The sequence below is a fragment of the Ensifer sp. MJa1 genome, from assembly GCF_037026475.1.
In the GTDB taxonomy this organism is placed as follows: Bacteria; Pseudomonadota; Alphaproteobacteria; order Rhizobiales; family Rhizobiaceae; genus Ensifer.
In genome coordinates this window covers 112,142-169,812 of sequence record NZ_JAKUMO010000004.1, presented here as the reverse complement: position 1 = coordinate 169,812, position 57,671 = coordinate 112,142, and the positions used below count along the sequence as shown (strand labels likewise).

The 57,671-nt window shown below is 62.4% G+C and carries 45 protein-coding genes and 1 tRNA gene (1 of these 46 cut by a window edge); 27 read left to right on the top strand and 19 right to left on the bottom strand.

Features of this window, described 5'->3' with window-relative positions:
* Nucleotides 1-629 carry the 3' portion of a DUF6492 family protein gene (locus MKZ91_RS07770; protein ID WP_336169708.1) on the top strand. The gene continues 265 nt to the left of window position 1, outside the view, so the window shows 629 of its 894 coding nt (coding positions 266-894); the start codon falls outside the window, past its left edge; its stop codon occupies nt 627-629.
* A gap of 20 nt (nt 630-649) precedes the next feature.
* Here MKZ91_RS07770 and MKZ91_RS07765 read toward each other — a convergent pair whose 3' ends face one another.
* Nucleotides 650-1,915, bottom strand: coding sequence for a lipopolysaccharide biosynthesis protein (locus tag MKZ91_RS07765; protein WP_336169707.1), 1,266 nt, complete (start codon nt 1,913-1,915; stop codon nt 650-652).
* Nucleotides 1,916-2,182: 267 nt separating this feature from the next.
* Between MKZ91_RS07765 and MKZ91_RS07760 the strand changes: the two genes are divergently transcribed.
* On the top strand, nt 2,183-4,186 hold the full coding sequence (locus MKZ91_RS07760) for a GumC family protein (protein ID WP_336169706.1): 2,004 nt from the start codon (nt 2,183-2,185) through the stop codon (nt 4,184-4,186).
* Between the two features lie 223 nt (nt 4,187-4,409).
* Nucleotides 4,410-5,309, top strand: coding sequence for a bifunctional methylenetetrahydrofolate dehydrogenase/methenyltetrahydrofolate cyclohydrolase FolD (gene folD / locus MKZ91_RS07755; RefSeq protein WP_336169701.1), 900 nt, complete (start codon nt 4,410-4,412; stop codon nt 5,307-5,309).
* 48 nt (nt 5,310-5,357) lie between these two features.
* On the opposite strand, the gene MKZ91_RS07750 is transcribed toward folD, so the two are convergent.
* Nucleotides 5,358-6,389, bottom strand: a complete 1,032-nt coding sequence (locus MKZ91_RS07750; protein ID WP_336169699.1) for a LacI family DNA-binding transcriptional regulator — start codon at nt 6,387-6,389, stop codon at nt 5,358-5,360.
* A 294-nt stretch (nt 6,390-6,683) separates the two neighbouring features.
* Here MKZ91_RS07750 and MKZ91_RS07745 point away from each other — a divergent pair, with 294 nt between their 5' ends.
* The 7 genes from MKZ91_RS07745 (at nt 6,684) to MKZ91_RS07715 (ending at nt 14,220) form a co-directional block, all read left to right on the top strand.
* Nucleotides 6,684-8,042 (top strand): ABC transporter substrate-binding protein, encoded by a 1,359-nt coding sequence (locus tag MKZ91_RS07745; protein WP_336169697.1) that lies wholly within the window; start codon nt 6,684-6,686, stop codon nt 8,040-8,042.
* A gap of 190 nt (nt 8,043-8,232) precedes the next feature.
* Nucleotides 8,233-9,246 (top strand): carbohydrate ABC transporter permease, encoded by a 1,014-nt coding sequence (locus tag MKZ91_RS07740; protein WP_442892215.1) that lies wholly within the window; start codon nt 8,233-8,235, stop codon nt 9,244-9,246.
* 1 nt (nt 9,247) lies between these two features.
* Nucleotides 9,248-10,393 (top strand): carbohydrate ABC transporter permease, encoded by a 1,146-nt coding sequence (locus tag MKZ91_RS07735; protein ID WP_336169696.1) that lies wholly within the window; start codon nt 9,248-9,250, stop codon nt 10,391-10,393.
* Between the two features lie 28 nt (nt 10,394-10,421).
* Nucleotides 10,422-12,074 (top strand): beta-galactosidase BglA, encoded by a 1,653-nt coding sequence (bglA, locus tag MKZ91_RS07730; RefSeq protein WP_442892220.1) that lies wholly within the window; start codon nt 10,422-10,424, stop codon nt 12,072-12,074.
* A gap of 60 nt (nt 12,075-12,134) precedes the next feature.
* Nucleotides 12,135-13,223, top strand: coding sequence for an ABC transporter ATP-binding protein (locus tag MKZ91_RS07725; protein ID WP_336169694.1), 1,089 nt, complete (start codon nt 12,135-12,137; stop codon nt 13,221-13,223).
* Between the two features lie 131 nt (nt 13,224-13,354).
* On the top strand, nt 13,355-13,765 hold the full coding sequence (locus MKZ91_RS07720; RefSeq protein ID WP_336169693.1) for a hypothetical protein: 411 nt from the start codon (nt 13,355-13,357) through the stop codon (nt 13,763-13,765).
* An 89-nt stretch (nt 13,766-13,854) separates the two neighbouring features.
* Nucleotides 13,855-14,220: a GFA family protein gene (locus MKZ91_RS07715; RefSeq protein ID WP_336169692.1), complete on the top strand. Its 366-nt coding sequence runs from the start codon at nt 13,855-13,857 to the stop codon at nt 14,218-14,220.
* Between the two features lie 95 nt (nt 14,221-14,315).
* On the opposite strand, the gene edd is transcribed toward MKZ91_RS07715, so the two are convergent.
* The 5 genes from edd to MKZ91_RS07690 all read right to left on the bottom strand — a co-directional run bounded on the left by edd (nt 14,316) and on the right by MKZ91_RS07690 (nt 21,351).
* Complete coding sequence (edd, locus tag MKZ91_RS07710) at nt 14,316-16,136, bottom strand: phosphogluconate dehydratase (RefSeq protein WP_336169691.1); 1,821 nt, start codon at nt 16,134-16,136, stop codon at nt 14,316-14,318.
* 194 nt (nt 16,137-16,330) lie between these two features.
* Nucleotides 16,331-17,029 (bottom strand): 6-phosphogluconolactonase, encoded by a 699-nt coding sequence (gene pgl, locus MKZ91_RS07705; RefSeq protein WP_336169690.1) that lies wholly within the window; start codon nt 17,027-17,029, stop codon nt 16,331-16,333.
* Between the two features lie 9 nt (nt 17,030-17,038).
* Nucleotides 17,039-18,514: a glucose-6-phosphate dehydrogenase gene (gene zwf / locus MKZ91_RS07700; protein ID WP_336169689.1), complete on the bottom strand. Its 1,476-nt coding sequence runs from the start codon at nt 18,512-18,514 to the stop codon at nt 17,039-17,041.
* A 97-nt stretch (nt 18,515-18,611) separates the two neighbouring features.
* A complete protein-coding gene (locus tag MKZ91_RS07695; RefSeq protein ID WP_336169687.1) occupies nt 18,612-19,898 on the bottom strand; it encodes an NAD(P)/FAD-dependent oxidoreductase in 1,287 nt (428 codons plus the stop codon).
* A gap of 16 nt (nt 19,899-19,914) precedes the next feature.
* Nucleotides 19,915-21,351: a glutamine synthetase family protein gene (locus tag MKZ91_RS07690; RefSeq protein ID WP_336169686.1), complete on the bottom strand. Its 1,437-nt coding sequence runs from the start codon at nt 21,349-21,351 to the stop codon at nt 19,915-19,917.
* Nucleotides 21,352-21,477: 126 nt separating this feature from the next.
* Here MKZ91_RS07690 and MKZ91_RS07685 point away from each other — a divergent pair, with 126 nt between their 5' ends.
* The 3 genes from MKZ91_RS07685 (at nt 21,478) to MKZ91_RS07675 (ending at nt 25,923) form a co-directional block, all read left to right on the top strand.
* A complete protein-coding gene (locus MKZ91_RS07685; RefSeq protein ID WP_336169684.1) occupies nt 21,478-22,662 on the top strand; it encodes an NAD(P)/FAD-dependent oxidoreductase in 1,185 nt (394 codons plus the stop codon).
* Between the two features lie 236 nt (nt 22,663-22,898).
* Nucleotides 22,899-23,045, top strand: coding sequence for a hypothetical protein (locus tag MKZ91_RS07680; RefSeq protein WP_336169682.1), 147 nt, complete (start codon nt 22,899-22,901; stop codon nt 23,043-23,045).
* Nucleotides 23,046-23,397: 352 nt separating this feature from the next.
* Nucleotides 23,398-25,923, top strand: coding sequence for a methyl-accepting chemotaxis protein (locus tag MKZ91_RS07675; protein ID WP_336169680.1), 2,526 nt, complete (start codon nt 23,398-23,400; stop codon nt 25,921-25,923).
* 93 nt (nt 25,924-26,016) lie between these two features.
* Here the strand turns inward: MKZ91_RS07675 and MKZ91_RS07670 are convergent, their stop codons facing one another.
* Nucleotides 26,017-26,211: a hypothetical protein gene (locus MKZ91_RS07670; protein ID WP_336169678.1), complete on the bottom strand. Its 195-nt coding sequence runs from the start codon at nt 26,209-26,211 to the stop codon at nt 26,017-26,019.
* 89 nt (nt 26,212-26,300) lie between these two features.
* Here MKZ91_RS07670 and MKZ91_RS07665 point away from each other — a divergent pair, with 89 nt between their 5' ends.
* Entirely contained in the window at nt 26,301-27,182 is an 882-nt protein-coding gene (locus MKZ91_RS07665) for a LysR family transcriptional regulator (RefSeq protein ID WP_336169676.1), read from the top strand.
* 93 nt (nt 27,183-27,275) lie between these two features.
* On the opposite strand, the gene MKZ91_RS07660 is transcribed toward MKZ91_RS07665, so the two are convergent.
* The 3 genes from MKZ91_RS07660 to aceA form a co-directional block, all read right to left on the bottom strand.
* Nucleotides 27,276-28,382: a helix-turn-helix transcriptional regulator gene (locus MKZ91_RS07660; protein ID WP_336169675.1), complete on the bottom strand. Its 1,107-nt coding sequence runs from the start codon at nt 28,380-28,382 to the stop codon at nt 27,276-27,278.
* A gap of 291 nt (nt 28,383-28,673) precedes the next feature.
* The gene (locus tag MKZ91_RS07655) at nt 28,674-28,913 is read right to left on the bottom strand and encodes an SMc00767 family acetate metabolism repressor (RefSeq protein WP_034800815.1); all 240 of its coding nucleotides are present in this window, start codon (nt 28,911-28,913) and stop codon (nt 28,674-28,676) included.
* A 102-nt stretch (nt 28,914-29,015) separates the two neighbouring features.
* The gene (gene aceA, locus MKZ91_RS07650; protein WP_336169672.1) at nt 29,016-30,305 is read right to left on the bottom strand and encodes an isocitrate lyase; all 1,290 of its coding nucleotides are present in this window, start codon (nt 30,303-30,305) and stop codon (nt 29,016-29,018) included.
* A 229-nt stretch (nt 30,306-30,534) separates the two neighbouring features.
* Here aceA and MKZ91_RS07645 point away from each other — a divergent pair, with 229 nt between their 5' ends.
* Nucleotides 30,535-31,944, top strand: a complete 1,410-nt coding sequence (locus MKZ91_RS07645) for a helix-turn-helix domain-containing protein (protein ID WP_336169670.1) — start codon at nt 30,535-30,537, stop codon at nt 31,942-31,944.
* Here the strand turns inward: MKZ91_RS07645 and MKZ91_RS07640 are convergent.
* Nucleotides 31,938-32,921 carry a fatty acid desaturase family protein gene (locus MKZ91_RS07640; protein WP_336169668.1) on the bottom strand — a complete coding sequence of 328 codons (984 nt, stop codon included), beginning with the start codon at nt 32,919-32,921 and terminating at the stop codon, nt 31,938-31,940. The genes MKZ91_RS07645 and MKZ91_RS07640 overlap by 7 nt on opposite strands.
* 302 nt (nt 32,922-33,223) lie before the next feature.
* Between MKZ91_RS07640 and MKZ91_RS07635 the strand changes: the two genes are divergently transcribed.
* The 4 genes from MKZ91_RS07635 to MKZ91_RS07620 all read left to right on the top strand — a co-directional run bounded on the left by MKZ91_RS07635 (nt 33,224) and on the right by MKZ91_RS07620 (nt 37,298).
* On the top strand, nt 33,224-34,318 hold the full coding sequence (locus tag MKZ91_RS07635; protein ID WP_336169667.1) for a polyamine ABC transporter substrate-binding protein: 1,095 nt from the start codon (nt 33,224-33,226) through the stop codon (nt 34,316-34,318).
* Nucleotides 34,319-34,420: 102 nt separating this feature from the next.
* Entirely contained in the window at nt 34,421-35,563 is a 1,143-nt protein-coding gene (locus MKZ91_RS07630; RefSeq protein WP_336169664.1) for an ABC transporter ATP-binding protein, read from the top strand.
* 4 nt (nt 35,564-35,567) lie between these two features.
* On the top strand, nt 35,568-36,479 hold the full coding sequence (locus MKZ91_RS07625; RefSeq protein WP_336169662.1) for an ABC transporter permease subunit: 912 nt from the start codon (nt 35,568-35,570) through the stop codon (nt 36,477-36,479).
* 3 nt (nt 36,480-36,482) lie between these two features.
* On the top strand, nt 36,483-37,298 hold the full coding sequence (locus MKZ91_RS07620; protein ID WP_336169659.1) for an ABC transporter permease subunit: 816 nt from the start codon (nt 36,483-36,485) through the stop codon (nt 37,296-37,298).
* Between the two features lie 81 nt (nt 37,299-37,379).
* Here the strand turns inward: MKZ91_RS07620 and MKZ91_RS07615 are convergent, their stop codons facing one another.
* Entirely contained in the window at nt 37,380-39,203 is a 1,824-nt protein-coding gene (locus tag MKZ91_RS07615; protein WP_336169657.1) for an AsmA family protein, read from the bottom strand.
* Nucleotides 39,204-39,388: 185 nt separating this feature from the next.
* Between MKZ91_RS07615 and MKZ91_RS07610 the strand changes: the two genes are divergently transcribed.
* Nucleotides 39,389-41,341: an acetoacetate--CoA ligase gene (locus MKZ91_RS07610; RefSeq protein WP_336169655.1), complete on the top strand. Its 1,953-nt coding sequence runs from the start codon at nt 39,389-39,391 to the stop codon at nt 41,339-41,341.
* 287 nt (nt 41,342-41,628) lie between these two features.
* Here MKZ91_RS07610 and MKZ91_RS07605 read toward each other — a convergent pair whose 3' ends face one another.
* Nucleotides 41,629-43,203, bottom strand: a complete 1,575-nt coding sequence (locus tag MKZ91_RS07605) for an ABC transporter permease (RefSeq protein ID WP_442892219.1) — start codon at nt 43,201-43,203, stop codon at nt 41,629-41,631.
* 200 nt (nt 43,204-43,403) lie between these two features.
* Nucleotides 43,404-47,144, bottom strand: coding sequence for an ATP-binding protein (locus MKZ91_RS07600; protein WP_336169651.1), 3,741 nt, complete (start codon nt 47,142-47,144; stop codon nt 43,404-43,406).
* Nucleotides 47,145-47,374: 230 nt separating this feature from the next.
* On the opposite strand from MKZ91_RS07600, the gene MKZ91_RS07595 reads away from it, so the two are divergent.
* Together MKZ91_RS07595 and MKZ91_RS07590 are read left to right on the top strand one after the other, a co-directional pair.
* A complete protein-coding gene (locus MKZ91_RS07595; protein ID WP_336169649.1) occupies nt 47,375-47,824 on the top strand; it encodes a phasin in 450 nt (149 codons plus the stop codon).
* 190 nt (nt 47,825-48,014) lie between these two features.
* Nucleotides 48,015-48,091, top strand: a tRNA-His gene (locus MKZ91_RS07590).
* A gap of 66 nt (nt 48,092-48,157) precedes the next feature.
* Here MKZ91_RS07590 and MKZ91_RS07585 read toward each other — a convergent pair.
* Entirely contained in the window at nt 48,158-48,358 is a 201-nt protein-coding gene (locus MKZ91_RS07585) for a hypothetical protein (protein WP_336169647.1), read from the bottom strand.
* 278 nt (nt 48,359-48,636) lie between these two features.
* Between MKZ91_RS07585 and MKZ91_RS07580 the strand changes: the two genes are divergently transcribed.
* Entirely contained in the window at nt 48,637-50,400 is a 1,764-nt protein-coding gene (locus MKZ91_RS07580; RefSeq protein ID WP_336169645.1) for an adenylate/guanylate cyclase domain-containing protein, read from the top strand.
* 105 nt (nt 50,401-50,505) lie between these two features.
* On the opposite strand, the gene MKZ91_RS07575 is transcribed toward MKZ91_RS07580, so the two are convergent.
* Entirely contained in the window at nt 50,506-51,387 is an 882-nt protein-coding gene (locus tag MKZ91_RS07575; protein ID WP_336169643.1) for a LysR family transcriptional regulator, read from the bottom strand.
* A 125-nt stretch (nt 51,388-51,512) separates the two neighbouring features.
* Between MKZ91_RS07575 and MKZ91_RS07570 the strand changes: the two genes are divergently transcribed.
* The 3 genes from MKZ91_RS07570 to MKZ91_RS07560 all read left to right on the top strand — a co-directional run bounded on the left by MKZ91_RS07570 (nt 51,513) and on the right by MKZ91_RS07560 (nt 55,414).
* Nucleotides 51,513-53,009 carry a CoA-acylating methylmalonate-semialdehyde dehydrogenase gene (locus MKZ91_RS07570; protein WP_336169642.1) on the top strand — a complete coding sequence of 499 codons (1,497 nt, stop codon included), beginning with the start codon at nt 51,513-51,515 and terminating at the stop codon, nt 53,007-53,009.
* Nucleotides 53,010-53,262: 253 nt separating this feature from the next.
* Nucleotides 53,263-54,363 carry a YjgN family protein gene (locus MKZ91_RS07565; protein WP_336169639.1) on the top strand — a complete coding sequence of 367 codons (1,101 nt, stop codon included), beginning with the start codon at nt 53,263-53,265 and terminating at the stop codon, nt 54,361-54,363.
* Nucleotides 54,353-55,414: a M48 family metallopeptidase gene (locus tag MKZ91_RS07560; RefSeq protein ID WP_336169638.1), complete on the top strand. Its 1,062-nt coding sequence runs from the start codon at nt 54,353-54,355 to the stop codon at nt 55,412-55,414. The genes MKZ91_RS07565 and MKZ91_RS07560 overlap by 11 nt, the downstream gene beginning before the upstream one ends.
* A 90-nt stretch (nt 55,415-55,504) precedes the next feature.
* On the opposite strand, the gene MKZ91_RS07555 is transcribed toward MKZ91_RS07560, so the two are convergent.
* On the bottom strand, nt 55,505-56,545 hold the full coding sequence (locus tag MKZ91_RS07555) for a Fe(3+) ABC transporter substrate-binding protein (protein ID WP_336169636.1): 1,041 nt from the start codon (nt 56,543-56,545) through the stop codon (nt 55,505-55,507).
* Nucleotides 56,546-56,738: 193 nt separating this feature from the next.
* Here MKZ91_RS07555 and rirA point away from each other — a divergent pair, with 193 nt between their 5' ends.
* A complete protein-coding gene (gene rirA / locus MKZ91_RS07550) occupies nt 56,739-57,203 on the top strand; it encodes an iron-responsive transcriptional regulator RirA (protein WP_336169635.1) in 465 nt (154 codons plus the stop codon).
* Nucleotides 57,204-57,244: 41 nt separating this feature from the next.
* Here the strand turns inward: rirA and MKZ91_RS07545 are convergent, their stop codons facing one another.
* Nucleotides 57,245-57,634 (bottom strand): response regulator, encoded by a 390-nt coding sequence (locus MKZ91_RS07545; protein WP_336169633.1) that lies wholly within the window; start codon nt 57,632-57,634, stop codon nt 57,245-57,247.
* Nucleotides 57,635-57,671: the final 37 nt, after the last annotated feature.

Here is a 57,671-nt window from a genome sequence, read left to right as displayed (position 1 = left end):
GCCCCTTTGGCCTGCCGCTGCGCGGCTGGCATGCGCAGCAGCTTCGCCGCCTGGCGCTGGCGCGTCATATCGACGAGGCGGCGATGTTTGCGGTGGATTCCGACGTTGTCTTCCTGCGCTCCTTCGATCCGGCCAGTCTCTGGCACGACGGTCGGCTGACGCTCTACCGCAAGGATGGGGCGATCAACGCGCAGATGCGTTCCAACCACCTGGAATGGCTCGCCCATTCCGACCGCCTTCTGGGCATCGGTCCCTACCGGCTGCCCGCCAATGACTACATCAACACCCTGATCGGATGGCGGAGCGACACCTGCAGGAAGCTGCTCGACCACATCGAGGCACTGCATGGCCGCAACTGGGTGCGCGCGGTCACGCGGACGCGTGCCTTTTCCGAATGCACGATCTACGGCCGCTTCGTCGACGAGGTCCTGGGCGGCGAAGGGCACGTGCCCTCCGATGCAGCCCTTTGCCATGTGCTCTGGTTCGAGGACAGCTACCGGCAGGACCTTTCCGGCCTGCGCGACTTTCTCAAGGACATGGCGCCGCACCAGATCGGCATCGGCGTGCAGTCCTTCGTTGGGCATGACCTTGACGACATCCGTCGTGCGGTACTCGAACTCGCGGCGTAAACGATCAGGCGCGACCGGCGTCAGATGACCCGCTCAGTCGGCTTCCGCAGCGCCGTGTAGGTCAGCGCGAAGGACAGGATATAGAGGGCGAGGAAGATCGCGTTGAGCGATGGCGCCCACTCGGCGACATCGGTTGTCGTTCTGAGTAGCAACACCAGCAATGCCACCTTGACGACGCCGGCGATCAGGAGGTTGAGCATGCGCCGCATCGTCCGTCCGGTCGCATAGAGCAACTCGGAGTGGTATTCGATCAGGTTGCGGAAGGATGGGACGAGAAGGATGATCGCCACGATCGGCGCGGCGGCCGAGACATTGCGCCCAAGGCCGTTGGGGAAGATCCAGAGATAGGTCGCCATGGCGGCGATCGCGGCGAGCGAGGCAAGTGCCACCAGCAGTTCGATCGACAGCCGCACACGCCAGCGGGCGATCGCCTCGGGTGTGCGCATGATGCGCTGGACGAGCAGGGTATTGAACGATCGCACCGGCAGCGCCGTCAGATCGGCAAGGCGCATCAGGATGGCGTAGAGGCCGGAGACTGCCGGCCCGCCGATGGCAAGCACCGCGATCTTGTCGAATTCCGACTGGACGTAGAAGAGCACCTCGGCGCCGGCGACGGATACCGAATCCGCCCAGCGCCGGAAATAGAGCCGGGGCTGCCAGCGCAGGCGAACGCGCGGGTAGAACCACAAGAGCGCCACGAGCAGGCTCACGGCATTGGCGATCAGGTAGAAATAGGACCAGACCTCCAGTGTCTTTCCCGGCAGCAGGGCGAAAAGCAGCGCTGCACCGGTGCGGACCGCCGTACCGATCACCACAAGCAGGGCGCCGCGCCCAAAGCGGCCGAGGCCGTTCAAGACGATGACGGCGGTTTCCAGCCCGCGCCAGCAGATGATCTCGGCCAGCATGAAGGCGGAAAAGACGCTTGCCGTCATGTCTCGGGAAAAGAGCGTGGCGAAGGTGATGGCCGAGATGATCGCGATCAGCGGCAGCGACAGCACTGCGCCGACCAGGAAGCCGGCGCTGTAGGTGCCCACCAGCAGCGGCTTTACGGTCGCGACGCGGTATAGCGGCGACATGAAGCCGAAGGCGAGCACCCGCGAGATCATGATGCCGGCCGCCGACGCGGTCGCGAACAGGCCGAAATCGGCGATGGCAAGCGTATTGGCGACGGCGATGAAATAGACAAGCGACAGCACCAACCGCCCTGCCGAGCCTCCGGTCATGGAGAGGTAGGCGTGGATCAGCGCCCTGTGGCGGAGATAAAGCGCTTTGATGCGATGAAGCACGGCCGACGTTCCAATAGCGCGTCTCCCGTCGACGCCGATGGAAACGCTCTATCTCCTTGTTTTTGTGCAGTACCGAAGGCGTGCGCGCTGCGCAGGCGGTCGGAATTGCTCTCCTGTTCTCCCTCATAGGCGGGAAAGCTTAATAAGGCGTGAGATCGGTGGTCATGAGCTCGCAATCCCATGAAAATTAACCATTTGTTTCCCATGTTTCCTTAGGTTGACTTCACTATTCGGAATTCGCCGTCTCGGCAGCCCGCGGGATCAGTCATGTTCAACATCGACGACGAGAAACGCCCGGTTCCGCGTGCATCGTTGCTCGATTTCGTAGCCGAGGACACGCGTGGTCCTGCGCGTGCGCAGAAATCGCGAGCTGTGGCGGATTCCGGCGAGGGCGTCTCGCTGCTCAATCATTTGTCTGATGCCGACGGTGCGGCCGCGCGACCTGGCAAGCGACCAAGTGCCGCCCAGTCCGCCCCTGAAAGCAAGGCGACGACTGCCCGCTCAACGACCGCCAAGCGATCGACCTATGGTTTGACCGGCATGCGCGACAAGCTCGGGCGCTGGCTGGCCGACGGTCAGCCCGGTAGTGCGGCCGAAACCGCCGGCGCCGCTGCAGGCGACAGGCCGCTCATCGACATCAAGACCGTGCTGCGCGCCGTCTGGCAGGTGCGCAAGATCATCATCGCCACCACCGTGCTCGGCGCCGTCGGCGGCATCCTGCTGGCGCTGTCGACGCCCAGCATCTACGTGTCCGAGGCCAAGCTCTATGTCGATCCGCGCGAGGTTCGGCTGACGGATTCCGATTTGTCGAAGCAATCGCTGGCAACCGAGGGCATCCTTGCGCTGGTCGACAGTCAGCTTGAGGTGCTGCGCTCACGCACGGTCATGGAAAAGGTCGCAACCGATCTCGATCTGGCGAGCGATGCGGAGTTTTCCGGCAAGGCGTCCGCGAGCGGCGATGCATCCGCCCGTGTGCTGAAGAAGCTGGGCGAGGCCATCCATGTCTGGCGCGATCCGAAGACCTTCATCGTCACGGTCGAGACCCAGACCCGCGACCCCGAGAAATCGGCGTTGATCGCCAATCGCCTTGTCGAAACCTTCCTCGGCGAGGAAACGGCGGCGCAGTCCGGCTTCTTCCAGAAAACGACGGTGGCGCTGGATGCCCGGATCAAGGAGCTGAAATCGGAGCTCGATGCGGCGGAAAAGGCCGTTGAAGACTATAAGGCCAACAACGACATCGTCGGCGCCGGCGGCGAACTGATTGCCGACAAACAACTCTTGAGCCTGAGCGACCAGGTGGCTGCTGCACGCAACCGCATCGCCGAGGCCAAGGCCAAGGCCGAGGCTTCCGGCAAGGTGCATCTGAACGATGTCCTGACTGGTGCCTATCCCGAAGAAGTCAGCTCGCTGGCACTGACCGAGCTGCGCAAGCAATTCGCGGCGACCAAGGCGCAGCTGAGTGCGCTCGACGCAAGCCTCGGCCCACGGCACCCGCAGCGCATCGCCGCCCAGCAGGCGCTCGAGGCATCGCGCTCCGAGATTGCCAACGAATTGCGCCGCATTGCGGCTGCGGCCGGCACTGAACTCGACCGTGCGCAGAGGACCGAGCAGGATCTCGTGCAGCAGCTCGCGGTGCAGAAGGCCCGGCAGATCGACTCGTCGGCCGAGTTCGTCGAGCTGCGCGAACTGCAGCGCAAGGCGGCGGCAACCCGCTCGATCTACGAGTCCTTCCTGAAGCGCGCCGGCGAAACGCGTGAAGAGGAAAAGCTGACGACCAAGAACATCCGGGTGATCTCGCAGGCGGAGCCGCCGCTGCAGGCCAAGGGGCCTTCCCGCAAGATCATCGTCATCGCCGCCACCATGGCCGGTTTCTTCGCTGGTTTTGGTCTTGGTGTCCTGCTCGGCATCTATCGCAGCCTGCGCGGGTTGTTTTCCACTGCTGGCTCAAAGATAGAGGACAACCGCGATCCGGAGCCGCCGGAGCCGGATGGTGACCCCGAGCCCTTGCCGCGGGCGCGACAGCAGGCCGAAACGAGGCCGGAAATGCCCGATCTGCCGCCGCAATTCAGCCCTGCCGCGCATCATGCTCAATCATTGACGGCCGCCTACGCGGCCGCCCGTCGCGGCGAAACCGCCGGCCCTTCTGCGCATCAGCCGAGCCTCAGCCTTGTGGAAGAAGACGACGCCGGCGTTGCAAAGGTCCAGGAAGATCTTCGGGCGCTGAGGTCCCGCGTCGAGCATTACTCCCGCCAGAGGCTGGCGCATCGGTAGCCCCTTGCCGGTTGCCTTGCGACCGTCTTCACCCAAGATTGCAGCGGCAACCATTCCCTCTCAGCCTTGAGAGGAAATGCCGCACATTTATCCGAAACAGCCATGTGGTTGCGGCTGCCTCTTGCATTTATGCGTTTGGGACAGCATAGGGCGCTTTAAGGCCATCGCCTTTCCCCGGGCGAACTAGAGTGTGCCGCGTGAACAGGAAGCCAGGAGGAACACCGTGACGACTGTGATTGATGGCAAGCAGGTCGCCGCTTCGGTCATTGAGGCGGTCAAGTCTGCGACGCGGACGCTTGAGGTGGACGCCGGTGTTCGTGCGGGTCTCGCCGTCGTCATCGTCGGCGACGACCCGGCAAGCCATGCCTATGTTTCTTCCAAGAGCAAGATGGCCAAGGAATGCGGCTTCCTGTCGGTCCAGCACACCCTGCCGGAGCAAACGACCCAGGAAGAGCTGGCGGCGCTCGTGGCAGAGCTCAACGCCGATCCGTCGGTCCACGGCATCCTCGTGCAGCTGCCGCTGCCGAAGCATCTGAATTCCGAGCCGATCATCCAGTCGATCCTGCCGGAAAAAGATGTTGATGGCCTGCATGTGGTCAATGCCGGCAAGCTGGCGACCGGCGATCTCGAAGGCGGCCTTGTCTCCTGCACGCCGGCCGGCGCCATGGTGTTCGTGCGCCAGACCCATGGCGATGACCTTTCGGGGCTGAACGCCGTCGTGATCGGGCGCTCGAACCTCTTCGGCAAGCCGATGTCGGCGTTGCTTCTTGCTGCGAACGCGACCGTGACGACGGCGCATTCGCGCACCAAGGATTTGGCTGCCGTCTGCCGCAACGCCGATATTCTCGTTGCCGCAGTCGGCCGCCCGGAGATGGTCAAGGCCGATTGGGTCAAGCCTGGCGCGACGGTGATCGATGTCGGTATCAACCGGGTTCCGGCACCGGAAAAGGGCGAGGGCAAGTCGAAGCTCGTCGGCGACGTCGCCTTCGCTGAAGCTGCCAAGGTCGCCAGCGTCATCACGCCGGTTCCCGGCGGCGTCGGTCCGATGACCATTGCCATGCTGATGGCCAATACCGTTATTGCCGCCTACCGCAAAGCAGGCCGCAAGCCGCCGCGCTTCTGACCCCACTTCAGATGAAATGATGGAGCGCGCCGCTATCGCGGCGCGTTTTCATTTTTGCGGGGCAGGCCCGGTTGACGCGCGCACGATGAGTTCGGCGCGCCAGAGCTCCTGCTCAGGATAATCGCCGCGTTTCAGGATGCCGCCGATCAGCCGCGTGGCAATGCGGGTACCGGCTGCCCTGAGCGACGAGCGCGTCGTGGTCAGCGGTACGCTGAAATTCTCGGGCTTCAGCATCGGCAGCACGTCGTCATGGGCGATCAGCGAGATATCATCGCCGATCTTCAGGCCCGCCTGATTGATCGCTCGCACCGCGCCCAGCGCCAGCACCGTACTGGAGCAGAGCACCGCGGTCGGAGGCTGCGCATGCTGCAGGAAACGCTGCATGCTGCGATAGCCGTGTTCATCGGTCATCAGCGAATGCTCGACCAGGGCCTCGTCGAGGGTGAGGCCGTGTTCGGCAAGCGCCCTGAGCATTCCCTTCTTGCGGCGGATGGAAAAACTTAAGTATTCCGGCCCATTGATCAGCGCGATCCGCTGGTGCCCGAGTTGGATGAGAAGCCGCGCCGCATCATAGAAGGCGCTGGTGTTGTCGATGTCGAGGAAGGGGTAGTCGCGGCTTTCGCCGATCGAACGGCCATGCACGACAAAGGGGATCGACAGCGATTTCAGCATTGCGATGCGCGGATCGTTGGCGCGCATATAGGCGAGGAAGAGCGCGTCGACATTGCCGCTCGCTGCCAAGCGCCGGAAGGTCACCTCCTCATCCTCCGGTGCGCTCGGATTGAGCACGAAGTGGAAGTCGTGCTTGACCGCTTCTTCCGCAAGGCCTGCCAGGAACTCGCCGAAATGCACGTCGGAATCGATGCCGGGCGCAATCGGCATGACCATGCCGATGGAGTAGGCCCTGCCTGTGGCCAGCCGTTGGGCGGCCCGGTTCGGCCGGTAGCCGGTTTCGCGCACGGCCTGCAACACGCGCTGGCGGGTCTCGGCATTGACCTCCGGATAGCCGTTGAGCGCCCGGCTGACTGTCGTTTGCGACAGGCCGAGCAGTTCCGCCAATTGCTTGAGATTGACCGCCATGGCCAGGATTCCTCTCAAAGCGCTTTGGATATCCGTATGATTTTTGGTGTTTGGTCCCAGCGCCCTCCGGTTTGTGTAGCATCCGTTTTTCGAGCAACAAAGCAGAATTCAACCATTGCGCGGTGCAAAACGTTACCGCAAAGCACAATTTCGTCGCACGGAGGACAGTGAAGGGAAATCTCTTGACTCCGCGCGTGTCGCAATGGTTTGTTAGCGAACTCAAAGCGCTTTGAATTTTTCGCGCATTGTGGTTCTGCCCGGCGGGATCCGGGTTCATCTTGGGAGGAGAAGGACGTGAAGAGATCATTGCTGTTGGGCGTGGCAGCCTTTGCCCTGTTTGCGGGTAGCGCCGGTGCCGCGGACCTCAAGTTCAAGCCGGGTGAGGACACGAAGTTCAACTGGGCGAGCTTCGAGGAGTTCAAGAAGGGCCACGACCTCAAGGGCCAGACGCTGACGATCTTCGGTCCCTGGCGCGGCGAGGACGAGGCGCTGTTCAAGAGCGTCTATGCCTACTTCACCGAGGCGACGGGCGCCGAGATCAAGTACTCGTCGTCTGAAAACTACGAACAGCAGATCGTCATCGACACCCAGGCCGGCAGCCCCTCCGAAATCTCGATCCTCCCGCAGCCGGGTCTGATCGGCGACCTCGCCTCCAAGGGCTACCTGACGCCGCTCGGCGACGACACCCAGAAGTGGCTGCTCGACAACTACGCCGCCGGACAGTCTTGGGTCGACCTCTCGACCTACAAGGGCAAGGACGGCAACGCCGCACTTTATGCCTTCCCCTACAAGATCGACGTGAAGTCGCTCGTCTGGTACTCGCCCGAAAACTTCGAGGACGCCGGCTACGAAGTGCCGAAGACCATGGAAGAGCTGAAGGCGCTGACCGAGAAGATTGCTGCTGACGGCGGTAAGCCCTGGTGCATCGGTCTCGGCTCGGGCGGCGCTACCGGCTGGCCGGCCACCGACTGGGTAGAAGACATGATGCTGCGCACCCAGCCGGCCGATGTCTACGACAAGTGGGTCAAGAACGAGATTCCGTTCACCGATCCCGCCGTCGTCGGGGCGATCGACGAGTTCGGCTGGTTCGCCAAGAACGACAAGTTCGTCGATGGCGGTGCAGCGGCCGTTGCCTCGACCGACTTCCGTGACAGCCCGAAGGGCCTCTTTGCCTCGCCGCCGAAGTGCTACCTGCACCACCAGGCATCGTTCATTCCGTCGTTCTTCCCGGAAGGAACGGTGATCGGCGAGGACGCCGACTTCTTCTACATGCCGCCCTATGAAAGCAAGAAGGACCTCGGCAATCCGGTGCTCGGCGCCGGCACGCTGGCGATGATCACCAAGGATTCGCCGGCCGCGCGCGCCTTCATCGAATTCCTGAAGACTCCGATCGCCCATGAGGTCTGGATGGCGCAGACGAGCTTCCTGACACCCTACAAGAGCGTCAACGTCGACACTTACGGCAACCCGCCGCTGAAGAAGCAGGGCGAGATTCTCCTGAACGCGACGACCTTCCGCTTCGACGGTTCCGACCTGATGCCGGGCAAGATCGGCGCAGGCGCTTTCTGGACCGGCATGGTCGATTTCGTCGGCGGCAAGTCGTCGGCCGACGTCGCCGACGGCGTGCAGAAGGCCTGGGACGCCATCAAGTAACAACGACAGCGGGCGGCAGAACTGCCGCCCGCTGTCGACCCGGGTTCGCTGCCACAGCGGGACGAGGAAACGTGTACGCGGCTTTCCGTTCGTTTTTTGCTCTCAACGATGAGAAGCGGCGCGCCCCAATGAGAACGGCGGCAATCGCCAGCCCTGCACGCGAGCGTGCACCGAGGGGGAGGGACATGTCATGTTGTTTCAGCTTTTGAAGGCTGCAGGGTTCATGTTGGGCGGGGTCATCGGATGTGCCGCCTACTTCTGGGGAACCAGTTTCATTCTCGACCAGATCTTCCCGTCGAAGGGAAAATCAGGTGCCGTTGCCTCCAGAAACCTGCGTATCACCAACGCCATCCGTCCGTGGCTGTTCCTGGGGCCGGCGCTCCTGGCGCTGACAGTGTACCTTATCTATCCGGTCTTCATGTCGCTCTGGTACAGCGTCCATGATCGTGCGGGCCAGAACTTCGTCGGCTTCAGCAATTATGTCTGGATGGTCAATGACGGCGAGTTCCGCCAGTCGATCTACAACAACTTTCTCTGGCTGCTGGTCGTTCCGGCGCTGGCAACCTTCTTCGGCCTGATCATTGCCGCACTCACCGACCGCATCTGGTGGGGCAATATCGCCAAGACCCTGATCTTCATGCCAATGGCGATCTCGTTCGTCGGCGCCGCCGTCATCTGGAAGTTCATCTATGATTTTCGGCCCGAGGGCGCAGAACAGATCGGCCTTTTGAACGCGATTGTCGTCGCCTTTGGCGGTGACCCGCAGGCCTGGATCACGCTGCCCTTCTGGAACAATTTCTTCCTGATGGCGATCCTTGTCTGGATCCAGACGGGTTTCGCCATGGTCATTCTCTCCGCTGCCCTTCGCGGCATTTCCGAGGAAACGATCGAAGCCGCCGTCATCGACGGCGCCAATGGCTGGCAGATCTTCTTCAAGATCATGGTGCCGCAGATCTGGGGCACGATCGCCGTCGTCTGGACGACGATCACCATCCTCGTGCTGAAGGTCTTCGACATCGTTCTCGCCATGACCAACGGCCAATGGCAGAGCCAGGTGCTTGCCAACCTCATGTTCGACTGGATGTTCCGCGGCGGCGGCGACTTCGGACGAGGTGCGGCGATCGCCGTCGTCATCATGGTCCTCGTCATTCCGATCATGGTCTGGAACATCCGCAATGCGGCCAAGGAAATGAAGGGGCACTGAGATGACGCCAGCGACACGCTCACCCCTTATGTGGGTCGTCCACCTTTCCGTCCTCTTGCTGGTCGCGCTCTGGACGCTGCCGACGGCGGGCCTGTTGATCTCGTCGCTGCGCGACAAGGACCAGCTGGCCGTATCGGGCTGGTGGACCGCGCTTTCGACTTCGTCTCAGAACATCGTCGTCCGGGCGCCCGGCCCCGAGAGCCAGGTGGAGCGCGACGGCAAGTTCGTGATCTCCGGCAACCTGCTCGAAGGGCAGGCGGGGCAGATTTCCGCCTTCGGGTTCAACAGCCGTGAGCCGACGGCGTTTAAGGCCGGCGAAACCGCCGAACTCAACGACGGCGAAAAGCTGACCGTCCAGACGGACGGCAATTTCGAGATCGTTTCCGACAAGAAGATGGAAGGGTCGCGCGGCCAGCGCGTCTTCGTGACGGCCTCGTCGCCGCCGCGTTTCACCTTCGACAACTATGCCGAGGTGCTCGGTGCCGAGAACATCGGCCGATCCTTCATCAACTCGCTGACGGTCGCCGTGCCGGCGACGATCATCCCGATCATGATCGCGGCCTTTGCCGCCTATGCGCTTGCCTGGATGCCTTTCCCCGGCCGTGCAATCCTGATTGCCGTCGTCGTCGGCCTTCTCGTCGTGCCACTGCAGATGTCGCTGATCCCGCTCTTGAAGCTCTATAACGGCGTCGGCACGATCCTGGGCGTGCCGGCCAAGACCTATGTCGGCATCTGGCTGGCGCATACCGGTTTCGGCCTGCCGCTGGCGATCTATCTCTTGCGCAATTACATGGCCGGCCTGCCGCGCGAGATCATGGAATCCGCCCGCGTCGACGGCGCCAGCGACTTCGATATCTTCGTCAAGATCATCCTGCCGTTGTCCTTCCCCGCGCTCGCCTCCTTCGCGATCTTCCAGTTCCTGTGGACCTGGAACGATCTTCTTGTGGCGATCGTGTTCCTGGGCGCTGGGCCCGACGAACTGGTTCTGACCGGACGACTGGTCAACCTGCTCGGCTCACGCGGCGGCAACTGGGAGATCCTCACGGCCTCCGCCTTCATCACCATCATTGTACCGTTGATCGTCTTCTTCAGCCTGCAGCGCTATCTCGTGCGCGGTCTGCTGGCCGGGTCGGTCAAGGGCGGCTGACAACCAAGGACTGTTTACGAACATGAGCATGACCGAAATGAGCAAATCCACGATGCAGCCCGATCGGGACTGGTGGCGTGGCGCGGTGATCTACCAGATCTATCCGCGCTCCTACCAGGACTCCAATGGCGACGGTATCGGCGACCTCAAGGGCATCGTTGCCAGGTTGCCGCATATCGCCGCCCTCGGCGCCGACGCGATCTGGATTTCGCCGTTCTTCACCTCGCCGATGAAGGACTTCGGTTATGACGTGTCCAACTACACCGATGTCGACCAGATCTTCGGCAGCCTCGCCGATTTCGACGCGGTGATATCAGAGGCGCATCGCCTCGGCATCCGCGTGATGATCGACCTCGTTCTGTCGCATACGTCGGACCAGCACCCCTGGTTCGTCGAAAGCCGTTCGAGCCGTGCGAACGCCAAGGCCGATTGGTACGTCTGGGCTGACTCCAAGCCCGATGGCACCCCGCCCAACAACTGGCTGTCGATCTTCGGCGGCTCGGCCTGGGCCTGGGATCCGACGCGCCTGCAGTATTACCTGCACAACTTCCTGACCTCGCAGCCGGACCTCAACCTGCACAATCCGGAGGTTCAGGATGCGTTGCTCGGCGTCGAGCGCTTCTGGCTGGAGCGCGGCGTCGACGGCTTCCGCCTCGACACCATCAACTTCTACTTCCACGACAAGCAACTGCGTGACAATCCGGCGCTGGCGCCGGAGCGTCGCAACGCCCAGACCGCGCCGGCGGTGAACCCCTACAACTACCAGGAACATCTCTATGACAAGAACCAGCCCGAGAACCTGGAATTCTTGAAGCGCTTCCGCGCCGTCATGGACGAGTTCCCGGCGATCGCCGCCGTCGGCGAAGTCGGCGACAGCCAGCGTGGTCTGGAGATCGCCGGCGAATACACCTCCGGCGGCGACAAGATGCAGATGTGCTACGCCTTCGAGTTCCTGGCCCCGGAACCGCCGACACCGGCGACCGTCGCCGAGGTTCTCAGGAACTTCCAGAAGGCAGCACCCGAGGGCTGGGCCTGCTGGGCCTTTTCCAACCATGATGTCGTGCGCCATGTCAGCCGCTGGGGCGCTGGCGTCACCGATCGTGATGCCCATGCGAAATTGCTCGCGAGCCTGTTGATGTCGCTGCGCGGCTCGGTCTGCATCTACCAGGGCGAAGAACTGGCGCTGTCGGAGGCCGAGCTTGCCTATGAGGACCTGAAGGATCCCTATGGCATCCAGTTCTGGCCCGACTTCAAGGGTCGCGACGGCTGCCGCACGCCGATGGTCTGGGACGGCTCCGCGGTCAATGGCGGCTTCGGCAGCGCCAAGCCCTGGCTGCCGGTGCCGGCAGAGCATCTCGCTCGCGCCGTATCGGCGCAGCAGAGAGATCAGGCGTCCGTGCTCGAGCACTACCGTCGCTTCCTGCATTTCCGCAAGGCGCATCCGGCCTTCGCCAAGGGCGATATCGAGTTCCAGAGCACGGAAGGGCAGGTGCTCGCCTTCGTGCGCAGCCACGGCAATGAAAAGCTGTTCTGCCTGTTCAACATGAGCAGCACGCGGGCAACGGCCACGCTTCCGAACGAACCGGTGGCCGCGCTTGCAGGCCACGGCTTTACGGCGGAGGTGAAGGATGGAACGGTCAATCTGCCGGCCTGGGGCGCATATTTCGCCCGGCTGGTGTGAAGGCCGGCCGAACCAAAATGAAAGCAAGAACTGACGGGAAGAACCGAAGGGGAGGGTGCAATGACGGGTCTGCTGCTTAAAGATATCCGCAAGTCCTACGGCGCGGTCGATGTCATCCATGGCATCAATCTCGACATCAAGCAGGGCGAGTTCATCGTCTTCGTCGGCCCATCCGGCTGCGGAAAATCGACGCTTTTGCGCATGATCGCCGGCCTCGAAGAGATCACCGGCGGCGACATGTTCATCGACGGCGAGCGGGTCAACAGCGTGCCGCCGTCGAAGCGCGGCATCGCCATGGTGTTCCAGTCCTATGCGCTCTATCCGCATATGACGGTCTTCGACAACATGGCCTTCGGCATGCGGATCGCCAAGGAGTCAAAGGAGGAGATCGATCGTCGCGTGCGCAACGCCGCCGAGATCCTGCAACTCACCAAGTATCTCGACCGTCTGCCGAAGGCACTGTCCGGTGGCCAGCGCCAGCGCGTCGCCATCGGCCGTGCGATTTGCCGCAACCCCAAGGTCTTCCTGTTCGACGAGCCGCTATCGAACCTCGATGCGGCGCTGCGCGTCGCGACCCGCATCGAGATCGCCAAGCTCAGCGAGCGGATGTCGGATACGACGATGATCTACGTCACTCACGACCAGGTCGAGGCAATGACGCTTGCCGACCGCATCGTTGTGCTGTCCTTGGGCCATATCGAGCAGGTGGGGGCGCCGCTCGAGCTTTATGAGCGCCCGGCCAATCTCTTCGTTGCACGCTTTATCGGCTCGCCGGCGATGAACATCATCCCGTCGACCGTGACGGCGACCGGTGCGCAGACGACGGTGAAGCTGACCGGCGGCAAGAGCGTGACGCTCGATATCCCGACAGACGCGTCGCAGAACGGCAAGGCGGCAAGCTTCGGCGTGCGTCCGGAAGACCTGCAAACCACCACCGGCGACGACTTCCTGTTCGAGGGTACGGTCTCGATTGTCGAGGCGCTCGGCGAAGTGACGCTGCTCTACATCGAAGGCCTTGTCGACAAGGAGCCGATCATCGCCAAGATCCCGGGCATCCTGCCCGTCCATCGCGGTGACAGGGTGCGCTTCACCGCCGACAAGGCCAAGCTGCATCTCTTCGATGCCGAAGGTCGCAGCTACCGCCGCTGAGCCCGAACGGCCCTTTCCAATCGACCCGCCCGTAAAATCGGGCGGGTTTTTTCATGGCGCGTTCAAGATCAAACCGTCTGTTAAATCTCTGCCGCTAACCTGTCTCAAAAGGGGATAGGAAAGGCATATCGATGAGAAGCGCGGCGCCCGTGATGCAGCAACACTTCCTGAACAAGGAAGAGTCCTTCATGTACGATCGGGAAGTGAATTTTCCGATGGAGGACACGCGGAACGAGGCGCGCATCGAGTATACCGAAAAGGGCATGACGCAACTGAGCTCGCGCCGCTGCGAGATCCTCAAACTGTCGAAAAGCGGCGCCGTCCTCGGCATTCTGACCCAGTATCAGCTGCCGCAGAATTTCTATCTGGATATTCCGAGCGCGCGCATCCAGATGGTCGGCTGCCTGCTGAAGCGGGTCCATGCCAACAACATCGTCGAAGCGCGCTTCCTGCGGCTGCTGACCGATCGCGACCTCAATCGCATCTTCGTCTACAGCACCCATCCGAACCACCGCAACCGAACGCTCGACATCTATCGCTGAGGCGGGCATCGCCGGGTTGCGCGCGACTTGACGGTCCGGCTTACTCAATGAATGGCTGTGGTCCTCGGCAACGGAACCGGACCCTATCCATGCAGCGCCCTTATCGCCTTTCCTGCCATTGCGGCGACATCTGCTTCGAGGTCGACGAGGACCTGACCGGCCTCGTCGACTGCAACTGTTCGGCCTGCCGTCGTTCCGGCTTCCTGCACTGGAAGGTGGACGCGGCCAAGGTGAAGCTGCTCTCCGAGAAGCGCCGCCTTACGAGCTACATCTGGCGTGGGCTCAACGAAGGCCACCAGTTCTGCCCGACCTGCGGCACGCCGGTCCTGCGCACCGGCTACCCGGACAACAAGATCTCCATCAACGCCCGCTGCATCGAAAACGTCGATGTCTTCACGCTTGAAGTCGAACGCTATGACGGGCGCAATGACATGTTCCCAAGCCCGCTCCCGTAAGCGGTGGTACGCGTCTTTGGAACGGAGCTGACGACGACAAACGCCGACCCGAGGGAGCGGCGTTTTGCTTTCGGGAGCGTGTGTGCCCGGATGTGCTAGTGGAAGAGCACGCTCGCACCGTGGTCCGCAGCACCCGCGATCGCGCGGAATGGTGCGAAAAGCTCACGACCCATGCCGAAGTCGTTGTCGGAAAGATCGGCGTGTGCCGGAACCCGCGTCTTCAGCGCGATATCCTCGACCAGCACCTCGATCGTGCCGGCAACCGCGTCGATACGGACGATATCGCCTTCCTGGATGCGGGCGATCGGGCCGCCGTCCTTGGCCTCCGGCGTCACGTGGATCGCCGCCGGAACCTTGCCCGACGCGCCCGACATGCGGCCATCGGTGAGGATGGCGACACGCTGGCCACGGTCCTGCAGGATGCCGAGCACGGTGGTCAGCTTGTGCAGTTCCGGCATGCCGTTCGCCTTCGGACCCTGGAAGCGGACGACGGCGACGAAGTCACCCTCAAGCTTGCCGGCCTTGAAGGCGGCATTGAGTTCGGCCTGGTCGTGGAAGATCTTGGCCGGCGCCTCGATGACGTGGCGATCCGGCTTGACGGCGGAAATCTTGATCACCGCCTTGCCGAGATTGCCGGTCAACATCTTCAGGCCGCCCGAGTGCTGGAACGGCTGGTCGATGGTCGCAAGCACCTTCGGATCGGCACTTTCCTTCGGCGTCGGCACGCGCTCGACGTTGCCATCGGCGCCGAGCCGGACGTCGATCTTGTAGGCGTCGAGACCCTGGCCGACGACGGTACGGACGTCGTCGTGCAGCAGGCCGTTGCGCAGCAACTGGCTGATCAGGAAGCCCATGCCGCCGGCAGCATGGAAATGGTTCACGTCGGCAAGCCCGTTCGGATAGACGCGCGCGAGCAGCGGCACGATGTCCGAAAGTTCGGAAATGTCCTGCCAGGTCAAGACGATGCCGGCCGCGCGCGCCATGGCGACGAGGTGCATCGTGTGGTTGGTCGAGCCGCCGGTCGCATGCAGGCCGACGACGCCGTTGACGATCGAGCGCTCGTCGATCATCTCGCCGGCCGGTGTGAATTCGTTGCCCATTGCGGTGATCGCCAGCGCGCGCTTCGCCGCTTCCTTGGTCAGCGCGTCACGCAGCGGCGTGCCGGGATTGATGAAGGAGGCGCCGGGCAGGTGGAAGCCCATGATCTCCATCAGCATCTGGTTGGAGTTGGCGGTGCCGTAGAACGTGCAGGTTCCCGGCCCGTGATAGGACTTCGATTCCGCCTCGAGAAGCTCGTCGCGGCCGACCTTGCCCTCGGCAAAGAGCTGGCGAACCCGCGCCTTTTCGTCGTTCGGCAGGCCCGAGGTCATCGGCCCGGCGGGCACGAAGATCGCGGGCAGGTGGCCGAAGGTCAGCGCTGCGATCACGAGGCCCGGCACGATCTTGTCGCAGACGCCGAGATAGACGGTGGAATCGAACATGTTGTGTGACAGGCCGATACCGGCGGCCATGGCGATCAGGTCGCGGGAAAAGAGCGACAGCTCCATGCCCGGCTGTCCTTGCGTGACGCCGTCGCACATGGCCGGTACGCCGCCTGCGACCTGCGCCACGCCGCCTGCCTCGCGGGCGGCTTCGCGGATCAGCGCGGGATAGGTCTCGAACGGCTGATGCGCCGACAGCATGTCATTGTAGGAGGTGATGATGCCGAGATTGGCCACGCGGTCGCCCGCAAGCGCCACCTTCTCGGCGGGGGAACAGACGGCAAATCCATGCGCAAGGTTACCGCAGCCAAGCACGCTGCGGTGTGGGCCGCTCGATGCCGCCTGGCGGACGCGCTCGAGATAGGGCTCGCGGTGGGGTTTCGAGCGCTCGACGATGCGAGCGGTGATCGAGGCAATGCGGGAATCGGCGGACATGGTCAATCCTGTTCCGGAGCCTTCTGACTCCTCATCTTCATCCAGTCATCGAACCGGAGTGCGGCGTGCTTGGGAGAGTGCAGCCGCGTTCCGGCGTGTTTTCGAAACACCTGTCCGTTCCCATGGTGGCGCTCCACGGGTTGCAAGTGTTTCCAGCTTCATGCCGGGTCGGTTCGACCCGCCATCATGTTGGTCTAGGGCGCCCAGTAAATCTCAACCGGCGATGCGGCACGGCGCAGCATCGCACGGATCGGCATGTCCTTCTCGTCGCCGGCTTCTTCAGCCTTGGCGAGGACGGTCTTCTTGCCTTCCCCTTCGATGTGCAGCACCAGAAGCCGCGCATCCTGAAGGCTGGCGAAGGTGAGGGTCAGGCGGGTCTCGCCAGCGCCCTCAGCTTCCATCGTGATGACGCCGCGTGGTGTTGCCGGGTCGATGGCACGCGCAAGCTCAGACCCGCCGGGAAAGAACGACGCCGTATGGCCGTCCGTTCCCATGCCAAGGATCGCCACATCGAACGGCGCGCCGATGGCGGCGGTTTCGCGGCTGGCGATCTCGGCTGCCGCTTCGGCCGAAGGCGCAGCATGGTAGAGCGGCAGGAATTTCGCCGCCGCCGCCTTGCCCTGGAGCAGGTTGGCAGCAACCAGGCCGTGGTTGGAGCGGTCGCTTTCCGGCGGCACGAAACGTTCGTCGACGAGCGTGATCGTCACCTTGTCCCAGGCGATGTCCCTGCCCGAAAGCGCCCGAAAGAAGGCCTTGGGCGTCGAGCCGCCGGAAACGGCAATGCTCGCCGAACCGCGCGCCGCAATGCCGGCGGCAAGCGTTCTGCTGACAGCATCGGCGAGGGCCTCTGCCAGTGCCGCACCGTTTTCGAATGTATGAAGCGTTGTCGTCATGGTCGCACCTTAGATCGCATCGTTCCAGGTGCGGCCGTCGCGCTCGATCAGCGCGATCGACTGGCTCGGTCCCCACGTGCCGGCGGTATAGCCCTGGACCTGCTGCCCGGTTTCCTCCCAGGCTTTCAGGATCGGATCGACCCACTTCCATGCGGCCTCGACTTCGTCGCGACGTACGAACAGCGTCTGGTTGTTGCGAACGACGTCGAAGAGCAGCCGCTCATAGGCATCGGCGTTGCGCACGGCGAAGGCTTCGGCGAAGCTCATATCGAGCGAGACGCTGCGCAGGCGCATGCCGCCCGGGCCCGGGTCCTTGATCATCAGCGACTGCTTGACGCCTTCGTTCGGCTGCAGGCGGATGACCAACTGGTTGGCCGAGATGCGGCCGGCATTGTTGTCGAAGATCGAGTGCGGGATCTGCTTGAAGGTGATAACGATTTCCGACATGCGGCCGGCGAGGCGCTTGCCGGTGCGGATGTAGAAGGGCACGCCGGCCCAGCGCCAGTTGCTGACTTCCGCCTTGATCGCCACGAAGGTCTCGGTGTTCGAAACACCGCCTTCGAGCTCTTCGAGATAGCCCTTGACCGGGCCGCCGGCGGAGGCGCCAGCGCGGTACTGGCCGCGGACGGTCACCTGTTCGACGTTGGAGGACGTGATCGGCTTCAGCGCGCGCAGAACCTTCAGCTTCTCGTCGCGGACCGCTTCCGCGTCCATCGAGGTCGGCGCTTCCATGGCGACGAAGCAGACGAGCTGCAGGATGTGGTTCTGCACCATGTCGCGCAGCGCGCCGGCCTTGTCGTAGTAGCCGGCACGGTTTTCGAGGCCCACGGCCTCCGACACGGTGATCTGCACGTGGTCGATATGGGCCGAGTTCCACAGCGGCTCGTAGAGCGCGTTGGCAAAGCGCAGCGCCATCAGGTTCTGCACCGTTTCCTTGCCGAGATAGTGGTCGATACGGAAGATCTGCTCTTCGCGGAACACCTTGCCGATCGTGTCGTTGAGCTCGGTGGCCGAGGCAAGGTCACGGCCAATCGGCTTTTCAACGACGATGCGGGTGTTCTTGGTGATCAGCTTGTGATCGCGGATACGTTCGGAAATGTCGCCGAAGATCGCCGGGCCGACGGCAAGATAGAAGGCGCGAATGCGCTCCTTGCCTTCTTCGAGCAGCTTCTTCAGCGCGTCCCAGCCCTGATCGGACTTGGCGTCGACGGAAACGTAGAACAGGCGCGCCGCAAACTTGGCGACCTCTTCCTCCTTGTACTCGTCGGCCTTCAGGTGTTCCTTCAGCGCATCGACGGCGAACTTGCGATATTCCTCATGGCTGAGTGCTGCGCGCGATGCGCCGATGATCCGGGTCGGTTCGGTAATCTGGCCTTCCAGCTGGCGGTGATAGAGCGCCGGCAACAGCTTGCGCTCCGCAAGATCGCCGGTGCCCCCGAAGACGACATAGTCAAATGGTTCGACGGGAATGATCTGGCTGCTCATGGGATATCTCGATCTGTTCAGGTCACGGACACATATAATCTAATCGATTTAAACGCGCTAGGGTGCGGCGCAATAAAATGCTGCCGCAAGCGCTTCTTTAGAACCTGTCGCGTAATGCGTACCAGCTTAGCGCGAGGAAGAGAAGGGCGGAGCGGAACCGCGTGCCGCCCGGAAAAGCCGGGATTTTCAGGGCTTTCAGGAGGTCCAGCTCGGTATCCTTGCCGAGTGCCAGGTCCGCATAGAGCTTGCCGCAATAGTTGGAAAGCATCACGCCATGACCGGAATAGCCGCCGATCGAGGTGACGCCAGGCATGACTTCGCGACAGAAAGGCGTGCGCGGCATGGTGATGCCGACGGAGCCACCCCAGGCGTGGGTGATCTCGATATCGGCAAGTTCCGGATAGATCTCGCTGATCTGCCGGCGGATATGGGTCGAGATATCGCGCGGATTGTCCGCGGTATAGGCCTCGCGCCCGCCGAAGAGCAGCCGTCCGTCCTTCGACTTGCGGAAATAGCGCACGACAAAACGCGAATCGTCGACCGATTCGCCGCCGGGAATGACGTTTGGGTGGTCGGAAAGCACCGTCGTCGCGCCGATGAAGGAGCGGATCGGCATCACGTGGCTGGCGCTCACCGGTTCAAGGTTGCCGACATAGGCGTTGCAGGCGACGAGCACGCGATCGGCGGTAATCGTGCCGCGATCGGTGACAATGACGGTGGCGCCCGCGTTCCTGCTGATCTTCAGGGCCTTCGTCTGCTCGAAAAGATGGGCGCCGGCAAGGGCCGCCTGCTTGGCAAGGCCGACAAGCAGCTTCATCGGGTGGATGTGGCCGGTGCCGGCGTCGCGGATGCCGAAGTGGTAGTGATCGGATCCGAGCCGGCTTGCGGTTTCCTCGCGCTCCATGAAGGAGAGATGCGGGTAACCAAAGCGCGTCGCCATCGCCTCCACATGCTTGCGGTAGTCCTTCTCCAGGCTCGGCTTGTGGCCGACCGAGAGCTGGCCGGGCACGAATTCGATGTCGATGCCGTGCGCCTTCGCGAAGTCGAGCACGTAACGTTTGGCATTCTCGGCCATGTCGAACAGCGCTTGCGCCCGCTCATGACCGAGTTTTTCTTCCGTCTCATCAGCCCAGGCGCGCTGCCCGGTGCCGAATTGGCCACCATTGCGCCCGGACGCACCGTCGCCGAAGCGGCAGGCGTCGATCAAGGTCACATCGACACCCTGGCGGGCCAGGTTGAAGGCGGCCTGCAGCCCGGTGAAGCCACCGCCGATGATCGCGACATTCGCCTTTCGCGATCCCGACATGGCGGGGTATTCCGGTCGATCCGGAACGGTCGCCTCATACCAGGAATAACCGGGCGAGATCGGGCTTTGCCAGGGCATGGAGGACCTTTCGGGGTCAAACGTTGAGAAGCAGGAATTCGCGTTCCCAGGGGCTGATGACCTGCATGAAGGTCTCGAACTCGCCGCGTTTGACGCCGGCATAGATGGCGATGAACTCGGGGCTCAGCACGTCCGCAAGCGAGGGCGCCGATTCCAAGAGCGCCACGGCCTCGAGCAGGCCGCGGGGCAAAAGGATCTCGCCTTCGTTGGCCGTGTCTTCCGTCGGCGCCGTCGGTTCCCGCTGCTCGATGATGCCGAGATAGCCGCAAGCGAGTGAAGCCGCGAGCGCCAGGTACGGATTGGCATCCGAACTCGGCAGCCGGTTCTCGATGCGCCGCGCGATCGGCTCCGACACCGGGATGCGGAAGGCGGTCGTGCGGTTGTCGTAGCCCCAGGCGGTGTTGACCGGCGCCGACATGTCCGGCGTCAGCCGGCGGTAGGAGTTCACGTAGGGCGCCATCATCACAAGAGTGCGCGGCACGTAGTGCTGCATGCCGCCGATGAAGTGGAAGAACTCCTTCGATGCCGAACCGTCCGGGTTGGAGAAGAGGTTCCGGCCGGTGTTGATCTCGACCACCGACTGGTGGATGTGCATCGCCGAACCCGGCTGGCCCTGCATCGGCTTTGCCATGAAAGTCGCGTAGATGCCGTGTTTCAGCGCCGCCTCGCGGATCGTCCGCTTGAACAGGAACACCTGGTCGGCAAGCTCGATCGGATCGCCGTGGCGAAGGTTGATCTCGAGCTGCGCCGGTCCCTCTTCATGGATCAGCGTGTCGATCTCCAGTCCCTGCTTCTCGGAGAAGTGGTAGATATCGTCGATCAGTTCGTCGAACTCGTTGATGCCGGCGATCGAGTAGCCCTGGCCGCCGAGGATCGAGCGGCCGGAGCGGCCCTTCGGCGGATGCAGCGGGTAGTCCGGGTCGTCGTTCTGGGCAACGAGGTAGAACTCGATTTCCGGCGCGACGACCGGCTTCCAGCCCTTTTGTTTGTAGAGGTCGACCACGCGCTTGAGGACGTTGCGCGGCGTGTAGCTGATCTGTTCGCCCTGCGAGCCGACGATGTCGCAGATCACCTGCGCCGTCGGGTCGGTTTCCCAGGGCACGACCGAAAGGGTCGAGAGATCGGGCACGAGCTTGATGTCGCTGTCGCGGGAATCGTAGCGGAACTGGCCGGTTTCGTCAGGGTACTCGCCCGAAATCGTGTGGCGGTAGACGGCGGACGGCAGTGCCAGCGAGGTGTTGGAGGTGAATTTCGACGTCGGCATCATCTTGCCGCGCGGCACGCCTGCAAGGTCGGGGGTGATGCATTCGATGTCTTCGATGCCGCGGATCTTGAGCCAGTCCGTGGCTTCCTTCCAGGTCTTCACGCCACGGAGGGAATGCAGGGCGGGGGGGATTTTCGAGGTCTTGCTGATTTTCGTTGTTTGTTGGGCAGCACTTCTCTTGGAGGGCATAAATCACCGGTTTTGGCTTCGGATGACGCATCATAACCACAGATTGGCAATTGGCTAGATGGGCCCCGCCATTGACTTTCTCCTTTGTCACCGGACAAGGAAAGGCAAACGTGTCCGGGGTGTTTCGTGGCTGAAAAGAAAGATGTGGTCGTCATTGGAGCCGGTGCCGCCGGCATGATGTGCGCCATCGAGGCGGGCAAGCGCGGTCGCCGTGTGCTCGTGCTTGACCATGCCAAGGCGCCCGGCGAGAAGATCCGCATTTCCGGCGGCGGCCGCTGCAACTTCACCAACATCCATGCAGGCCCGAAGAATTTCCTCTCGGCCAATCCACACTTCTGCAAGTCGGCGCTCGCGCGCTACACTCCGCGTGACTTTCTTGCCCTCGTCGAGAAGCACGGCATTTCCTGGCACGAAAAGACGCTGGGGCAGCTCTTCTGCGACCATTCGGCCAAGGACATCATCAAGATGCTGCTTGCCGAGATGCGCGACGTGCACGCCGAGTTGCGGCTGGAGACCTCGATCGAAAGCGTCGAGCGCCATGGCGCCGGGTTTCGCGTCATGACCAGCGAGGGACCTGTCGACGCGCAGTCGCTGGTGATTGCCAGCGGCGGCAAGTCGATCCCGAAGATGGGTGCGACCGGGCTTGCCTATCGCATCGCCGATCAGTTCGACCTTGCGGTCGTCGAAACGCGGCCGGGTCTCGTGCCGCTGACGCTCGACCCAGCCCAACTGGAAACGGTGGGCGAACTGGCAGGCGTTGCGGCGGATGCCGAAGCGCGGTCCGGCAAAACCGCTTTCCGAGAGGCGGTGCTGATCACCCATCGGGGCTTGAGCGGCCCGGCGATCCTGCAGATTTCCTCATATTGGCGTGAGGGTGGGGACATCGTGCTCCGGCTGATGCCCGACATGGACATTGCCGATATCCTCAAGGACGCCCGGCGTGCCCATGGAAAACAGGCCGTGCAGACGGCGCTTGGCGATATCCTGCCGCGGCGGCTCGCGCAGTTCTTCGCCGATGGCGCAAAGCTGTCGGGACGCCAGCTTGCCGATCTTTCAGACAAGACGATCAACCAGCTTGCGGCCTCGATCCAGGCCTGGACGATCAGGCCTGCCGGTTCGGAAGGCTATCGCACGGCCGAGGTCACGCTCGGCGGCGTCGATACCAACGGGCTCGACTCCAAGACGATGCAGGCCAAGGCCGTGCCAGGGCTCTATTTCATCGGCGAATGCGTCGACGTGACCGGATGGCTCGGCGGCTACAATTTCCAATGGGCCTGGGCATCGGGCTTTGCTGCGGGGCAGGACGCCTGACCTCCCCGCTTTTGGTGATCTGCGCTTCAGCGATTGTTAATACGTCTCACCGAACCTGTAACCTCGTCGGTACAGCCGGCGGTTGGTGTGTCAGGATTGTCTCATAAACGGAAATAACACTGTTTCCAATTTTTTGACTTTCCTCCACCGCGGCATGGCTGCAATATGTTGGTGACTGGCAAGCCGGTTCATCCGGATCCGACAGTTGCCGGTCGAAGTGACAAGGACAGGATGCCATGAACCAAACACGCCGCCGTCCCCGCGCTATAGCCATTGCCCGCGCCGATGAGAGCCGCCAGCAAAAGGCTGCAACCACCCGCCTCGCATTGATCGCTTTCTTCGCCGTTGCCGCTCTCGCAGCGCTTCCGGCCTTCTGGTTCTGACATCGGCGACCGGCCGCAAGGGGCCGGTCCATAGGCGCAACTGAGGCGCCTGCGCATCTTCACGGATTTTTGCCCGCGGGCGATCGCGCTTATACAAATTTTAATCGTTCAAATTAAATAGTGTGACGAAGTGAGTTTCGTCAGGTCTGTGTCGCCTGCAGAGGTGGCGCGGATCCGCAATGATTGCTGACGAACTGGCGGCGTGCGCCGCATGGTTTTTTCGAAAAACATCAGCCTGTTTGCGCATCGGGTGGTTCTCGAGCGTTCGCACCTTCACGCCCTGTCGTTGAATGCGAAGCTCTAGCGAGCCGCCGGGGGAGGCGAATGCGAGCTGCGAGCCAAGGTGTTTTCCATGTTCATCGATAGAATTCTTGCCCGCTTCAAGATCCAGACGAAGGTGCTGTTTTTCATCCTGCCCTTCGTCGTCAGCATCTGTGCCGTCGGCGTCACCGGCCTCTATGCATCCGGCCTGCTTCAGGGCCGCATGGAGATCTCCAACAGCGTGCTGCAGACATTGAGCGGCTTCAAGGATGTCTATGCGGGCATGAATGCCTTCCTCCACTCGACGACGGAGGAAAGCCGCAACGCCGTCCAGTCGACGATCTCGACCCAGAAGGACGTGCTTGCCGAGACGGCGGCGCAAGTCGCCGGCCAAAGCGGCCAGGATGAACTGAAGGCTGCCATTTCAGCGACGAATGACATCGAGGCCCGCATCGACGGTCTCTGGAAGCTGCATGTCGGCGAGCAGGAACTGCGCGCGGCGATGACTGCGAACCTCGATGCGCTTCTGATTGAGCGCTCGAAGATCAACGAGGAATCCAACCGCCTGCAATATGCCGTGCGCAAGAGCGAGAACGCTGCCAAGACGATGCTGCGCGAAGCCGAGAAGCTGATGCGCGCCAGCCGCTTCTTCAACGAGTTCGGCACCGAGGTCAGCAAGGCGATCACGGTTGAGGACAAGTTGAAGGCGGTCAAGGAACGCTTCCCGATGATCGGCCGCACCGAGCGCGACATCTTCCGCCTGCTGCCGAAGGACGAAAAATCGCTCGCCGAAACCATTACGTCCGCCTCGAGCGAGATCGGCGCAATCCTGAAGGCGCCGGTCGGCCCGGAGACGCTTTCCGGCATCTCCAAATATGTCGACCGTTTCCGCACTGCGAGCTTCCGCCTGGAGGCGGCGTCGGTTGGCAAGATGCGCGACGCGACGCGGATCTTTGCCGAACTTGACGAACAGATCGTCACGACGGAATCGGTGCTGACGGCGACCCGCCGTCTTGCAGGCTCGATCACCGACATCCAGATCTCGGCTGCAGTGTTCATGGGGCAGACGGCGGAGGGCAATCGCCAGAAGCTGCTCGACAAGTCGCTCGCGGTTCAACAGAACATGGCGACGCTGCGTGGCGTGGCCAGCGACGGCGCTTCGTTTGACAAGATTGCCGATACGTTGATGCCGATCCTGACCGCCATGAAGAAGGACGCGGCAGCACTCGTCGAGATCACCGTCAAGCGGACCGCCGATTTCGACGCCGCCGGCCAGTCTATCAACCAGATCTGGACCGATCTCACCAAGTTTGCCGAACAGCAGAAGGTGGCGGCAGGCACCGAACGGCAGGAAGCAAACCAGATCTCGGTGGCTGCGACCGTTGCCGGCGTCGTCATCGCCCTGCTCGCCGGTATCGCGTTGACGCTGACGCTGAAGAAGCCGATCGGCCAGATCACTGCCGCCATGCGTCGCCTTGCCGACGGCCGCCTCGACACCACGATCGACGGCGACGGGCGTCGCGACGAAATCGGCGACATGGCGCGCGCGCTTGGCGTGTTCAAGGAGAATGCGCTGTCCAAGGTTCGTATTGAAGCCGAGAGCGAGGAACAGCGCACCCGCGCCGATCTCGAGCGTAGCCGCAACGACCAGGAAAAGCGCGAGCTTGATCGCCAGATCGATCTCGCCGTCAGCGAGTTGGCCGCCGGCCTTGGCCGTCTGTCGCAGGGCGATCTCTCGCGACAGATCGAGGTGCCTTTCCATGGCCGCCTCGAGCAGTTGCGCACGGACTTCAATGGCTCGCTGATCCGGCTGCAGGACACACTTTCCCAGATCCGCGCCAATGCACAGGCGATCCAGGAGAGCGGTTCCAACATGCACCATGCGGCCGACTCGCTGTCGAAGCGCACCGAGGCCCAGGCTGCTTCGCTGGAAGAGACGGCGGCCGCGGTGGACCAGATCACGGTGACCGTTCGCTCTTCGGCCGAACGCGCCGGTGAGGCCAACCATGCGGTGATCCAGACGAAGCAGAGCGCCGACAGTTCGGCAACCGTGGTCACCAACGCGATTGCCGCCATGGGCCGCATCGAGGAGGCTTCGCGCCAGATCGAGCAGATCATCGAGGTCATTGACGACATCGCCTTCCAGACCAATCTGCTGGCGCTCAATGCCGGTATCGAAGCCGCCCGCGCCGGCGAAGCGGGCAAGGGCTTTGCCGTCGTCGCCCAGGAAGTGCGCGAACTGGCCCAGCGTTCGGCCGAAGCCGCGCGTGAGATCAAGGGGCTCATCAACAAGTCGACCAACGAGGTCAATGCCGGTTCGCACCTGGTGAAGGAGACCGGTGAGGTGCTGGCGTCCATCAGTGCGCAGATCGTCACCGTCAGCCAACATGTCGAAATGATCGCGACCGCAAGCCGCGACCAGGCCGTGGCGCTGAACGAGGTCAATGGTTCGGTCAACCAGATGGACCAGATGACCCAGCAGAACGCATCGATGGTCGAGGAAGCGACGGCGACCAGCCGCTCGCTGGCGCAGCAGGCCGACACGTTGATGATGCTGGTCGAGCAGTTCCGGCTGGAGCCAGAAGCCGACGACTACAACAACTATCGGGCAGCCTGAGGCTTCCCAAAGGACTTGGTGGCCGCGGCGATGCCGCGGCCAACCAGACGCACGGCAAACCGGTTCCGCCGTGCGGTATAACAAGGGCAGGGGCTAACATTGCACCGCGTGACCACAGTGTCCCGCGGTGCTTTTTTTATCAGCGCGGGCGCGCCGGTTGGCAATTCCGGCCGCCAGGGCGGCAAACATGCGGCGAAGAAGTCCCGGCGGCTTCGGATCGAAATCTTCGTCCCAACGCCGGTGTTTCAGTGCCATGTCGGCGATATAGACCATTGCCATCATTTCCATCGTGATGCTCCTCATTTGGTGGGCATCACTCCTTTTATGCATCAAAATCAGTTTTACATACATCGGATATCGACCTATGTTTTTCATTCATGAAAGACTTGGATTGGGACATTTACCGTTGCTTCATGAGCGTGGCGCGCGCTGGCGGCTTAACCGGCGCCGCGCAGGCCTTGGGCTCCAGCCCGGCAACCGTCGGGCGGCGGATGCTGGAGCTCGAGGAGCGCACGGGCCGCGCGTTGTTTCTGCGCAGCCAGACCGGCTACCAGCTCACCGGCGACGGGGAACTCCTCTTCGAACAGCTTCAGGAGATGGAAGCGGCTGCCAGGCGGGTCGAAAGCTGGCGACGTGAAGGCGAGGGGGCAACCGTGCGCATCACGGTTGGCACCTGGATCGCCTGGTTGCTTGCTGAGAGCTTTCCGGCGCTCTGCACCGAGCGCGACGGTTTCATCCTGGCAATGACCATCGGCGAGACGCGCGCCAGCCTCGCCTATCGCGAAACCGATATCGGCATTCGCGCCTTTGAACCGGAAGAAAGCTACCTGGCTGCAAGCCCGGTCGGCGAAGTCGCTTACGCCGCCTATCGCCAGAGGAACGCTCCTGCGGCCGCCAATGCACGCTGGGTGGCCGTCGGCGAGGAGGATGCGATTTCGGCCTATCTTCGCTGGCCCTACGGGCAGATGGACGGGCGGATGGCGGGACGGATCGTCGCTACGGTCACGCGCCCGCGCTCCTTGCTGGATCTTGCCCGCGCCGGCGCCGGTTGTGCCGTGTTGCCGTGCTTCGTCGGCGATCTCGATCCGTTGCTGGAGCGGGCAGGCGATGAGATCCCGATGCTCCGGCATCGGCAATGGATCGTGATGAACAACGAGGACCGGCACCGCAGGGAAATTCGCACCGTGGTCGACCGCATGACGAAACTCCTGCGCAGTCACGCGGATGTCTTTGCCGGCAAGCGGCCGCGGCGCGGCTAGTGCATCCGGTAGTCGGCGTGCCGGTCTGCGCCTGCAAAGCGGTCGGCCGGGCCCAACCTCGCGCCGCAGACCGAATGCGCCGTCCCGAAATGCTCAGTGCATCAGAAGCTTGACGAGCGCAGTTTGGGAATTGACCCCGGTCTTGGCATAGATGCTTTTCAGCTGCGTGCGGATCGTCTCGTAGCTCACACCGTTGGCGTGCGACATCTCCTTCAAGGTGAGGCCCGCAGCGACCCCGGAAGCGATGCGGATCTCTGCGGGCGTCAGCCCACAGCTGTCTTTCAGGTGGTCGAGCTGGCGGTCGCTGACAAGGGATGTCGCAGGCTCGATCAGCACCGCGACCGTCGGCCCGTCGAGCAGTTCCGTGAAGATGGTGGCGCTTCGCCGCACCAAGGTGATGCGGAAGGCGCTGCCGCCGCTTCTGATGATCCGGATCTGCGGCTGCGCCAACTTGCCGAGCGGGGATGCCAGCAGCTCGAGCGCGGCACTCGTTTCCGATTCATCCATCAGCAGGCGCCCATTGAAGGTGACCCGAAACGGAATGCCCTTCGCTGCCATACGTTCGGCGTTGTCGTTCATCGAGCGGATGCGAAGGTTGTCACCGACATAGATGACGCCGACGCCGATCGTGTCCAGCAAGGTCCGGCCTTCGTGCTGCTCGGCCATCATCAGGTCACGCCTGCGCAGGAAATCGAAGGCGCGCTTCAGGTGCGGGGCAAGGGCTGTGTATTGATCCGCCGCCCGCTGGTTGAGCTCTTCGTCAGTAGACGATGTGCAGGTCGACACCAGCAGGGTGCGCGTCGGACTGCGCACGATGGTCACCCCGACGGTGGTTTCGCAGCCGGTCTGGTTCTTCAGCCAGTCATTGTAGAATTCCGACTTGAGCAGGTCCTCGCGTGAGACGATATCTTCGCCGGATAGACCCCGCCCGACCGGCACCAGCACCGATTTCGGTATCCAGGGATTGATCGCCGCAAAGTGGCTGTTGAACTGAGCGATGGATTCTGGGGTAAAGCCCGAGACATAGGGTACGAACGACGCCGGCGAGGCCAGGTCATGATAGTGGAGCGCCGAGCGTCCGTTCGGCATCGTCGTCGTCAATCGATCGAGGAAATCCTGCCAGCTGCAGTCGCCGAAGGCGGCGCCGTAGATCAGTTCCGTCAGTTCGGCCGTATCAGCAGCTTTCGGTGATCGATACATGCGTACCTCTGCCTAAGGTAGGTCCGACTAATATTGGCAGGAGCGGGCGGTTCGATCAACTTGAAATAGCGTGGTGCCGGTGGTTGACGTGTCGCGAACGCGCAACCCGGATATGGCCCGGATTTGGAATGGCCGGTAAAGATGTCGGCCATTCCATTTCTCTCGCCGAGGGCTCGCGTAGTGGCTTCAAGCCACCTCAACGATAAATTGTGCCGTGGACGAAGGCTGTGGGACGCGGACGAAGCGAGACGGAGGAAAGCAGCGCCAGCGCAAGCGTCAACGCCACTGCCGTCATGGCCGGCCCTGGGTGACGATGACCGGGATCAGGAGGTCTCCCCAGTTGCCCTCGCCGCCATGGTGGCGAGCCGAGCGGACGAGCTCGACCGATACGCCGGCATCGACGGCTTTCATGACCGATTGATTGAGGCGGTGCAGGTCGTTGGCGACCATGCGGATCGCTGCCTGCTGGTCCGGGGTCATTGCCGAAGACTGTTCCTCGGCCCGTTCCTTGACGCGTGTCTGGACTGTCATTGGACTTCTCCTTGAGGTTCGAGGTCGATCCGACCCAAATCGTGATCTATGCCTGGCGGAAGGGGCGCAGCGGGCAGGGATTGCCACGCCCCCTCCGGTCTTTCACTCTGCGGCCGGGCGGAACTGGTCGTGCTCGGTCGATTCCTTCATGGCTGTTGTCGAGGACTGGCCGCCGGTGATCGCCATCGAAACGGAGTCGAAATAGCCGGTGCCGACTTCGCGCTGGTGCTTGGTCGCGGTGTAGCCGTTGACCTCGGCGGCAAATTCCGCCTCCTGCAGCTCCGAATAGGCCGCCATCTGCCGGTCCTTGTAGCCGCGGGCGAGTTCGAACATGCCGAAGTTCAACTGGTGGAAGCCGGCAAGCGTGATGAACTGGAACTTGTAGCCCATCGCCCCGAGCTCGCGCTGGAACTTGGCGATCGTCGCGTCGTCGAGGTTCTTTTTCCAGTTGAACGACGGCGAGCAATTGTAGGCGAGCAGCTTGCCCGGGTGCGCCTTGTGCACGCCCTCGGCGAACTTGCGGGCCTGTTCCAGGTCCGGCTTCGAGGTTTCGCACCAGATGAGATCGCAATGCGGCGCATAGGCAATCGCGCGGGCAATGCAAGGCTCGATGCCGTTTTTCACCTGGTAGAAGCCTTCCACCGTGCGTCCGGCATCGTAGTCGACGAAGGGACGATCGCGCTCGTCGATGTCCGACGTCAACAGCTTGGCGGCTTCCGCATCGGTGCGGGCGATGACCAGCGTCGGCGTGCCCATGACGTCGGCTGCAAGCCTTGCTGCGTTGAGGTTGCGGATATGCGCCGCCGTCGGGATCAGCACTTTGCCGCCGAGATGGCCGCATTTCTTTTCAGATGCGAGCTGGTCCTCATAGTGGACGCCAGCAGCACCCGCCTCGATGAAGGCCTTCATGATCTCGAAGGCGTTGAGCGGGCCGCCGAAGCCGGCTTCCGCGTCAGCAACAATCGGTGCGAACCAGGTGTCGACCGAAAGGCCCTTGCCTTCCGATGTTTCGATCTGGTCGGCGCGCTGAAGCGTGCGGTTGATGCGCTTGGCAAGTTCCGGTGCGGCGTTTGCCGGATAGAGCGACTGGTCCGGATACATGGCCGAAGCGGTGTTGGCGTCGGCTGCGACCTGCCAGCCCGAGAGATAGATCGCCTTCAGGCCGGCACGCACCATCTGCATGGCCTGGTTGCCGGAAAGCGCGCCGAGCGCGTTGACGAAGTCTTCTTCGTGAATGAGTTTCCACAAGCGGTTCGCGCCCATTTCGGCCAGCGAATAGCGGATTTCGACCGACCCGCGCAGCCGCTTCACGGTCTCTGCGGTATAGGGGCGATCGATGCCGTCATAACGGCCTTCAGGTGCGCTCGGAACAAGCTTGTAAAAATCAGTCATTACATCCTCCTGTCAAAATCAGATATCCATTCGACTTTCGTCTTACGGCCGCTTTGTGTTTCGAGTTGATGTGACAGTTTTTACATTGCGCTGCGGAAATCGGCCATTGAAATCAACAAGACGAAGCTTTCAAAAGGGTTATGTTGTCTTGTCTTTGACAAGGGATCGCAGTAAATTTGTAAATCATGTAAATGATGCGGTGGTCAGTAAATTGTAAAGGTAGTTACAAATGGCCGAGAACAAGATCTTTGCCGGTCCGCGGGTCAGGCGTATCCGCAATGGGCTGTCGTTGACGCAGACGGCCATGGCCGAGGCACTTGGCATCTCGCCGTCCTACCTTAATCTGATCGAGCGCAACCAGCGGCCGCTGACCGTCCAGCTTTTGTTGAAGCTGGCCTCGGTCTACAAGGTCGATCTCGACGAACTGCAGGGCGAAACCGGCGGCAGCCTCACGCAGTTGCGGGAGGTGTTCGCCGATCCGTTGCTGTCAGCCGAACTGCCGGGCGACCAGGAACTGGTCGAGGTGGCCGAGGCCGCGCCCAATGCTGCGGGCGGCGTGGTCAAGCTGTATCGCGCCTATCGCGAACAGGCGGCGCGCCTGAAGGATCTCGCCGATCTGCTGGCTGGACAGGGGCATATGGAGGCGCTCTCCGGCACGCGGCTGCCGATGGACGAGGTGCGTGAGACCTTCCAGGCGCGCCCCAACCATTTTGCCGGCATCGAGGCGGCGGCCGAGGCCTTTCACGAACAGCTTTCGCCCGGCGACGATCTGTTGGCCGCGCTGAAGGGTTGGCTGAAGAAGGAGCATGGTCTGGTCGTGCGCAGCCTGCCGGTGCACGCGATGCCCAATTTGCGTCGCCGCTTCGACCGGCATTCCATGCGCCTCTTCATTTCCGAACGGCTTTCGCCCTATGACCAGTTGCGCGAGATTGCGATGGAGGCGGTGTCGATCGCCTGCCACGACGCGATCGTGGCGGAACTCGGATCCTTGCGCCTCTCGACCGCCGAGGCCCGGCGCATTGGCCGGTTCGAGCTTGCGCGTTACGGCGCGCATGCGCTGATGATGCCCTACGCCGCTTTTCTGGCCGCGGCCCAGCGGGCGCGCTACGACATCGACGTGCTGCGCGCCCGCTTCCAGGTCTCGTTCGAGCAGGCCGCCAACCGCTTGACCATGCTGCAGCGTCCCGGTGCGCAAGGGGTGCCGTTCTTCCTGATGGAGATCGACAATGCGGGGCACCGCCTCAGGCGCTCCGGTGCCTCGGGCTTCCCGCAGGCGAAGTTCGGCGGCGGCTGTCCGAAGCTCAACATCCACGCTGCCTTCTCGGTGCCGGGGCAGATTTTGGTGGATCGTGTCGAAATGCCCGATGGAGCCGAGTTCCTGACCGTTGCCCGGACGCTGGACGGCCCGCAGGCCGGCTTTCACGAACGCATCCGGCGCACCGCGCTGCTGCTCGGTTGCGAGGCGTCGTTTGCCGATGAGGTCATTTATGGCGTCGGTCAACCGGTGGCGATCGCGGTCGGTGCGGCCTGTCGTCTGTGCGAGCGACAGGGGTGTCTGGCGCGCGCCGAGCCCCCGGTCACCCGACCGCTCGGTCTTGATGAGATGGTCACCGGGCTCAGCGTTTTTGATTTTCAGTAGCTGACCGGATGCTGGTTCGGCAAAGGCGGTGCATCCGGCGCGAAGCATTCGGCCGGAAGCCCCGTCGTGTAACCGCGGGTGATATGCGCCTTCGCCGCATAGGCCTTGTCGCGCATCAGTGTCCGGTGCAGCTCCGGCAGGTTGTAGAACGGTACGCCTGGATAGAGATGGTGCTCGAGATGATAGTTGATGTTGTGAGGCGCAAAGAACAGCTTCTCCCAAGTGTGCGGGTAGACCGTCCGTGAACTCGTCAGCTCGTCTTCATAGTCCATGCTGCCGAAATGCTCAGCGACGCTGCGGACATAGAGGAACAGGCAGAAGAAGGTGAAGAACGGCACGGCCCAGTAGAGCGCCACCTCCCGCCAGATGCCGAGCAGCGAAAAGATCACCGCGGCGACACCATAAAAACTGAGCCGCAGCATCTTGTACTGGCGGGTGGAGCGGTCGTTCTTCCCCATGCGCCTTGCCATGTGCAGCATGTCGCGCAGCGAATTGACCGCAACGAGATAGCCAAGCAGCTGCACGATGCCGCGTGCGAGCTTCTGCGGGAAGGTGAACTGCGGCATGCCGAGCTTCGCCGTCCAGTCGGGATCCTCGTCGGTATTGGCATGCTGGTGATGTGCGAGATGGTTCTGGCGGTAGCCATCGACGGTGGCAAGCACCGGCCAGGCGAGCAGGAGATCGCTTATCCAGTCGCTGACCTTGCGATTGCGGATGATGCGGTAGTGAGCCGCCTCGTGGATCATGCACCCGAGCGCATGCATGCGGCCCGCAATCAGCACCACAGCAACCAGGTAGACGGCAAGATTGTCCGCGTACTCGCTGACCGCAATGGCAGCTGCAATCAGCGCCCAGTCGGCGGCAATCGCCACAAGCGCCTTTCGCGGTTCAAGCACCGAAAGCCGCTTCAGTTGCCTGGGGTCGATCCTGCGGTTTCGCCCGCTTTTGATCTGGCCGTCCTTGACTTGCTCGCCCATCACAATACCCGGACCTCGATGCACAACCGGTGGGAAAATCGCACGGGCAACATGGTTAATCAATTGTAAACAGCGGCCCATACATGTCGAGCACCGCTATGGTTAACCGTGGCGCCGGAAGCTGCATGATCGCCGCTGTGGCGGAGGCCATCGCCATAAGTGCCCGATTTTGCTTGCCTCCTATCGGCACGAAAGCGCTTGAGGTTATCGAGAAAGATGCCTAACCTCCCGGCCTGAGACTGGGATCGGGCGGTGTCCGGGAGCGGCCGGGCCCGATGCGCAAGAACAAAAGGGGAGCCTGTATGTCCAAACTCATCGTTACAACCCTGACGGCAGCCATTCTGGCCGGCTCGACCATGCTGGCCTCGGCGCAGGAACGGGTGGTCAACGTTTACAACTGGTCGGATTACATCGACAGCAGCATTCTGGAAGACTTCACCAAGGAGACCGGTATCAAGGTCGTCTACGACGTCTTCGATTCCAACGAGATCCTGGAGACGAAGCTGCTCGCAGGCGGTTCGGGCTATGACGTCGTCGTGCCGACGGCGACCTTCCTGCAGCGCCAGATCGCGGCCGGCGTGTTCCAGAAGCTTGACAAGTCGAAGCTGCCGAACCTGTCCAACATGTGGGACACGATCATGGAGCGTACGGCCAAGTACGATCCGGGCAACGATTACGCCATCGACTACATGTGGGGTACGACCGGCATCGGCTACAACGTCGACAAGATGAAGGCGATCCTTGGCACCGACGAAAAGCCGAACTGGGACGTGATCTTCAAGCCCGAACTGGCGGCGAAGTTCAAGGATTGCGGCATCCACATCCTCGATTCCCCGACCGACGTCATGCCTTCGGCACTCGCCTATCTCGGCCTCAATCCGGACAGCCATGAGGCCGCGGATCTTGAAAAGGCGGCCGAGCTGCTTGCGAGCATCCGCCCCTACGTGCGCAAGTTCCATTCCTCGGAATACATCAACGCGCTTGCCAACGGTGACATCTGCCTGGCCGTCGGCTTCTCCGGCGACGTCTTCCAGGCGCGCGATCGTGCCGCCGAAGCCAAGGCCGGCGTGACCGTAGACTACGCCATCCCCTCGCAGGGCGCGCAGATGTGGTTCGACATGTTCGCGATCCCTGCCGATGCACAGCACGTTGAGGAAGCCCATGCCTTCCTCAACTACATGATGAAGCCGGAAGTGGTCGCCAAGGCATCGAACTATGTCTTCTACGCCAACGGCAACAAGGCCTCGCAACAGTTCCTCGACAAGGCTGTTCTGGAAGATACCGCCATCTATCCGTCGGATGAGGTGATGCAGAAACTGTTCACGGTGACGCCGTTCCAGGCGAAGGAGCAGAGGGTACTCACCCGACTCTGGACCAAGGTCGTAACCGGCCAGTAAGAGCGGAAACGAATTGCCCGGACCTCAAAATCCGGGCAATTTTCTTAAGGGCGCCGGGGAAAAAGAAGGGCGCCCATCGGCTGTATCATTCGGGGATAGATGATGAAGTCTCTCGGCAGTATCCGGCGGTCCTTTGCCCCCTGGGCGGATCCCGCTTCCAAGCCATTCATTTCCGTCAAGAACGTGACCAAGAAATTCGGTGATTTCACCGCTGTCGACGACCTTTCGCTCAACATCTACACGCGCGAGTTCTTCGCGCTGCTGGGCGCGTCCGGCTGCGGAAAGTCGACGCTGCTGCGCATGCTCGCAGGCTTCGAACAGCCGACTTCAGGCGAGATCATCCTCGACGGCCAGAGCCTTGCTGGCATTCCGCCCTATCGCCGGCCGGTCAACATGATGTTCCAGTCCTATGCGCTCTTCCCGCACATGACGGTGGAGAACAACATCGCCTTTGGCCTCAAGCAGGACGGCATGCCGAAGACGGACATCGCCGAACGTGTCCAGCAGATGCTGAAGCTCGTCAAGCTCGAGAAGTTTTCGCAGCGCAAGCCGCATCAGCTTTCCGGCGGCCAGCGCCAGCGCGTCGCGCTGGCCCGCTCGCTCGCCAAGCGGCCGAAAGTGCTTTTGCTCGACGAACCGCTCGGTGCGCTCGACAAGAAGCTGCGCGAGGAAACCCAGTTCGAGCTCATGGACCTGCAGCAGGAGCTCGGCCTCACCTTCGTCGTCGTCACCCACGACCAGGAAGAAGCCATGACCATGGCCGACCGCATCGCGGTCATGAGCCACGGCAAGGTCATCCAGGTCGCGACCCCTGCCGAAATCTACGAGGCGCCAAATTCCCGCTTCGTTGCGGACTTCATCGGCGACGTCAATATTTTCGAGGGGACTGTCGCTGCGACCGAGGGCGGCCATGTGCGCCTTGAAGGCGCCAACGGCTTCCCGATCCGCATGGCAACGTCCGAAACGCCGGCCGCCGGGGCAAAGTCGGCAATCGCCGTCCGCCCGGAGAAGATCCGGGTCAGCCGCAATCAGCCGGCACATGCACCGGTCAACGCCGTTCAGGGCGAAATCTGGGACATTGGCTATCTCGGCGACATGACGGTCTTCCACGTCCGGCTGAAGGACGGACGGGTGATCAAGGCATCGTCGCTGAACGCGGTTCGCGCCGTCGAGGATCCGCTCGGCTATGACCAGGAAGTCTGGGTGTCCTTCGGCGAAGACGCCGGCGTCGTTCTGAAGGATTGAGACCATGGCCCGTGTCGCGTCCGCTCTTTTCAGCCGCCTCGTCATCATCATCCCCTATGCCTGGCTGCTGTTCTTCTTCCTCATTCCGTTCTTCATCGTCTTCCGCATCTCGCTGTCGCAGACGGCGGTGGCGATGCCGCCCTACACGCCGGTCTTCGACCTCATGGGTGGTCTGTCGGGCCTTCTCGAAAAGGCGCGTGAATTCAGCTTCGACAACTATGTCTGGCTGACAGAGGACGTGCTCTACTTCAACGCCTATGTGTCGAGCGTCATCATTGCCGCCATCTCCACGGTCCTGACGCTGCTGATCGCCTATCCGGTCGCCTACGGCATGGCGAAGGCGCCGAAGTCGATCCGGCCGACGCTTCTGATGCTGGTGATCCTGCCATTCTGGACGAGCTTCCTGATCCGCGTCTATGCCTGGATCGCGATCCTCAAGCCCGAGGGCCTGCTCAACCAGTTCCTGCTTTCGATCGGTGTGATCGATCAGCCGCTGATCATCCTCAACACAAACTGGGCGATCTATATCGGCATCGTCTATTCCTATCTGCCCTTCATGGTGCTGCCGATCTACTCGTCGCTCGAGAAGATGGACCACACGCTGACCGAGGCGGCGCTTGATCTCGGCTGCACGCCGCTTGCGGCCTTCTGGCGCGTGACCTTCCCGCTGTCGCTGGCGGGCGTTGTCGCCGGCTGCCTGCTCGTCTTCATCCCGGCCGTCGGCGAGTTCGTCATCCCCGACCTGCTCGGTGGTTCGGAAACTCTGATGATCGGCAAGACGCTCTGGAACGAGTTCAATGCCAACCGCGACTGGCCGGTCTCGTCGGCAGTGGCGACGATCCTGCTTCTGATCCTGGTGCTGCCGATCGTCTACTTCCAGAACGCCCAGGCCAAGGCCGATGGCGAGGGGAGGTAGGCCATGGGCAATTGGTCACGTTTCAACATTGCCTCGATCGTGCTCGGTTTCGGGTTTCTCTACCTGCCGATCGTGCTTCTGGTGATCTTTTCCTTCAACGAATCGAAGCTGGTCACGGTCTGGGCCGGTTTCTCGACGAAATGGTACACGCAGCTCTGGCACAACCAGGCACTGCTCGATGCCGCCTGGGTGACGATCCGCGTCGCGCTGATTTCGGCGACTTGCGCCACGGTGCTCGGCACGCTCGCCGCGCTCGCGCTTGTTCGTTACACGCGCTTTCGTGGTCGCATGCTGTTTTCCGGCATGGTCTACGCGCCGCTCGTCATGCCGGAGGTCATCACCGGCCTGTCGCTGCTGCTGCTTTTCGTTGCCATCGGTCTCGACCGCGGCTTCTGGACGATCACGCTGGCGCACATCACCTTCACCATGTGCTTCGTCGCCGTCGTCGTGCAGTCGCGTCTCCTAAGCTTCGACCAGTCGATCGAAGAGGCGGCGCTCGATCTCGGCGCGACACCGGTTCGGACCTTCTTTGCGATCACCCTGCCGGTCATTGCGCCGGCGGTCTTTTCTGGCTGGGTTCTGGCCTTCACGCTGTCGCTCGACGACCTGGTGATATCGAGCTTCACGACGGGACCGGGCGCCACCACGCTGCCGATGAAGATCTACAGCCAGGTGCGGCTCGGCGTGACGCCGGAGATCAACGCGATCTGCACGATCCTGATCGGCGTGGTCGCGATCGGCGTCGTGGTTGCCTCGATTGTCACCAAGCAGCGTGAGGCACAACGCGAGCGCGATGAGCGGGCAGCCTTCGCCCAGTGAGCCGACGCTGCTCCGGGAGAACGGTATTCCGTCCCTATGAGACATTGGAGAGAGCAGCCGGCATCCCTGATGCCGGCTGTTTCAATTGGGCTCGCCCAGCACCGACAAGGGCGAGATCACGGCGTTCGGCCAGGAGCCGCCGACGAAGAAACGCAAACGCTGTCCGGCATTGGCCGCGTCGTTAAAGGTGCCGGCAAGTGCCAGACTGCCGGAGCGATAGGGAATGACGCCGTTGACCGAGAGATTGCCGGCCGAACCGGCAAAGACCGCCCGGTTCAGCCGCGCCGAGCCCTCATCGAAGCTCGCTTCGATATCGGCCGTCTGAAAGGCGAAGCTGCCCTCGCTCGCCTGCGTCAGCGAGAAAAATTCACCCGTCCTGACAAGATCTGCGAATGCGTTCGGATCGAAACCGGAAAGGCTGCCATTGGCGAGCGATAGCCTAAGGCGTCCGGACGCATCTGCTGCCTGCGGCGTCCAGAACGGGTGTTCGGTCTCAAGGTCGAAATTGACGTTGCCCCTGCCGGTCGGGATCGGACCGGTGAAGCCGAGGTCGGCGAGCGCGGCAGCAAGGTCGGCATTCTTCAGAACGAGCTCGAGCCTGCCGCCCTTTGTCAGCCCCGCCTCTGAAATGGCCAGCCGCCCGCTGAGCCTGCCGTTGGCATAGGTACTGTCGGCAATGTCGATTGACGCGCGGCCACGGTCGACGATCACGCCGGCAGCCAGGTCCTCCAGTCGCAGCGGGCCGACCAGCGCCTCCTGCGCCGAGAGCCGCAGGTCGGCACGCCAGCGTCGGGAAAAGGCGTCGCCCACCTGCTTTGCAAGTTCGTCCGATTCCGCCGGCAACTGATCGATGAGTGGCCGCAACCCGTTGAGATCGATGCGGTCGAAGGCGAGCGTGCCATCAATTCGGGGCGCGTCGCCTGCCGGCGCGGAGACGTCGAGAATGCCGGTCGCGCTGGTGCCCCCGACGGTCAGCTGCAGGTCATCGAGCTTGAGAGATCCGCTGCCGGTCGTGACAGCGGCTGCCAGGTTGAAACTGCTGTCGGGCAGTGCCCGTTCGTCCTCGCCCTGGACCCAGGCGGCCAAGGCCTGCATGGAGGCAGTCGAAATCTGCAGCCGGCCCGAGACGATAGGTGCCTGGGAGAGATTGCCGATTCCCTCGAAGGAGAGGTTCAGGGGGGCCGAGGTCAGGGACGTCTTGAGCGTCGTGTCCCGTCCGGCAAGCAAGGTCAAAGGTTCGTTGCAGTCGAGCGTCCAGTTCACCACCTGGCCAGCGAGCCTGCCGGAAAACTCGGCGCTCAGATGCGCGGTGAAGGAGGGCCAGGTGACAGTGCCGGCGATACCGGAAAACTCGCGTGTCTGGTTGGTAACGAGGTCGATGACCTGCAGCCGCCCGTTTTCGACCGTGACGTCGCCGAAGGGCGTGTCTTCCTCGGAGGTCGGCGCGCCTGGTGCGGTCAACCAATGCGGTCGGCGCCAGTTGAGGCTGCCGTCGGTTTGCCGTTCCAGGGTGACGATCGGCTCGATAAACCGGATGTCCTCGAGATCCGGGTTGCCGTCGATCGCCGATAGCAAACTGAAGGAAGCGGTGATCTTGCCGATATAGGCAAGCTTGCGGGATGTGCCGTCAGCCGTCTCGATCGTCGCCGAATTGAGGGTCAGGGTCGGTTCCGGCCAGAAGCTGATTTCGGGGGTGCCGGCGATCCGGCTTTTTCCACCCGACCAGGCATCGAGCATATGCTCCACGGTCGGACGCACATCGGTTGTGGAAATAAACAGGGGCAGGGCGGCGTTATAGGCGACGGCAAGCCCGACGCCGATTGCGGCCGGCCAAAGAAAATGGCGACGTCTAAGCCGCGACCACGGGCGCGAAGCACGCATCGTATGCAGAAGTTTCCGTGTCATGTCCGCCTGGTTGCCATCGCTGGGATCACGAAACTTGGATAGGCCCTCGGCCCTGATAAATCAAATGCGATGGACAGGTAACGGACAGGGAAATGTCGCCTACGCGATGCCGAGGCGACTGCGGGTGCTGTTTATTTTGCGATGCAGCATGGTATAGAGGGCGTGGAGCAGGAGTGGAGGAAAATATGCAAGCAGAACAGCCGTTGTGGATCCCGAGTCCCGAAGTCCGTGAGCACAGCCCCATGGCGGAGTTCATCGCCTGGTGCAGCGCGCGCTTCGGAAGGTCTTTCGCGGACTATGACGCGTTTCATGCCTGGTCGGTGGCCGACCGCGGCGACTTCTGGACCGCCGTCTGGGAGCATTGCGGTGTCATCGGCGAACGCGGCGAGACCGCTCTGATCAACGGCGACCGCATGCTTGACGCGCGGTTTTTCCCGGAGGCGAAGCTGAATTTCGCCGAGAACCTGCTTCGCGAAACCGGTGAAGGTGACGCTCTCGTCTTCCGCGGCGAGGACAAGGTCAGTTATCGTCTGACGTGGAATGACCTGCGCAGCCTCGTGTCACGCCTGCAGCAGGCGTTGAAGGCTGAGGGCATCGGCCCGGGCGATCGCGTTGCGGCGATGATGCCGAACATGCCGGAGACCATCGCACTGATGCTCGCCACCGCCTCGATCGGCGCGATCTGGTCGTCCTGTTCGCCTGATTTCGGTGAGCAGGGCGTTCTCGACCGCTTCGGTCAGATCGCGCCGAAGCTGTTCATCGCCTGCGACGCCTACTGGTATAACGGCAAGTGCCAGGACGTCGACGCGAAGGTGCGTGCGGTTGCAGCGGTTCTCGGCGTGCCGGCACTGATCGTCCCCTATGCCGGCGACAGCGAAGCACTTGCCGCCTCGATCGAGAAGGGTACGACCCTTCGGCAATTCATCGCGCCGTTCGCGGCCAACGCCCTGACCTTCGAACGCCTTCCCTTCAGTCATCCGCTCTATGTGCTGTTTTCCTCCGGCACGACCGGCGTCCCCAAATGCATCGTGCATTCGGCCGGCGGTACCCTGCTGCAGCACCTGAAGGAGCATCGTTTCCATTGCGGGCTGCGCCGCGGCGAGAAGCTCTTCTATTTCACCACCTGCGGCTGGATGATGTGGAACTGGCTGGCCTCGGGCCTCGCGGTCGGGGCGACGCTGTGCCTTTTCGACGGCTCGCCGTTCTACCCCGACGGCAACGTTCTGTTCGACTATGCTGCCGCCGAGAAGTTCGCCGTGTTCGGCACCTCGGCGAAGTACATCGATGCGGTGCGTAAGGGCGGCTTCGAGCCGGCAAGGACGCATGATCTTTCAAGCCTGCGACTTTTGACCTCGACCGGTTCGCCTTTGTCGCCCGAAGGCTTTTCCTTCGTCTATGAGGGCATCAAGTCCGACGTTCAGCTTGCCTCGATCTCGGGTGGTACCGATATCGTCTCCTGCTTCGTTCTCGGCAATCCGTTGAAGCCGGTCTGGCGTGGCGAGATCCAGGGACCCGGCCTCGGGCTTGCCATCGACGTCTGGAATGATGACGGCCAATCGGTGCGCGGCGAGAAGGGCGAACTCGTCTGCACCAAGGCGTTTCCATCGATGCCGGTGATGTTCTGGAACGACCCGGAAGGCGCCAAGTATCGCGCTGCCTATTTCGAGCGCTTCGACAATGTCTGGTGCCATGGCGACTTTGCCGAGTGGACAGAACACGGCGGCATCGTCATCCATGGCCGCTCGGACGCGACATTGAACCCCGGCGGCGTGCGCATCGGCACGGCGGAGATCTACAATCAGGTCGAGCAGATGGAGGAAGTGGCCGAGGCGCTCTGCATCGGGCAGGACTGGGACGATGACGTACGCGTCGTTCTCTTCGTCCGCCTCGCTGCCGGTGTCGAATTGACCGACGACCTGACGAAGGCGATCAAGAACCGCATCCGGGTCGGCGCCTCGCCGCGCCACGTTCCGGCGAAGGTGATTGCTGTTGCCGACATTCCGCGCACCAAGTCCGGCAAGATCGTCGAACTTGCGGTCCGCGATGTCGTTCATGGCCGCGCCGTCAAGAACAAGGAAGCGCTCGCCAACCCCGAAGCACTCGAGCTCTTTGCCGGGCTCGAGGCCCTTAAGAATTGAGGGCGCGTTAACGGATTGAAGCCGCCTGAATTAACCAAGCCTTCAGACTTGCTGAAAAATCCCTAAAATTGCGCAGTCGCCGGGTAAGGTCTTGTTAAGGATTGGGGGCGCAAGGTCAGGCTCAACTTGAGGCCGGTCGATGTGGGTCGGCGCCTGGCAGCGATGCCGCCGCGGACATGATGTCATCACTTCTCGAGCACTTGTTGGTTTAGCATTCAATTATCGAGGTGGCCTCCCAGCCACCTTTTTTTTGTCCGCGCGAGACGGATCCGCGCGCCGTCCGCTGGTCAGGGCCTGCGTTCGAGTGACCGTGAGACGACGATGACGGGGATCAGGCCGGCGATCACGATGATCATGGCCGCAACCGAGGCATCCTCGACTTTTGCGCGCGATGCGTCTTCGTAGACGAGTGTGGCAAGCGTGTTGAAGTTGAAGGGCCTGAGCATGATGGTGGCCGAAAGCTCCTTCATCGTTTCGATGAACACCAGCAGCGCGGCGGTGAGCACTGCCGGGCGCATCATTGGCAGCAGCACGGCGCGCAAGGTCTGCCCGCCGGTGCGGCCAAGGGCGCGGGCCGCCATGTCCAGATGGGGAGAGAGCTTCTCGAAACCGGCGCCAAGCGTGCCTTCCGCCATGGTGAGAAAGCGCACGCTGCAGGCATAGATGATAGCAAAGCCGGTTCCGGTCATCATCAGGCCGGTGGAGATGCCGAAGGTCTCGCGCATGCCGGCGTCGACCGCGTTGTCGAGGGCCGCAAGCGGGAAGAGCACGCCGATCGCCAGCACGGTGCCGGGCACGCCATAGCCGAACGACGCGAGGCGCCCGGCAATGTCGGAGACCCGCGAGTGACCGGTGCGGGCGGCATAGGCGAGCACGAAGCCGAGCAGCACTGTCGCGATCGCCGTCGCACCTGAAACCAGGATGCTGTGGAAGAGGGCATCGAGCAGCCGCGGCTCAATGAACTGGTCGATGCGCTTCAGGGCAAAGTTGCCGAGGATGAAAAAGGGGACGGCAAAACCCGACAGCACGGGCAGCAGGCAGGCAAACATCGCCGCCCATTTCTTCCAGCCGGAGAGCGAGAGCCGGACCGCGTCGTGCACCGCTGCCGTCGTCTTCTGGCTGGAGAAGCGTTGCCGCCGTCGCGCTGCCCGTTCGATCATCATCAGCCCGATGACGAAGACCAGCATGATGCAGGCAATCTGCGCAGCGCCTGCAAGGCTGCCGCGATTGAGCCAGGTGTCGAAGATCGAGAAGGTGAGGGTCTGCACGCCGAGGAATTCGACCGCGCCGATGTCGTTCAGCGTCTCCATGGCCACCAGCGTCAGGCCGATCATGATCGCCGGTCGGGCCATGGGGATCTGTATGCGGAAGAACACCTTGAGCGGGCCGGCACCGAGGGTGCGGGCGACGTCGGCGGCTGCGCGTCCCTGCATCAGGAACATCGAGCGGCAGGCCAGGTAGATGTAAGGGTAGAGCACCGAGCTCAGCACCAGCACGGCGCCGCCGAGCGAGCGGATATCCGGAAACCAGTAGTCGCGGCTGGTCTTGAAGCCGAAGACGGCGCGGATCAGCCCCTGCACCGGGCCGGTGAAGGTGAAGAGTTCGCCAAAGGCGTAGGCGGCAAGATAGGCAGGAATGGCGAGCGGCAGCACCAGGGCCGCGGACAGGAAACGGCGCAGCGGAAACTCGCAGCTTGCGATCAGCCAGGCCGTCAGGATGCCGATGATTGCCGTGGAGGCGCCCGTCAGCGAAATGAGCAGCAGGGTCCGCCCTGTGGCGCGCGGGATGACGTTTTCCATCAGGTGCGGCCAGTTGCCGCCGCTGCCCGAGATGGCAAGCCAGGCAATAGCGATGATCGGCATGAGCACGATCGCCGAGGTCAGCCCGGCCCAGATTGCCAGCAAGGGATGGGACAGACCCGTGCCCGCGCGCGCATGCCGCCGCTTGATGCTCTGAGACTTAGGCTGCAATCGATCGATTCCGAAGCGTGACGGCAGGACGTGGTGAGCGGTTGCCAGCAAACTGGCGGTCTCTACTCAACATTTCCTTATAACATCCGGCCTCACTTCGCCAAGACGCGTTGTGATGGGAAGGAGATTTCCACCAGCGTGCCCTCGTTCGGCGCCGAAGTGATCGAGAACTGCGCCCGGTTCGCTTCCGCCATGGCCTTGGTCAATGGCAGGCCGAGACCGGTGCCGTCGCCACGCTTGCGCGCTCCCGTGGTCACCTGCCGGAACGGCTTCATCGCCTGTTCCAGCTCACTGCGGGTCATGCCGACGCCGGTATCACGGACCCGCAGGATGACGCTGCCGTTCGCTTCGTAGGAGGTGGAAACGACAATCTGGCCGCCCGATGGCGTGAAGCGGATGGCGTTTGCCAGGATGTTGAGCGCGATCTGCTTGATCGAACGACCGTCGGCCACGACGTTCGGCACGGTGGCCGAGAGCGAGGTGCGGATGATGACGCGCTGGCTGTTGGCTTGCGGCTGGACGAGCGATACGGCCTCCGACACCGCCTCGTTGATCTCGACGGCGCCGAAATCGAGCTCCATCTCGCCAGCTTCGATCTTCGAGATATCCAGCAGATCGTTGACGATATCGAGCACGTGCCGTCCCGACCGGCCGATATCGCCGGCGTATTCGATGTAGCGCGGATGCCCGACGGGGCCGAAATGTTCGCTCGCCATCATGTCGGAGAAACCGATGATGGCATTGAGCGGCGTGCGGATCTCGTGGCTGACGCGGGCAAGAAACTCTGTCTTGTGCGCATTTGCCGTTTCCGCCGCGCGCTTGGCATTGCGCAGCTCTTCCTCCGTCCGCTTCCACTGGGTGATGTCGCGGATCACGGCGCAAAAGCCGTTGGATGCCGAGAGCCGCCCGATCGTCATGAACAGCGGGATGAAGCCGCCGTTGGCTTCCCGCCCGATCACCTCGCGCCCGTCGTTCAAGACACTCGCGACCCCGTGGCCGGCGAGACCGTGCAGATAGTCGATGACTGCCTTCTGGCTTTCATGGGCAAAGAGTGCGGCGAAAGGTTTGCCGCGGATCTCGCCTTCATCATAATTGAAGAGCGCGCTTGCCGAACGGTTCATCGATCGGATGTCGCCATCATGGCCGAGGACGACGACACCGTCGGTGGCGGTTTCGAGGATCGACTTGAGCTCTTCGATCTCCGTCTTCAGGCGGTCGACCTGTTCATCGTCAGAAAGGACGTCGTCGCCCTTGGCCTGATGGGCGCTCGTTGCTGTGGCCGGTGTCAGCGCCAGCATCAGCGCGCTCTTGCCGTCCCAGCGGATCGTGTGAAGCCGCGCGGTGACCGGCCGCAACTGGCCGTCGCCGCGGATCAAGGTCATCGTCCCGTCGGGCTCTTGTTCGGTTGCCTCCTCGCCCTGGGCAAACAGCGCCTCGATGCCACCTTCCCGTGCGAAAGCGTCGAGGTCGCGATAGGCTGCCAACCGCAGGAATTCCGGATTGGCGTGGAGCAGTTGGTCGCCGCGGTGGACGAGCATGCCGATCGGCAAGGTGTCGAGGATCTCGCCGCTGAGGCCGATGTCGGTGACTTGCGGCGGAACGCCGGCTTCGGCCGTTGCCTCGATCGTCGCTTCGGCAACGTTTGCTTCGACCTGGTCGGCCGTTTCGGTCCCAGCTTCTTCTGCCGGTATCGGCAACACGTCCTCAGGCACGTTCCCGTTCGCGGTGGGGTATGCACCTTCCGTCGGCTCGATCGTCTCGTCGCCCTCTGCCGTTGGCGTGCTTTCGACTGCGGGCCTGTCGACCTGCTCACCCAACTGCCGCGCGATTTCGCGGAATGCCGCCTGCTCGCCGCGCGTCAGCGCGCTCGCAGGGCGGTGCTTTTCCAGTTCGATGATCTTGTCGGAATGGCCCTGCTCCGTGGTCTCGACGACACGCAGTGCCGGGCGCTCTCCCTGGAACGGGTCCGCATGCACGGTGGGCTGTTCGGCCGGGGCTGCTTCGGTGGCAACCGTCTCCACTGTCTCCCGGGCATCGGCAAACAGGGGCAGGGCATCGGGCTCACCGACGCCGGTCTCGGTTGCGACAGCCTCTACGGGTTCCGGCGTCCGCTGCACTCCGACAGGCTCTATTGCCGAGGCATGGTCTTCGGCCACGGGAGCAATGGCAGCGTCGTGTTCGTGTTGCTCCAGCGGCGCGACGTCGACCGGCCCTTCATCGATTGTCGGCGTTGTCCCGGCACCAAGCCGCAGTCCGTTGGCGTTCTCGTCATCGACGGCATCGGCGAGGCGCACGATGCCGAAACCGCGAAAACCGTCGAACTCGCGTGAGCGGGAATAGGTGGGTAAAGCCGCAAGATCCACCGGGACCTTGAGGCTGGTGCCTTGAATGGGCCAGAAGATCGTCTTGCCGGACCAGGTATCGCGGCGTTGCAGCAGCGTGTTGATCTTGTGCTCGGGGTCGAGGTCGTAGCGGGCGGCGACATCGGCAAAGGTCGTGCCGATCACATCGGCGGACTGCGGTCCGACCGCGGTTGCGAATTCCTCTGAGATTTCGCTGAAGCGGCCTTCGGCATCAATCTTCCAGACGAAGCGCACGGCACGGCCGCCCGGTGTGAAGGCAAAGCCTGGCTGTTCTGCGCCTGACAAACGGGCTTCGCCGATGTCTTCTGCCCCGTCGTTCTGCGCGTCTTGTCCGGCCGTAACGTCGTCGTCGCCGGTCGCTTCGAGGATCACCTCTTCGCTGGCGACTTCCTGCTCGGCCGGTGCAACGACCGGAGCGGCCACGATTTCTGCCGTCTCCTCGACAGCGTCACGGGTGACGCTTTCTTCTTCGGACGGCGCGATCAGGGCTTGAGCGTTGGTGCCGGGCTGCTCCGCCGCGAAGGCGTCGCCGAAAGCAGGCTCCGACTCGGCGGCAGTTTCGGATGACGTGTCGGCGGGACGTTCCGTGTTGGCTCGGAGATCTGTATCGGCCACCTCCCGGTCGCCGCCCGATGCCGGGTCCTCGACCGTGACGGTGCCTTCGAATGGTTCGGCTTCCGCCTCACCAGATCCCAAGGCCGCGTCGGCCGGAATGTCGTCTTCGCCCGCCGGTTGATCCTCGCGGATGGGCAACGTCGGTGCCTCCTCGGCGACAGGTCCGGCGTCTTCCGGATCCAGCGTTCCGAGGATCGTCTCTACGGCAAACAACAGATGCAGCGCCGGATCGTCGGCGATCTTGCCGAGCGCAGCGGGCAGTTGCCCCTTCCTGGTGGCAACCGGGCGCTTGATCAGCCAGTCATGGTCGCGCGCCACTGCCGTGACCAGTTGCCGCCGCGTCTCGTCGGACATGCCGAGATCGGCAAAGCCCGGCGATTGGGCGACAATGCCGCCGTCGCCATCCAGAACCGCCATATGGGTATCCGGTCCGTCGAGGCCGGCAATCATGCGTGCGGCACGATCTTCAAGCGAAAGCGGAGCGCCCGCATGCGGCGCCGCAAAAAGCACGGCTTCCTCATCCGGACGAACGCGGATCATTTCGACGCTTACGGCGAGCGGCAGGCCGCGAAAACCCGAGAACTTCCGGATCGACAGTTGCCGCCGGTCACCGGCGGCCAGGAGCTGCGACGCCGCGGCCCGCAACTGCCTGAGCGACAGATCGTTCTGGTCCGGCCCGGCATCTATGAAATCGTAGATGGACTCCGCCCCAAAGAAGGCAGCACCCTGATTGTTGGCCCAGAGAATCCGCGTGAAATCCCGTGAGAACAGGATCGCTGCGTCGCCGCGCGCGAAATGCTCTCGCACCCGTGCATGCACGGCGATGTCGATAAAGGGATACTGTCTCGCGGGCATGGATGGGCCTATTGACGGATCACTTACGGGTTAACACTCTATTAATACCCGGCTGCTTCGCGGGGGTCCAGCGAGGCCCTGAGCTTCGTCACGCCTTTCACCGAGCAAGGTTAATGCTGAGGTTTTTGTGCGATGCACAATTTTATTGCAATGCACAAGCGGATCGACTATATAGTGCGCATCAATCAACGGCGCCTCAGAAGAGGGCCTGACACCAAGGAGCGCATTTCATGGCTACCAAGAAGACCGACGACGTATTTTCCCTTGCCTCGTTCGACCCGGCGAAGTTCACCGACAGCTTCCGCGATTTCGCGGAAAAGGGTGCCGCCCAGTCGAAGGAAGCCTATGCCAAAATGAAGACGGCCGCTGAAGAAGCGACGAAGACCGTTGAAGCGACGCTCGAAAGCGCGCAGACCGGCACCGTCGAACTCGGCCTCAAGGCGATCGACGCGCTGCGCACCAACGCTGAAAACTCGCTCTCGCACATGGAAGCGCTGCTCGGCGTGAAGTCGCTGTCCGAACTGGTCGAACTGCAGACCGGCTTCATCCGCAAGCAGGCAGAACTCGCCGTCGAGCAGGCCAAGTCGATGCAGGAAGCCACCAAGAAGGTTGCCGAGAACGTCGCAAAGCCCGGCAAGGACGCCGCCGAAAAGGCAATGGCTTCCTTCAAGAAAGCCTAAGTCGGCCGACTGCGCTGGCTGATCGGCGGCAACAGATCGTTGCCGCCTCGATCTGACGGCCATGCCGAAATCCAGAAAGACCGGGTGGCTTGCCATCCGGTCTTTTTGCAGGATAATCTCAAGTTAAGGCTTGCAAATCGACGGAAGTCTCCGTATGTGAGCCGCCAAGCGACACACGTCGCCCACCCGTGCGGTTGTAGCTCAGTTGGTTAGAGCGCAGGTTTGTGGCACCTGAGGTCAGTGGTTCGACCCCACTCAACCGTACCATTTCTTCCTATCTCGTTGATTTGATCGCCTTCCGTGAAGCCGCTTGCGCGTGAGCTTCGCGCGCAGTCAGAACAGCTTGGCCATGGCCCTAAGCGCCACGAGGTCCTGAGCGCCGTTCTGATAGAGCTCGATCAGCCGCGCTGCGAGCGCCTTTGCCTCAGAGGAACGCCGTGACAGGTTTCGTTGCCGTAGCGCGTCCCTGAACACGTCATCGATCTTGGTGAATTCGCCCGGCAGGATTGGCCGGCCCGTGAAAAAGACAAGCATCGTTCCATCCTCCTTCCTGGAACCAAGGCGATGGCTGCGCGCCACCGCACCGTGGTTTCTTCACACGGAGGCAACGCCGGCAGATCGTTTTCTGTTCCGATGCCGGCGATACCCAATACGAATTAGCTCGGGGGCGGATAGCGCCGGAGCCGGGGGGGCCGCTTCCCGCCGGTCGCTCCAGACGAACGATTAGCCGCCAACTGCCTTTGGTCTTAATGGACAGGGGCGCCATCCGCCGGTAAAATTTGTGCAACGGGTTCAAGTAAGGCGCCGCTATCATGGCCAATGAATCCATCACACGGCGGCTTGCCGCCATTCTCGCCGCAGACGTCGTCGGCTACAGCCGGCTGATGGAGCGTGACGAGAAAGCGACCTACACGCAGCTTATGGCACGCTGGAGGGATGTGCTGGAGCCGCTTGTTGCCACCCATCAGGGTCGTGTCTTCAAGACGACGGGCGATGGTGTCCTGGTGGAGTTCTCCAGCGCCGTCAACGCCGTTGAATGCGCTGCAGCACTGCAGCGGGCGATGGCGGCCGCCAACGCGGACATTCGGCCGGGCGAGGCGATCGTGCTGCGCGTCGGCATCAACATGGGCGACATCATGGTCGCTGACAGTGATCTCTATGGCGATGGCGTCAATGTCGCAGCGCGCATCGAGGCGCTCGCCAGGCCTGGCGGTGTCGCGATTTCCGATGGCGTGCACGAATATGTGCAGGGCCGCACGGATCTTGCCTTCATCGACAGCGGTCATCACGAGGTCAAGAACATCGAGCGCCCGGTGCATATCTGGAGTTGGTCGCCGGACGAGTACGCGGACGCGCCGGTCAAGGTCACCGCGGAAGCGCCGCCACAGCTCCCGAGCCGCCCCTCGATCGCCGTGCTGCCGTTTGACAACATGTCCGGCGATCCGGAGCAGGGCTACTTCGCCGACGGCATTACCGAAGACATCATCACCGACCTTTCCAAAGTGTCCGGCCTCTTCGTCATCGCCCGCAACTCTTCCTTCGCCTACAAGGGCAAGTCGCCGGATATCCGCAAGGTGAGCCAGGAGCTTGGCGTGCGCTATGTGCTTGAAGGCAGCGTGCGGCGCGCCGCCAACCGGATCCGCATCAACGCGCAGATGATCGACGGCACGACGGGCGGCCATCTCTGGGCCGAACGCTATGACCGCGGCATCGAGGACATCTTCGAGGTCCAGGACGAGGTGACGCGCACCATCGTCACCGCGCTCAAGGTGAAGTTGACGGCTGGCGAGGAAGAGCGGCGCGAAGGCCGCAGCAAGGTTGACCCGGAAGCCTATGACCTGCTTGTGCGCTCCCGCCAGGCCCTGCTGCGGTTCGATGCACAATCCTCCGCCGAGGCACGCAGCATGCTCGAGCGCGCCATCGCCATCGACCCTGGTATGGCAGCCGCCTACGCGTCGCTCTCGATCGTTGCCTTGACCGACTACATCAACCGCTGGAACGGCGGAACCGTCGATAGTATTTCAAGGGCTCTCGAACTCGCCGAGAAGGCGGTCGCCACCGATGCAGACGAAGCACACGCGCACCATGCCCTTTCGCTCGCACTCTGCTGGGGGCGCCGCTATGACGAGGCGGAACGTGCCGCCCAGCGCATGCTGAGCCTCGACCCCAACTCGGCCAGCGGTCACACGGCCCTCGGCTCTATCCGGGACTTCCAGAGCCAGTTCGAGGAAGCGCTGCCCTATTACACGCGGGCCCACAGGCTCGACCCGCAATTCGACCTGTCGCTGCATTTTCTCGGTCGGACCCTGCTCAATCTCGGCCGGTTCGGCGAGGCCGAGATCGCCTTCAAGCGGCGGCTGGCACTGGCGCCGCGCTCGGACATGACGCGTTTCTATCTTGCCTGCCTTTGTGGCCGCACTGGGCGCGCCGAAGAAGCGCGGCGTTACTGGCACGAGGTCTTCGAGGTCAATCCGAGCTTCTCCATCGATCATTTCAAGCGGACCATGCCCTACAAGGATCCGGCCGTGCTTGGCCGCCTGATCGGCGGCCTGCGCGAGGCCGGGATCTCTCTCTGAGCATGTCGCGCAAAAGTGCGCAGCGGTTTTGCGGTACCGATATGCGAAGATCGCGACCCGCCGTCACCCCTGCGATCCCCACGGAAATTCGAGGCCGCTGGCCGATCACAGGAAGATCTGGTGCTCTGCCGTAACAAGTTCCTGCAGGAAGGCCACCACGGTGCGCACGCGCACGAGGTCACGGGCGCTTTCGTGATAGGTGGTCCAGTAGGCGCGGCGGATGGTCGTGTCTGGCAGGATGCGCTTGAGCTCCGGTGTATGGCGAGCGATGTAGTTGTGCAGGATACCGATGCCGGCGCTCGAGCGCACGGCCTCCGTCTGGCCGGTGGCGCTGGAGATCTCGAAGGACGCGTCCCAACTGCGCATGATCTCGGCGGAGAAATTCAGTGACGGCGTGAAGATCAGGTCTTCGACATAGCCGATGCGGCGGTGATGCCTGAGGTCGTCGATCGTCTCAGGCGTACCGTGCGCTTCCAGATAGGCCGACGAGGCATAGAGGCCCAGCGTGTAGTCGGTAAGCTTTGAGGAGACGAGACGCCCCTGTTCCGGCCGCTCGATCGTGATCGCGATGTCGGCCTCGCGCTGGGACAACGAGAAGGAGCGCGGCACTGGCACCAGTTGTAGTCTCAGTTCCGGGTAGCGCGCCGTCAGCCGGCCGAGGCGAGGCGCCAGGAACGAGACGCCGAAACCGTCGGGCGCACCGATGCGGACCGTGCCGGCGATCGCCGTATCGATCCGGCCGATCTGCGACTGCGCCGCCAGCATCTCGGTTTCCATCCGCTCGGCCGCCGCCAGGAAGATTTCTCCCTCGGCGGTCAATTCGCAGCCGTTTGGCCGGCGCACGAGCAGCCGCGTCTTCAGGGTTTCCTCGAGCGCCGTCACGCGGCGGCTGAGTGTCGCGTGGTTGACACCCAGTCGCTTTGATGCGGCCAGGATCTGCCCGGTGCGCGCTACCGCTAGAAACATTCGCACATCGTCCCAGTTCATAGGCGAGAACCTCGTGTCATCCGTATGGGCTTTAATTTTTGCACAACGGTTGCTGAATATCGGAAATTGCTTTGTTGAAATCGTAGTGCGATCATGCCGCCACAATCAAGGTCTGGAGGAACCCCATGTACGAACTTGGTCATTTCATCGATGGCAAGCGCGTCGCCGGCAAGAGCGGCCGCGTCAGCAACATCTTCAACCCGGCAACCGGCGAAGTGCAGGGCACCGTGGCGCTGGCAAGCGACGCGGAACTTTCGGCGGCAGTCGAAAGCGCCAAGGCGGCGCAGCCGAAGTGGGCCGCCACCAACCCGCAGCGCCGCGCTCGCGTTTTCATGAAGTTCGTCGAACTCCTGAACGCGCATATGAACGAACTCGCCGAGATCCTATCGCGCGAACACGGCAAGACGATCGAAGACGCCAAGGGTGACCTTATCCGCGGCCTCGAAGTCTGCGAATTCGTCATCGGCATTCCGCATCTGCAGAAGAGCGAATTCACCGAAGGTGCGGGCCCCGGCATCGACATGTATTCGATCCGCCAGGCCGTCGGCATCGGCGCCGGCATCACGCCCTTCAACTTCCCGGCGATGATCCCGATGTGGATGTTTGCCCCGGCAATCGCCTGCGGCAACGCCTTCATCCTGAAGCCGTCCGAGCGTGATCCGTCCGTACCGATCCGCCTTGCCGAACTGATGATCGAAGCCGGTCTGCCGGCAGGCATCCTCAATGTCGTCAACGGCGACAAGGGCGCGGTCGACGCGATCCTCACCCATCCGGATATCGCTGCCGTCTCCTTCGTCGGCTCGACCCCGATCGCCCGCTACGTCTATGGCACGGCTGCGATGAACGGCAAGCGCGCCCAGTGCTTCGGCGGCGCCAAGAACCACATGATCATCATGCCCGATGCGGACATGGACCAGGCCGCCAACGCCCTGATGGGTGCCGGCTACGGCTCGGCCGGCGAGCGCTGCATGGCGATCTCGGTTGCCGTGCCGGTCGGCGAGGACACCGCCAACCGCCTGATCGAGAAGCTGACCCCAATGGTCGAAAGCCTGCGCATCGGCCCCTACACCGACGAGAAGGCCGACATGGGCCCGGTCGTCACCAAGGAAGCCGAGCAGCGCATCAGAAGCCTGATCGACAGCGGTGTCGAGCAGGGCGCGAAGCTCGTCGTCGACGGCCGCGACTTCAAGCTGCAGGGCTATGAAAAAGGCCACTTCATCGGCGGCTGCCTGTTCGACCATGTCACCCCGGACATGGACATCTACAAGACGGAAATCTTCGGGCCGGTTCTCTCGGTCGTTCGCGCCAAGAACTACGAGGAAGCCCTCGATCTGCCGATGAAGCATGAATACGGCAACGGTGTCGCGATCTATACCCGCGACGGCGACGCGGCCCGTGACTTTGCCTCGCGCATCAACATCGGCATGGTCGGCGTCAACGTGCCGATCCCGGTTCCGCTCGCCTACCACTCCTTCGGTGGCTGGAAGTCCTCGTCCTTCGGCGACCTTAACCAGCATGGCCCGGACTCGATCAAGTTCTGGACCCGCACCAAGACGATCACCGAGCGCTGGCCTTCGGGCATCAAGGACGGTGCCGAGTTCGTCATGCCGACGATGAAGTAACGGGACAAGAGATCCTCCCGCCTTAAGGGCCTCCTTCGGGAGGCCCTTTTTTGTTGCATTCAGCAACGCGACACAACTAATTTGAGAATCGTGGACGGGCGGCGCGAATATTGCTCGCAGGCCGAACGTCCTGTCAGGAAAGGCAATGCGGGCGGGGCGCGCGCAGCGGGTCTACATTGATTTCATACTGTTGAAACGCGGCTGCGGACTTTGGGGCTGGCAGTCGCAAATAGAGTGTTTGATGGGGGGTATCATGGTCGTAGCTGAAACGGCGTCGTTTCAAGCAGCGCCGGCGCGTGACGTGCCGAGCGATTTTCACCGTTTCGCGTTCATGGGGAGCGGCAAAGAGTATTTCGGCATCTGGATCGTCAACGTTCTTCTGACGATCGTGACGCTCGGCATTTATTCCGCCTGGGCAAAGGTCCGGCGCAACAGATACTTTTATGGCAACACGGTGTTGCTCGGGCGCGCCTTCGAATACCACGCCAATGGCAAGCAGATCCTGATCGGGCGGCTCATCGTCCTTGGAGGTCTGGTGGTCCTGAACGTCATTGCAACCCTCGTGCCGATCCTGGCACTGCTGCCGACGCTCGCCGTCATCATCGCTCTGCCTTGGCTTGTCGTAAGGGGCTTGCGGTTCAATGCGCGCGTCACGAGCTACCGCAACGTCCGCTTCGACTTCGTTGGAGGTGTTGGAGGTGCTTTCAAGGCGTTTATCCTTGGTGGTCTGCTGACCATAATTTCGCTTGGTCTATTGGCTCCACTCGCCAGCCGCTGGACCGGTCGCTACGTCGGGTCGAACTTGCGGTTTGGCGGCAAGGCTTTTCACACGGACCCGCCGCTTGCGCCGCTCTATCGCGGGCTGCTCATCGGCGCCCTCTTCGGGATCGTGGTGGGGATCGTTGCAGCGGCGATCATCATGGGCACGTTTCGAGCGACAGCCCCGGCCGAGAACGGCCTGGATGACACGGTGCAAGTCTCGCTCGTCTGGCTTCTTGCGGGCAGCAGCTACGTCGTACTGCTGCTCGTTTACGGTACCGCCATGCTGTTTTATCGCGCTGCCGTGCGCAACGCAGTCTGGAGCGCAACACGCTTCGATGAAAAGCATAGATTCCTGAGTGGCCTTTCCCGGGGGCGCTACACCTGGATCGCGATTTCCAACCTGCTTGTCACGATCGTGACGCTCGGGCTGATGCGGCCCTGGGCGGCCGTACGAATGGCGCGCTACACTTGGGAGCATACCAGCGTGCTGGTTGCCGGATCGGTCGGCACCTTGGTCAGCGAGATCGAGCAGCAAGGTTCGGCCGTCGGTGCGGAATTCATCGAGTTCGAGGGGTTCGATTTTGGTTTCTGATCAGGGGCGGATAGCCTCGGGAGAATGGCATCCGCCGGGCACCAGCCGGTCGGTGCCGTCACAGCTTGTCGAAACCGGCGGGCAGATTGCCGCGCAGGACGAGCTGCACGCCAATCTTGCGGCCGCGGATTTCGCGCAGATCGAGATCTCTGCGCGTGTCGGCTCGATCCCGCGCCGGCTCGAATTTCCTGATGGTTCCCTGTTCGAAACATCGGACAACGACGCAATCGATCGACTGCTGAAGGTTCGTGGCAAAGGCAGCCAAGGCTTCATTCACCAGCTCGAGCGGTTCCGCCCGCACTTGGTTCTGGTCGTCGCCGCGACGATCCTTCTTGGATGGGCTGTATATCGTTATGCGGTCCCGGCCCTGGTCGAAGTCGCCGTCCTGGTGACGCCGCCGGTCGTGCCGGAAATCATGTCGCAAAGCGCCTTCAAGGCGCTGGACAGCGGCGTGCTCGATCCGTCGCAGCTCACGGCCGAGCGACAGCGCCGGATCCGCGAGGGGTTCGGGGCGATCGCAGCTCTCTCCAGCAGAGGCGAGGCCGGCTATACGCTCAACTTCCGCAAAGGCGGCATGGTCGGCCCCAATGCCTTCGCCCTGCCGGACGGCACGCTGATCGTTACCGACGAACTCGTCGATCTTGCGGGCGATGATACCGAAATGATTGTCGGCGTGCTGGCGCACGAGATCGGCCATGTCGAGCTCGAACACAGTCTCAGGCAGGTCTATCGCGCGGCCGGTGTTGCCGGCCTCATCATGATGATTGGCGGCGATATCGGCTCAGGGGCGGAGGATATACTGGTGCAGGGGGCCGGTCTGCTTTCGCTCTCCTACTCCCGCAGCGCTGAAACTGCGGCGGACCGGCATTCGGTCGAACTGATGCAGAAGGCGGGCAGGGAACCGGCGGCGATCGCCCGCTTCTTCGATCTGCTTGAGGAGAAGCTCGACGATCATGGTGACACCAGCATTCTGTCCACCCATCCGGGCACGCCCGAGCGACGCAAGGCGATCCGTGACTATGTTGCGGAACTGCGCGCCAAAGCCATGTGAGCGCCGGACGTTCGGCTGTGGACGTCCAGCCTGAAACGAAAACAGCGGGCCAGGGGGCCCGCTGTCTGTTCCTTGCATGCAATCTTGCGATCAGTCCTGCGGGCCGTCGTTGTAGCCGACCTTGTCGACGAGCTCGGAGGCCTTCTTGCGGTTCGCCGCGATGTCGGCGAGCGGCAGTTCATCCGGCTTGATCGTGCCGAAGGACTTCACGACGTCAGAGGGTTCTGCGCCCGGCAGAACCGGGTACTCGAACACCTGCTCGGCATAGATCTTCTGGGCTTCGCCTTCCGACAGGAATTCCATCAGCTTGAGCGCGTTTTCCTTGTTCGGGGAGTTCTTGGCAAGCGCCATGCCCGAGATGTTGACGTGCGTGCCGCGGTCCTTGGCGTTGGGGAACAGCACCTTGATGGCGGCGGCCCATTCCTTCTGCTCCGGCTCCTTCTCGTTGGTCAGCATCAGACCGACATAGTAGGTGTTGCCGAGCGCCAGGTCGCATTCGCCGGCAAGGATCGCCTTGGCCTGGTCGCGGTCGCCGCCATCAGGCTTCTTGGCGAGATTGTTCTTGAGACCGGTCAGCCACTTCTCGGCCTCGGCTTCGCCGTGGTGGGCGACCATCGAGGCGAACAGGCCGATGTTGTAGGAGTGCTGGCCATCACGGGTGCAGATTTTGCCCTTCCACTTGGGATCGGCGAGCTCTTCGTAGGTGATGTCGTTCTCAGTGACGCGGTCCTTGGACGCGTAGACGACGCGGCCGCGCGTGGTGAGCCCGAACCAGTTGCCGTCAGGGTCGCGGAAATGCGCCGGGATGTCCTTGTTGATCGTCTCGTTGACAACAGGCTGTGTGACGCCTGCGTCCTTGGCTTCGGTCAGGCGGCTGATGTCGACGGTCAGGATAACGTCGGCCGGTGAGTTGGCGCCCTCGGCCTGGATCCGCTCCACCAGACCCTTGTCGAGGAAGAGCACATTGGTGGTGATGCCCGTGTCCTTGGTGAAGGCATCGAGCAGCGGCTTGATCAGGTCGGGCTGCCGGTAAGAGTAGATATTGACCTCGCCATCGGCCCAGGCGGCGGTCGTGGCAAAGAAGCTTGCCGTCAGGGACAGAACGCCCATTGCTGCTCTTGAAACGGACATCGATTCCTCCATTTTCTTGTTTGAGCTAAGTTAACAAAATTGCTCATCTTTCTTGACCCCAGCGCCCAAAACAGTCAATCGGGAAACGGTTAACACTCAAGAAGATGTGATTTTTCGAGCTTTTTGGAATTGTTCCAAACTACGATCCGTCCTATATGATGAGTACGTGAACCTCTCGATGCCGGAGTGAATGATGCGTCTGACGAAGCAAACGAACTACGCGGTTCGCATGTTGATGTACTGCGCTGCTAACGGTGAAAAGCTCAGCCGCATCCCTGAGATTGCCAAGGCTTATGGCGTTTCCGAGTTGTTTCTTTTCAAGATCTTGCAGCCCCTGACCAGGGCAGGCCTGGTCGAGACCGTCCGCGGCCGTAACGGTGGCGTACGTCTGCCGAAGCCTGCGTCTGCGATCACGTTGTTCGACGTCGTCAAGGTGACGGAAGACAGTTTCGCGATGGCGGAATGTTTTGAGGCCGGCGAGATCGAATGCCCGCTCGTCGATAGCTGCGGCCTCAATTCGGCGCTGCGCAAGGCGCTCAATGCCTTCTTCGAGGTGCTGCAGGGCTACACCATCGACGACCTCGTGAAGGCTCGCCCGCAGATCAACTTCCTGCTGGGCCTCGAAGAGACCAAGCGCCCGCAGACCACGGCTGCCTGACCGCCCAAGAAATAGGCCGATAGGATGGCCTGCCGCCGCGTTCACGCGGGCGGCAGATACTCCCGCAAAATGAAATCGATCGCAGTTGGGTCGATCTCGGCCTTGTCGATGCGGAAATCGGCGCCGTATTCCTCCAACTTCTGAAAATAGGGGTCGGCAAGCGATGCCGAAATCACCCCGACCGGTCCGATGTAGCCGTGGCGCCGCAGCGCAGGCACCGTCTCGCGGAAATCGGCCTGTGGCTGAAGGCGGTTGTCCATCAGGATCATTGATACCGGCTCGCCGGAGCGCAAATGCGCGAGCGCGCTTTCCATCGTCTGGCAATAATGCAGTTCGATCTCGATGCTCGTCACCTTGCGGATCAGCGAGCGCAGGATCAGGTTCTCCGCCGGATCGTCGTCAACAAGCAGGATGTGAGCTTTTCGCGTCATGACCGATACCCTTGCCGTTTGCGGGCGTCCTGTTCGT

Excerpts from the sequence above, each read along its gene's own strand:
- MKZ91_RS07760 (WP_336169706.1), top strand. The coding sequence starts at position 2,183 with ATGTTCAACATCGACGACGAGAAACGCCCGGTTCCGCGTGCATCGTTG.
- MKZ91_RS07750 (WP_336169699.1), bottom strand. The coding sequence starts at position 6,389 with ATGGCGGTCAATCTCAAGCAATTGGCGGAACTGCTCGGCCTGTCGCAA.
- MKZ91_RS07740 (WP_442892215.1), top strand. The coding sequence starts at position 8,233 with ATGTTGTTTCAGCTTTTGAAGGCTGCAGGGTTCATGTTGGGCGGGGTC.
- MKZ91_RS07735 (WP_336169696.1), top strand. The coding sequence starts at position 9,248 with ATGACGCCAGCGACACGCTCACCCCTTATGTGGGTCGTCCACCTTTCC.
- bglA (WP_442892220.1), top strand. The coding sequence starts at position 10,422 with ATGACCGAAATGAGCAAATCCACGATGCAGCCCGATCGGGACTGGTGG.
- MKZ91_RS07725 (WP_336169694.1), top strand. The coding sequence starts at position 12,135 with ATGACGGGTCTGCTGCTTAAAGATATCCGCAAGTCCTACGGCGCGGTC.
- MKZ91_RS07720 (WP_336169693.1), top strand. The coding sequence starts at position 13,355 with ATGAGAAGCGCGGCGCCCGTGATGCAGCAACACTTCCTGAACAAGGAA.
- MKZ91_RS07715 (WP_336169692.1), top strand. The coding sequence starts at position 13,855 with ATGCAGCGCCCTTATCGCCTTTCCTGCCATTGCGGCGACATCTGCTTC.
- edd (WP_336169691.1), bottom strand. The coding sequence starts at position 16,136 with ATGTCCGCCGATTCCCGCATTGCCTCGATCACCGCTCGCATCGTCGAG.
- pgl (WP_336169690.1), bottom strand. The coding sequence starts at position 17,029 with ATGACGACAACGCTTCATACATTCGAAAACGGTGCGGCACTGGCAGAG.
- zwf (WP_336169689.1), bottom strand. The coding sequence starts at position 18,514 with ATGAGCAGCCAGATCATTCCCGTCGAACCATTTGACTATGTCGTCTTC.
- MKZ91_RS07695 (WP_336169687.1), bottom strand. The coding sequence starts at position 19,898 with ATGCCCTGGCAAAGCCCGATCTCGCCCGGTTATTCCTGGTATGAGGCG.
- MKZ91_RS07690 (WP_336169686.1), bottom strand. The coding sequence starts at position 21,351 with ATGCCCTCCAAGAGAAGTGCTGCCCAACAAACAACGAAAATCAGCAAG.
- MKZ91_RS07680 (WP_336169682.1), top strand. The coding sequence starts at position 22,899 with ATGAACCAAACACGCCGCCGTCCCCGCGCTATAGCCATTGCCCGCGCC.
- MKZ91_RS07675 (WP_336169680.1), top strand. The coding sequence starts at position 23,398 with ATGTTCATCGATAGAATTCTTGCCCGCTTCAAGATCCAGACGAAGGTG.
- MKZ91_RS07670 (WP_336169678.1), bottom strand. The coding sequence starts at position 26,211 with ATGGAAATGATGGCAATGGTCTATATCGCCGACATGGCACTGAAACAC.
- MKZ91_RS07665 (WP_336169676.1), top strand. The coding sequence starts at position 26,301 with ATGAAAGACTTGGATTGGGACATTTACCGTTGCTTCATGAGCGTGGCG.
- MKZ91_RS07660 (WP_336169675.1), bottom strand. The coding sequence starts at position 28,382 with ATGTATCGATCACCGAAAGCTGCTGATACGGCCGAACTGACGGAACTG.
- MKZ91_RS07655 (WP_034800815.1), bottom strand. The coding sequence starts at position 28,913 with ATGACAGTCCAGACACGCGTCAAGGAACGGGCCGAGGAACAGTCTTCG.
- aceA (WP_336169672.1), bottom strand. The coding sequence starts at position 30,305 with ATGACTGATTTTTACAAGCTTGTTCCGAGCGCACCTGAAGGCCGTTAT.
- MKZ91_RS07645 (WP_336169670.1), top strand. The coding sequence starts at position 30,535 with ATGGCCGAGAACAAGATCTTTGCCGGTCCGCGGGTCAGGCGTATCCGC.
- MKZ91_RS07640 (WP_336169668.1), bottom strand. The coding sequence starts at position 32,921 with ATGGGCGAGCAAGTCAAGGACGGCCAGATCAAAAGCGGGCGAAACCGC.
- MKZ91_RS07635 (WP_336169667.1), top strand. The coding sequence starts at position 33,224 with ATGTCCAAACTCATCGTTACAACCCTGACGGCAGCCATTCTGGCCGGC.
- MKZ91_RS07630 (WP_336169664.1), top strand. The coding sequence starts at position 34,421 with ATGAAGTCTCTCGGCAGTATCCGGCGGTCCTTTGCCCCCTGGGCGGAT.
- MKZ91_RS07625 (WP_336169662.1), top strand. The coding sequence starts at position 35,568 with ATGGCCCGTGTCGCGTCCGCTCTTTTCAGCCGCCTCGTCATCATCATC.
- MKZ91_RS07620 (WP_336169659.1), top strand. The coding sequence starts at position 36,483 with ATGGGCAATTGGTCACGTTTCAACATTGCCTCGATCGTGCTCGGTTTC.
- MKZ91_RS07615 (WP_336169657.1), bottom strand. The coding sequence starts at position 39,203 with ATGACACGGAAACTTCTGCATACGATGCGTGCTTCGCGCCCGTGGTCG.
- MKZ91_RS07610 (WP_336169655.1), top strand. The coding sequence starts at position 39,389 with ATGCAAGCAGAACAGCCGTTGTGGATCCCGAGTCCCGAAGTCCGTGAG.
- MKZ91_RS07605 (WP_442892219.1), bottom strand. The coding sequence starts at position 43,203 with ATGCCGATCATCGCTATTGCCTGGCTTGCCATCTCGGGCAGCGGCGGC.
- MKZ91_RS07600 (WP_336169651.1), bottom strand. The coding sequence starts at position 47,144 with ATGCCCGCGAGACAGTATCCCTTTATCGACATCGCCGTGCATGCACGG.
- MKZ91_RS07595 (WP_336169649.1), top strand. The coding sequence starts at position 47,375 with ATGGCTACCAAGAAGACCGACGACGTATTTTCCCTTGCCTCGTTCGAC.
- MKZ91_RS07585 (WP_336169647.1), bottom strand. The coding sequence starts at position 48,358 with ATGCTTGTCTTTTTCACGGGCCGGCCAATCCTGCCGGGCGAATTCACC.
- MKZ91_RS07580 (WP_336169645.1), top strand. The coding sequence starts at position 48,637 with ATGGCCAATGAATCCATCACACGGCGGCTTGCCGCCATTCTCGCCGCA.
- MKZ91_RS07575 (WP_336169643.1), bottom strand. The coding sequence starts at position 51,387 with ATGAACTGGGACGATGTGCGAATGTTTCTAGCGGTAGCGCGCACCGGG.
- MKZ91_RS07570 (WP_336169642.1), top strand. The coding sequence starts at position 51,513 with ATGTACGAACTTGGTCATTTCATCGATGGCAAGCGCGTCGCCGGCAAG.
- MKZ91_RS07565 (WP_336169639.1), top strand. The coding sequence starts at position 53,263 with ATGGTCGTAGCTGAAACGGCGTCGTTTCAAGCAGCGCCGGCGCGTGAC.
- MKZ91_RS07555 (WP_336169636.1), bottom strand. The coding sequence starts at position 56,545 with ATGTCCGTTTCAAGAGCAGCAATGGGCGTTCTGTCCCTGACGGCAAGC.
- rirA (WP_336169635.1), top strand. The coding sequence starts at position 56,739 with ATGCGTCTGACGAAGCAAACGAACTACGCGGTTCGCATGTTGATGTAC.
- MKZ91_RS07545 (WP_336169633.1), bottom strand. The coding sequence starts at position 57,634 with ATGACGCGAAAAGCTCACATCCTGCTTGTTGACGACGATCCGGCGGAG.